Annotated in this window: 50 protein-coding genes (2 of these 50 running past the window's edge); 13 read left to right on the top strand and 37 right to left on the bottom strand. The window is 69.1% G+C overall.

Annotated features, from left to right (window positions below; translation table 11 throughout):
• The 10 genes from BLR21_RS27410 to BLR21_RS27370 form a co-directional block, all read right to left on the bottom strand.
• Window positions 1-597, bottom strand: partial view of a carbohydrate ABC transporter permease gene (locus BLR21_RS27410; protein ID WP_030476982.1) — the 5' portion only. The gene continues 228 nt to the left of window position 1, outside the view; 597 of the gene's 825 nt are visible here — the first part of the coding sequence; its start codon is at window positions 595-597; its stop codon lies beyond the left edge, outside the window.
• Between the two features lie 4 nt (window positions 598-601).
• Complete coding sequence (locus tag BLR21_RS27405; protein WP_256334969.1) at window positions 602-1,501, bottom strand: carbohydrate ABC transporter permease; 900 nt, start codon at window positions 1,499-1,501, stop codon at window positions 602-604.
• Window positions 1,502-1,575: 74 nt separating this feature from the next.
• On the bottom strand, window positions 1,576-2,838 hold the full coding sequence (locus tag BLR21_RS27400) for an ABC transporter substrate-binding protein (protein WP_090009938.1): 1,263 nt from the start codon (window positions 2,836-2,838) through the stop codon (window positions 1,576-1,578).
• A 442-nt stretch (window positions 2,839-3,280) separates the two neighbouring features.
• Complete coding sequence (locus BLR21_RS27395) at window positions 3,281-5,800, bottom strand: ABC transporter permease (RefSeq protein WP_090009936.1); 2,520 nt, start codon at window positions 5,798-5,800, stop codon at window positions 3,281-3,283.
• A gap of 5 nt (window positions 5,801-5,805) precedes the next feature.
• Window positions 5,806-6,558, bottom strand: a complete 753-nt coding sequence (locus BLR21_RS27390; protein ID WP_030476986.1) for an ABC transporter ATP-binding protein — start codon at window positions 6,556-6,558, stop codon at window positions 5,806-5,808.
• A 119-nt stretch (window positions 6,559-6,677) separates the two neighbouring features.
• Complete coding sequence (locus BLR21_RS27385; RefSeq protein WP_090009934.1) at window positions 6,678-9,650, bottom strand: helix-turn-helix transcriptional regulator; 2,973 nt, start codon at window positions 9,648-9,650, stop codon at window positions 6,678-6,680.
• Between the two features lie 11 nt (window positions 9,651-9,661).
• On the bottom strand, window positions 9,662-9,817 hold the full coding sequence (locus BLR21_RS42750) for a hypothetical protein (protein WP_176929810.1): 156 nt from the start codon (window positions 9,815-9,817) through the stop codon (window positions 9,662-9,664).
• Window positions 9,818-9,887: 70 nt separating this feature from the next.
• Window positions 9,888-12,722 (bottom strand): AfsR/SARP family transcriptional regulator, encoded by a 2,835-nt coding sequence (locus BLR21_RS27380; protein WP_090009932.1) that lies wholly within the window; start codon window positions 12,720-12,722, stop codon window positions 9,888-9,890.
• 320 nt (window positions 12,723-13,042) lie between these two features.
• Window positions 13,043-13,234: a DUF397 domain-containing protein gene (locus BLR21_RS27375; protein WP_090009929.1), complete on the bottom strand. Its 192-nt coding sequence runs from the start codon at window positions 13,232-13,234 to the stop codon at window positions 13,043-13,045.
• A 21-nt stretch (window positions 13,235-13,255) separates the two neighbouring features.
• Window positions 13,256-14,104 (bottom strand): helix-turn-helix domain-containing protein, encoded by an 849-nt coding sequence (locus BLR21_RS27370; RefSeq protein ID WP_090009923.1) that lies wholly within the window; start codon window positions 14,102-14,104, stop codon window positions 13,256-13,258.
• 148 nt (window positions 14,105-14,252) lie between these two features.
• On the opposite strand from BLR21_RS27370, the gene BLR21_RS27365 reads away from it, so the two are divergent.
• Entirely contained in the window at window positions 14,253-14,570 is a 318-nt protein-coding gene (locus BLR21_RS27365; RefSeq protein ID WP_089917134.1) for a hypothetical protein, read from the top strand.
• Between the two features lie 401 nt (window positions 14,571-14,971).
• Window positions 14,972-17,185 (top strand): SulP family inorganic anion transporter, encoded by a 2,214-nt coding sequence (locus tag BLR21_RS27360; RefSeq protein WP_256334965.1) that lies wholly within the window; start codon window positions 14,972-14,974, stop codon window positions 17,183-17,185.
• Between the two features lie 54 nt (window positions 17,186-17,239).
• On the opposite strand, the gene dacB is transcribed toward BLR21_RS27360, so the two are convergent.
• Together dacB and gndA are read right to left on the bottom strand one after the other, a co-directional pair.
• Window positions 17,240-18,745 carry a D-alanyl-D-alanine carboxypeptidase/D-alanyl-D-alanine endopeptidase gene (gene dacB / locus BLR21_RS27355; RefSeq protein ID WP_176929809.1) on the bottom strand — a complete coding sequence of 502 codons (1,506 nt, stop codon included), beginning with the start codon at window positions 18,743-18,745 and terminating at the stop codon, window positions 17,240-17,242.
• Window positions 18,742-20,172, bottom strand: coding sequence for an NADP-dependent phosphogluconate dehydrogenase (gene gndA, locus BLR21_RS27350; RefSeq protein ID WP_090009914.1), 1,431 nt, complete (start codon window positions 20,170-20,172; stop codon window positions 18,742-18,744). The genes dacB and gndA overlap by 4 nt, the downstream gene beginning before the upstream one ends.
• Window positions 20,173-20,293: 121 nt before the next feature.
• Here gndA and BLR21_RS27345 point away from each other — a divergent pair, with 121 nt between their 5' ends.
• Complete coding sequence (locus BLR21_RS27345) at window positions 20,294-20,596, top strand: DUF2218 domain-containing protein (protein WP_090009912.1); 303 nt, start codon at window positions 20,294-20,296, stop codon at window positions 20,594-20,596.
• Here the strand turns inward: BLR21_RS27345 and BLR21_RS27340 are convergent.
• Window positions 20,579-21,172: a LysE family translocator gene (locus tag BLR21_RS27340; RefSeq protein ID WP_090009909.1), complete on the bottom strand. Its 594-nt coding sequence runs from the start codon at window positions 21,170-21,172 to the stop codon at window positions 20,579-20,581. The two genes, BLR21_RS27345 and BLR21_RS27340, sit on opposite strands and share 18 nt — an antisense overlap.
• Window positions 21,173-21,232: 60 nt before the next feature.
• Between BLR21_RS27340 and BLR21_RS27335 the strand changes: the two genes are divergently transcribed.
• Entirely contained in the window at window positions 21,233-21,742 is a 510-nt protein-coding gene (locus BLR21_RS27335) for an Lrp/AsnC family transcriptional regulator (protein WP_090009907.1), read from the top strand.
• A gap of 8 nt (window positions 21,743-21,750) precedes the next feature.
• Here BLR21_RS27335 and tesB read toward each other — a convergent pair whose 3' ends face one another.
• Both tesB and pyk read right to left on the bottom strand, forming a co-directional pair.
• On the bottom strand, window positions 21,751-22,662 hold the full coding sequence (tesB, locus tag BLR21_RS27330) for an acyl-CoA thioesterase II (RefSeq protein WP_090009903.1): 912 nt from the start codon (window positions 22,660-22,662) through the stop codon (window positions 21,751-21,753).
• Between the two features lie 91 nt (window positions 22,663-22,753).
• Complete coding sequence (gene pyk, locus BLR21_RS27325; RefSeq protein WP_090009900.1) at window positions 22,754-24,178, bottom strand: pyruvate kinase; 1,425 nt, start codon at window positions 24,176-24,178, stop codon at window positions 22,754-22,756.
• A 64-nt stretch (window positions 24,179-24,242) separates the two neighbouring features.
• Here pyk and BLR21_RS27320 point away from each other — a divergent pair, with 64 nt between their 5' ends.
• Window positions 24,243-24,587 carry a VanZ family protein gene (locus BLR21_RS27320; protein ID WP_090009897.1) on the top strand — a complete coding sequence of 115 codons (345 nt, stop codon included), beginning with the start codon at window positions 24,243-24,245 and terminating at the stop codon, window positions 24,585-24,587.
• Here BLR21_RS27320 and BLR21_RS27315 read toward each other — a convergent pair.
• Window positions 24,535-25,182: a DUF2461 domain-containing protein gene (locus BLR21_RS27315; RefSeq protein ID WP_090009894.1), complete on the bottom strand. Its 648-nt coding sequence runs from the start codon at window positions 25,180-25,182 to the stop codon at window positions 24,535-24,537. The two genes, BLR21_RS27320 and BLR21_RS27315, sit on opposite strands and share 53 nt — an antisense overlap.
• A gap of 75 nt (window positions 25,183-25,257) precedes the next feature.
• Between BLR21_RS27315 and BLR21_RS27310 the strand changes: the two genes are divergently transcribed.
• A complete protein-coding gene (locus BLR21_RS27310) occupies window positions 25,258-27,177 on the top strand; it encodes a helicase-associated domain-containing protein (protein WP_090009890.1) in 1,920 nt (639 codons plus the stop codon).
• 52 nt (window positions 27,178-27,229) lie between these two features.
• Complete coding sequence (locus tag BLR21_RS27305) at window positions 27,230-30,094, top strand: NACHT domain-containing protein (protein ID WP_090009887.1); 2,865 nt, start codon at window positions 27,230-27,232, stop codon at window positions 30,092-30,094.
• Here BLR21_RS27305 and BLR21_RS27300 read toward each other — a convergent pair.
• The 4 genes from BLR21_RS27300 to BLR21_RS27285 form a co-directional block, all read right to left on the bottom strand.
• Entirely contained in the window at window positions 30,084-30,896 is an 813-nt protein-coding gene (locus BLR21_RS27300; RefSeq protein WP_090009884.1) for a DNA/RNA non-specific endonuclease, read from the bottom strand. The two genes, BLR21_RS27305 and BLR21_RS27300, sit on opposite strands and share 11 nt — an antisense overlap.
• 156 nt (window positions 30,897-31,052) lie before the next feature.
• Window positions 31,053-32,381 carry a SulP family inorganic anion transporter gene (locus BLR21_RS27295; protein WP_090009881.1) on the bottom strand — a complete coding sequence of 443 codons (1,329 nt, stop codon included), beginning with the start codon at window positions 32,379-32,381 and terminating at the stop codon, window positions 31,053-31,055.
• Between the two features lie 13 nt (window positions 32,382-32,394).
• A complete protein-coding gene (locus tag BLR21_RS27290; protein WP_090009878.1) occupies window positions 32,395-32,967 on the bottom strand; it encodes a carbonic anhydrase in 573 nt (190 codons plus the stop codon).
• Window positions 32,968-33,021: 54 nt separating this feature from the next.
• The gene (locus BLR21_RS27285; RefSeq protein WP_030477009.1) at window positions 33,022-33,339 is read right to left on the bottom strand and encodes a hypothetical protein; all 318 of its coding nucleotides are present in this window, start codon (window positions 33,337-33,339) and stop codon (window positions 33,022-33,024) included.
• 249 nt (window positions 33,340-33,588) lie between these two features.
• Between BLR21_RS27285 and BLR21_RS44015 the strand changes: the two genes are divergently transcribed.
• Window positions 33,589-33,711, top strand: a complete 123-nt coding sequence (locus tag BLR21_RS44015; RefSeq protein WP_256334964.1) for a hypothetical protein — start codon at window positions 33,589-33,591, stop codon at window positions 33,709-33,711.
• Window positions 33,712-33,773: 62 nt separating this feature from the next.
• Here the strand turns inward: BLR21_RS44015 and BLR21_RS27280 are convergent, their stop codons facing one another.
• From BLR21_RS27280 to dctA, 4 genes are all read right to left on the bottom strand, one after another.
• Window positions 33,774-34,196: a hypothetical protein gene (locus BLR21_RS27280; RefSeq protein WP_090009872.1), complete on the bottom strand. Its 423-nt coding sequence runs from the start codon at window positions 34,194-34,196 to the stop codon at window positions 33,774-33,776.
• An 89-nt stretch (window positions 34,197-34,285) separates the two neighbouring features.
• A complete protein-coding gene (locus BLR21_RS27275; RefSeq protein WP_090009868.1) occupies window positions 34,286-35,791 on the bottom strand; it encodes a glutamate synthase subunit beta in 1,506 nt (501 codons plus the stop codon).
• Complete coding sequence (gene gltB / locus BLR21_RS27270) at window positions 35,784-40,307, bottom strand: glutamate synthase large subunit (protein ID WP_090009865.1); 4,524 nt, start codon at window positions 40,305-40,307, stop codon at window positions 35,784-35,786. The genes BLR21_RS27275 and gltB overlap by 8 nt, the downstream gene beginning before the upstream one ends.
• Before the next feature lie 542 nt (window positions 40,308-40,849).
• Window positions 40,850-42,202: a C4-dicarboxylate transporter DctA gene (gene dctA, locus BLR21_RS27265; protein WP_090009863.1), complete on the bottom strand. Its 1,353-nt coding sequence runs from the start codon at window positions 42,200-42,202 to the stop codon at window positions 40,850-40,852.
• 111 nt (window positions 42,203-42,313) lie between these two features.
• Here dctA and BLR21_RS27260 point away from each other — a divergent pair, with 111 nt between their 5' ends.
• Complete coding sequence (locus tag BLR21_RS27260) at window positions 42,314-43,213, top strand: TAXI family TRAP transporter solute-binding subunit (RefSeq protein WP_090009860.1); 900 nt, start codon at window positions 42,314-42,316, stop codon at window positions 43,211-43,213.
• On the opposite strand, the gene BLR21_RS27255 is transcribed toward BLR21_RS27260, so the two are convergent.
• Genes BLR21_RS27255 through lgt form a run of 3 tightly spaced genes read right to left on the bottom strand, consistent with a single transcriptional unit; the run spans window position 43,182 to window position 46,271 of the window.
• Window positions 43,182-44,555 (bottom strand): sensor histidine kinase, encoded by a 1,374-nt coding sequence (locus tag BLR21_RS27255; protein WP_090009857.1) that lies wholly within the window; start codon window positions 44,553-44,555, stop codon window positions 43,182-43,184. The genes BLR21_RS27260 and BLR21_RS27255 overlap by 32 nt on opposite strands.
• Window positions 44,556-44,603: 48 nt before the next feature.
• Window positions 44,604-45,266 carry a response regulator transcription factor gene (locus BLR21_RS27250; RefSeq protein ID WP_090009853.1) on the bottom strand — a complete coding sequence of 221 codons (663 nt, stop codon included), beginning with the start codon at window positions 45,264-45,266 and terminating at the stop codon, window positions 44,604-44,606.
• A gap of 3 nt (window positions 45,267-45,269) precedes the next feature.
• Window positions 45,270-46,271 (bottom strand): prolipoprotein diacylglyceryl transferase, encoded by a 1,002-nt coding sequence (gene lgt, locus BLR21_RS27245; RefSeq protein WP_090010036.1) that lies wholly within the window; start codon window positions 46,269-46,271, stop codon window positions 45,270-45,272.
• 482 nt (window positions 46,272-46,753) lie between these two features.
• Between lgt and BLR21_RS27240 the strand changes: the two genes are divergently transcribed.
• Window positions 46,754-47,902 (top strand): FAD-dependent monooxygenase, encoded by a 1,149-nt coding sequence (locus BLR21_RS27240; RefSeq protein ID WP_090009850.1) that lies wholly within the window; start codon window positions 46,754-46,756, stop codon window positions 47,900-47,902.
• Here the strand turns inward: BLR21_RS27240 and BLR21_RS27235 are convergent.
• From BLR21_RS27235 to BLR21_RS27210, 6 genes are all read right to left on the bottom strand, one after another.
• Complete coding sequence (locus tag BLR21_RS27235; RefSeq protein WP_090009847.1) at window positions 47,899-48,465, bottom strand: Uma2 family endonuclease; 567 nt, start codon at window positions 48,463-48,465, stop codon at window positions 47,899-47,901. The two genes, BLR21_RS27240 and BLR21_RS27235, sit on opposite strands and share 4 nt — an antisense overlap.
• A gap of 395 nt (window positions 48,466-48,860) precedes the next feature.
• The gene (gene trpA / locus BLR21_RS27230) at window positions 48,861-49,649 is read right to left on the bottom strand and encodes a tryptophan synthase subunit alpha (protein WP_090009844.1); all 789 of its coding nucleotides are present in this window, start codon (window positions 49,647-49,649) and stop codon (window positions 48,861-48,863) included.
• Window positions 49,649-50,869: a tryptophan synthase subunit beta gene (trpB, locus tag BLR21_RS27225; protein WP_090009841.1), complete on the bottom strand. Its 1,221-nt coding sequence runs from the start codon at window positions 50,867-50,869 to the stop codon at window positions 49,649-49,651. Before trpB ends, trpA begins: the two co-directional genes overlap by 1 nt.
• A gap of 35 nt (window positions 50,870-50,904) precedes the next feature.
• Window positions 50,905-51,714 carry an indole-3-glycerol phosphate synthase TrpC gene (trpC, locus tag BLR21_RS27220; RefSeq protein ID WP_090009839.1) on the bottom strand — a complete coding sequence of 270 codons (810 nt, stop codon included), beginning with the start codon at window positions 51,712-51,714 and terminating at the stop codon, window positions 50,905-50,907.
• A gap of 132 nt (window positions 51,715-51,846) precedes the next feature.
• Complete coding sequence (locus BLR21_RS27215) at window positions 51,847-52,248, bottom strand: Trp biosynthesis-associated membrane protein (protein WP_090009836.1); 402 nt, start codon at window positions 52,246-52,248, stop codon at window positions 51,847-51,849.
• Window positions 52,238-53,776, bottom strand: a complete 1,539-nt coding sequence (locus BLR21_RS27210) for an anthranilate synthase component I (protein WP_090009833.1) — start codon at window positions 53,774-53,776, stop codon at window positions 52,238-52,240. The genes BLR21_RS27215 and BLR21_RS27210 overlap by 11 nt, the downstream gene beginning before the upstream one ends.
• A gap of 47 nt (window positions 53,777-53,823) precedes the next feature.
• Between BLR21_RS27210 and BLR21_RS27205 the strand changes: the two genes are divergently transcribed.
• Window positions 53,824-54,426, top strand: coding sequence for a TetR/AcrR family transcriptional regulator (locus BLR21_RS27205; protein WP_420843913.1), 603 nt, complete (start codon window positions 53,824-53,826; stop codon window positions 54,424-54,426).
• Window positions 54,427-54,430: 4 nt separating this feature from the next.
• Here the strand turns inward: BLR21_RS27205 and hisI are convergent, their stop codons facing one another.
• From hisI to hisF, 3 genes are read right to left on the bottom strand one after another with little or no spacing between them, the layout of a single operon-like run.
• Complete coding sequence (gene hisI, locus BLR21_RS27200) at window positions 54,431-54,781, bottom strand: phosphoribosyl-AMP cyclohydrolase (protein ID WP_030477025.1); 351 nt, start codon at window positions 54,779-54,781, stop codon at window positions 54,431-54,433.
• Window positions 54,778-55,137 (bottom strand): hypothetical protein, encoded by a 360-nt coding sequence (locus BLR21_RS27195; protein ID WP_090009828.1) that lies wholly within the window; start codon window positions 55,135-55,137, stop codon window positions 54,778-54,780. The genes hisI and BLR21_RS27195 overlap by 4 nt, the downstream gene beginning before the upstream one ends.
• The gene (hisF, locus tag BLR21_RS27190) at window positions 55,134-55,892 is read right to left on the bottom strand and encodes an imidazole glycerol phosphate synthase subunit HisF (protein ID WP_090009824.1); all 759 of its coding nucleotides are present in this window, start codon (window positions 55,890-55,892) and stop codon (window positions 55,134-55,136) included. Before hisF ends, BLR21_RS27195 begins: the two co-directional genes overlap by 4 nt.
• A gap of 45 nt (window positions 55,893-55,937) precedes the next feature.
• Here hisF and BLR21_RS27185 point away from each other — a divergent pair, with 45 nt between their 5' ends.
• Both BLR21_RS27185 and BLR21_RS27180 read left to right on the top strand, forming a co-directional pair.
• The gene (locus BLR21_RS27185) at window positions 55,938-56,318 is read left to right on the top strand and encodes a PPOX class F420-dependent oxidoreductase (RefSeq protein ID WP_090009820.1); all 381 of its coding nucleotides are present in this window, start codon (window positions 55,938-55,940) and stop codon (window positions 56,316-56,318) included.
• Window positions 56,319-56,737: 419 nt separating this feature from the next.
• Window positions 56,738-57,439 carry a Clp protease N-terminal domain-containing protein gene (locus tag BLR21_RS27180; protein ID WP_090009817.1) on the top strand — a complete coding sequence of 234 codons (702 nt, stop codon included), beginning with the start codon at window positions 56,738-56,740 and terminating at the stop codon, window positions 57,437-57,439.
• Here BLR21_RS27180 and priA read toward each other — a convergent pair.
• Window positions 57,405-57,671: the end of a bifunctional 1-(5-phosphoribosyl)-5-((5-phosphoribosylamino)methylideneamino)imidazole-4-carboxamide isomerase/phosphoribosylanthranilate isomerase PriA gene (gene priA, locus BLR21_RS27175; protein WP_090009813.1), read on the bottom strand. Its footprint extends 465 nt past the window's final position; 267 of the gene's 732 nt are visible here — the last part of the coding sequence; its start codon lies off the right edge, out of view; its stop codon occupies window positions 57,405-57,407. The two genes, BLR21_RS27180 and priA, sit on opposite strands and share 35 nt — an antisense overlap.

The following is a 57,671-nucleotide window of genomic DNA, read 5'->3' as shown; positions in this document are numbered from 1 at the left end:
GAACATGCCCAGCACGGCGGCCTGGGGCCGCACCGCGGGGAACCCTACGTGCCAGAACGTCCGCAGCACCGAGCAGCCGTCCATGCGCGCGGCCTCGATCAGCTCGTACGGCACTGTCTCCTCGCACGCCTGGCGCATCCAGAACACCGCGAACGAGCCGATCAGCACCGGCACGATGACCGCCTGCAGGGTGCCGTACCAGTCGAGGTCGGACATCAGCATGTACAGCGGGATCACGCCGAGCTGCGTCGGCACCATCGCGGTGCCGAGCACGACGAGGAACAGCGAGTCGCGGCCCCGGAACCGCAGCCGCGAGAACGCGAACCCGGCCAGCGTGCCCAGCACGACGTTCGAGATCGCCACGCTCGACGCCACGATGAACGAGTTCTGCATGGCGAGCCAGAAGTCGACGGTGTCGAAGACGCGGGTGATGTTCTCGACCAGGTTGCCGCCGGGGATCAGCGGCGGGACCTTCTCGCCGAGGACCGAGTTGTCCTTCGACGCGACGATGAACGAGTAGTACAGCGGGAAGATCGACGCGGCGAGCACGGCGACCAGGAACCCGTAGAGCAGCGGGCCCGCCTTGGCGTTCTTCATGCGATCACCCCTTGCCCGCGATGCGCCGGGTCAGCGTGAAGTTGACCACCGCGACCACCAGGACGACCACGAACAACATCCACGCGACGGTGGCCGCGTAGCCGGCGTCGAACAACCGGAAGCCCTTCTCGTACATGTAGAGCACCAGCGTCTGGAACTGCCGGTCGGAGCCGCCGGTGGAGTTGTTGGCGGCGAACCCGGGGTCGAACAGCGCCGGTTCCGCGAACAGCTGCAGACCGCCGATCGTCGAGGTGACGACGGTGAACAGGATCGTGGGACGGATCGACGGCACGGTGATCGACCAGAACATGCGCCAGCGACCGGCACCGTCCAGCGTGGCCGACTCGTACATGTCCTTGGGCACGGACTGCATCGCCGCCAGGTACAGCAGCGCGTTGTAGCCGGTCCAGCGCCACATGACCATGGTGGACACCGCGAGGTGCGAGGCCCACGTCTCGGCGCGCCAGTCGATCGGGTCGATGCCGACGAAGCCGAGCAGGAAGTTGACGATGCCGAAGTCACGTCCGAAGAACTGCGCGAACACCAGCGCCACCGCGGCGACCGAGATGACGTTGGGCAGCAGCACACCGGCCCGCCAGAACGCGCTCCCGCGCAGACCCCGGTCCAGCAGCGCGGCGAGGCCCAGCGCGGCCAGCAGCTGCGGCACCGTCGAGAGCACGAACAGGCTCAGCGTGTTGAACAGCGCGTTCCAGAACTTGCTGTCGCCGAAGAGCTCGACGTAGTTGGCGAGACCGACGAATCCCTGGTTGCCGTCGATCAGCTGCCAGTCGTGCAGCGACACCCATGCCGTGTACACCAGCGGGTACAGCCCGAAGATCCCGAACACCAGGAAGAACGGCGCGATGATCAGGTACGGCGTGTACCTGGCGTCCCAGCTGCTCAGCCGGAAGCGCTTCGGCTCCTTGGAAGGCGAAACCGAGACGGCCGGGGCCGCCTCGGTCTCCTGACGCGTCACCGTCACTTGGCGGCGTCCGTCGCTTCCTTCAGGGCCTGCGTCCACGCCTCAGCCGCGGACTGCTTGCCCTGCTCCACGCGGGTCAGCGCGGTGCCGAACACCGGGCCGACCTTCGAGTCCTTCGTGCCGCGGTAGGTCGGCTTCAGCGACTCCGCGGAGGACGCGAAGATCTGACCCACCGGAGCGGAGTTGAAGTACTCGTTGACGGTCGCGAGCACCTCGGCGTCCTGGTAGACCTTCGGCTGGCTCGGCAGGTTGCCGGTCTCCTTGAAGATCCGCTTCTGCTGCTCGGGGGCCGTGAGCCACTTGGCCAGCTCGTAGGCCTCCTTGGGGTGCTTGCCCTGCTTCGGGATGGCGAGGAACGAGCCACCCCAGTTGCCGCCTTCGCCGGGCGCCTTCGTCACGTCCCACTTCCCGGCGGCCGCGTCACCGGCACCCGCCTTGATCAGCGCGAGCGACCAGGCCGGGCACGTGGTGGTGGCGAACGAACCCTGCTTCAGCGCGACGTTCCAGTCCTGGCTGAACGGCTCCAGGGCACCGGTCTGCTGCTTGGTGCCGAGCGCCGCCGCCGTGTCGAACGCGGCCTTGACCTTGTCGTTGGACTCCGCGATGTACGAGTCGTCCTTCGCGAAGTAGCCCTCCTCGGTCTGGTCGAGGATCGCCTTGTAGACGTTGCGGCCGGTGTCGACGAACTTCACGTTCGGCGTCTTGGCCGTGAACTGGTCGGCGACCTTCACGTAGTCGGCCCAGGTCGGCCACAGCTTGGCGACCTCGGTCCGGTCGGTGGGCAGGCCCGCCGCCGCGAACAGGTCCGCGCGGTAGCAGAGCCCGAGGCTGCCCATGTCCGTGCCCAGCCCCAGCACGAACTCACCGCCGTCGGTGGTGCCCTGGTTCCACTTCCACCCGGCCCACTGATCCTTGAGGTCCTTGGCCCCGTACTCCGCCAGGTTCACGAACTTGTCCTTGGAGGCGCGGAACTGCGAGACCACGCCCTCCTCGAGGGCAACGATGTCCGCGGCACCACGGCCACCGGCGAGCTGCGTCGCGAGCTGCGTGTTGTGCTGCTCCATCTTGACCTTGCGCTGCTCGATCTTGATGTTCGGGTGCGAGGCCATGTACTCCTCGATGAGCTTGTCGTAACCGAAGTCGGAGAACAGACCCAGCGACAGCTCGATCTTGCCGTCGGCCCCGGAACTCCCGCCGCATCCAGCGACCAGAACCATCGCGAGGGTCGCAGCCACGCTGCCGACCAGTCTTGTGCTCATCCGTCCTCCTCGACGACGCCGTGAGCGGCGCTTAACTGTGATGAGAGCGCTCTCACACTCAACCGGAGACGCGCGGGTGTCAAGCGGTCGACATCGTTCCGTAACTTTGTGGAGGCAGGCAACAAAAACCTGGACCGAAACGCCGAACGTCCCGGATGAGGCGACCAGAGGCCCTCGGAACGACGAAGAGGGACGACCGGGCCCTCGCTCCGGTCGTCCCTCACCCCAGGTAGAGGGGCTTGCGGGCCAAAAGTGACGCGCGCTCCCGAAGATTTTTTCCGGAGCTGCCGGTTCGGCAGGTGCCGAACCTCCGAACGCGGCGGAGGCCCGGTGCCCCGACAGCACCGGACCTCCACCGATCCCCCGGTCGTGCGGCCCCTGTTTCCGCACTCCCGAACCCGCCCGGCCGCGGCCCCCGACAGCCAGGGCCAGGCGGGGTGTCCTACCCCTCCGCCATGCCCGCGACCACGGAGTTCCTGGCCGCGCGGCGAGCGGGCAGGGCGGCGGCGATGACCGCCGCGATCACGGCCAGGGCGAGCATGATGCCGATCTGACCGAACGGGATGGAGAAGCTGATCCGGAACTCCGAGTTCGAGATCGCCTCGACCAGCAGCCACCCGAACCCGGCGCCGAGCAGCACACCCACGACCGCGCCGATCAGCGCCATCAGGATCGACTCGACCACCAGCATCTGCCGCAGCTGACCCCTGGTCAGGCCGAGCGCCCGGAGCAGGGCGGACTCGCGGGTCCGTTCCAGCACCGAGAGCGTCAGCGTGTTCGCGATGCCGAACAGGGCGATGATCAGCGCCAGGCCGACGAGGGCCCAGATGAACATCAGGATCTGGTCGATCTGCCCGTTCAGCTCCGCCTTGGTCTCGGCCGCGGAGTCGAGCACCGCCACCGGGGAGGTCGCGATGAACCGCTCCAGATCGGCGCGGGCTTGCGTGATGTCCGTGCCCGGCAGGAGCTTGACCAGCACGTTCTGGTAGCCCTTCGCGGGCTCCCTGAGCAGGGACTCGGCGGACTTGAGCGTCATGATGCCGGTGCCGTAGCTGTTGTCCTTGATCAGGGCGACGATCTTGAAGTCCTTGCCGCTGATCGGGACGGTGGAGCCGACGGTGAGGCCCGCCTCCTTGGCCTCCTTCTCCCGCATGGCGAGCTCGCCGTCCTTGAGCCCGGCCAGCGTGCCCGCGGCGACGTCCGGGCGCACGAGGGAACCGATCGCGTCGGCCGGGTAGCCGGTGACGTCGGCGTACTCGAGCTTGGGCGACTCGCCGTAGGCCCTGAGCTCAGGCGCGACCTGCGCGACGTTGCGCACCTTCGCGAGGTCGTCGGTGAACTTCTGCGTGAGCGGCTGGCTGTAGACGTTCGACTTGACCGCGTAGTCGGCCGGGAACCGCTTGTCGACCTGCTCGTTCATGGTCGCGCGGCCACTGCCGGCCACGACCGTCACCATGGCGACGATGGTCACGCCGATCATCAGCGCGGCCGTGGTCGCGGCCGTGCGCTTGGGGTTGCGGCCCGCGTTGGCCGAGGCCAGCTTCGCCGGGACACCGCGCAGCGCCTTGCCGAACAGGCGGTTCACCAGCGGCAGGTACAGCGGGCCGAGCAGCAGCACCGCGAGCAACAGGACCATCGTGGCGCCACCGGTGATGAACATCGCCGGCTCTTCCTTCTCCTGCTGCAGTCCGAAGTAGACGGCGACGCCACCGACCAGCGCGATCAGCGTCGCGACGACGATCCGGACCTTGCCGGTGCGGGCGACGTCGTCGGAGCTGTCCGGCTGCGAACGCAGGGCGGCCACCGGGGCGACCTTCGTGGCGCGGCGGGCCGGCAGCACGGCCGACAGCACGGTCACGACCACGCCGACACCGAAACCGGCGGCGATGGTCACCCACGAGATCGGCAGGCGGATCGGGGCGTCCTCGCCACCGCTGGGTCCGCCCACGGTGCTGATGAACGCCTGCAGGCCCGCAGAGACGCCGAGTCCGCCGAGGAGGCCGAGCACGGACGCCGTGAGACCCATGAAGAGCGCTTCGGCGAGCACGCTGCGGAACACCTGCGAGCGGTTCGCTCCGACGCAGCGCAGCAGCGCGAGCTCCTTCGTGCGCTGGGCGACGAGGATCGTGAAGGTGTTGTAGATGACCATGCCCGCGACGATGAGCGAGATCGCGGCGAACGCGAGCAGAAACGTCTTGATCTCGCTCGCGGCGTCACCGACCTGCGCCAGCGTGGCCTGGGTCAGCTGCTCACCGGTCTGCACGTCGTAACCGGGGCCGATGGCCTTGGTGATGTCGGCGACCAGTTGTTGCTGCGAGACACCGGACTTGGCGACCGCGACGATCTCGTAGATCCGCTGCTCCGGGATCACCGTGCGCAGGCCCTCCGGCGAGACCAGGACGTGGTCGCTGCCGGACATCGAGATGCTGCTGGCGCCCTGCTGGTAGGTGCCGACGATGGTGAACGTGTGCTCGGCGTTCTCCTCGTCGAGCAGCTTGAGCTTGTCGCCGACCTTGAGCTTCGCGACCTGCGCGGTCTTGGTGTCGATCGCGGCCTCGTCGGCCTTGACCGGGAACTTGCCGTCCTTGAGGTTGAAGTCGCGCAGCTTCTCCGTCGTGGGCAGCGGCTGCACCAGCGCGCTGCGGGCCTTGCCTTCCCCGCTGAGCAACGCGGCGCTGCCGAACTCACGCGAGTCCGCGCCCTCGACACCGGGCGTGCTGCGGATCTTCTGCAGGAAGTCGGCCGGGATGCCCTTCTCCCGGTCGGCGCTGTTCTCCGCCATGTGCACGGCCGCGTCGACGTTGCGGGCGCTGCGGGCGAAGTTGTCCCTCGTCTGTTCCCCGACCGCGTCGCCGAGCACGAGCGTGCCCGTCACGAACGCGACGCCGAGCGCGATGGCGATGCTGGACAGCACCAGCCTCGCCGTGCGGGCTCGAAGGCCCGCAAGGATGGTCTTCAGCATCTACCTCACGCCCCCAGGTGCGTGAGGGCGTTGACGACGGACTCGGTGGTGGGCTGGTGGATCTCGCCCGCGAGCCGGCCGTCGGCGAGCAGCACCACGCGGTCCGCGTAGCTCGCGGCCACCGGGTCGTGCGTCACCATGATCACGGTCTGGCCCATCTTGCGGACCGACATGCGCAGGAAGTCGAGGACCTCGGCGCCGCTGCGGGAGTCCAGGTTGCCGGTCGGCTCGTCGGCGAAGATGACCTCGGGACGGGCGACGAGCGCACGGGCACAGGCCACGCGCTGCTGCTGGCCACCGGACAGCTCGGTCGGGCGGTGCGTGAGCCTGTCACGCAGGCCGAGCACGTTGACGATCGTGTCGAACCACTCCCGGTCGGGCTTGCGGCCGGCGAGCTCCAGGCCCAGCAGGATGTTCTGCTCGGCGGTCAGCGTCGGCAGCAGGTTGAAGGCCTGGAACACGAAGCCGACGCGGTCGCGGCGCAGCTTGGTCAGGTCCTTGTCGTTCAGCTTGGTGATCTCGGTCTGTCCGATGTGGATCTCACCGCTGTCCACCGTGTCCAGTCCCGCGAGGCAGTGCATCAGCGTGGACTTGCCGGACCCCGACGGGCCCATGATCGCGGTGAAACGACCGGCCTGGAAGGCGACGTTGATGCCGTCGAGCGCCCGCACCGCGGTGTCACCCTTGCCGTAGACCTTCACCAGGTTGTGGGCCGCCGCGGCGGTCCGGGTGCCGACCTCGGACACCAGTGCAGACATGTGACTTGCCTTTCCTCACAGGGGCGTTCCTTGATGAGGAAGAAGCTATGAGGAAGCTGAGTACGCGGACATCAACTCCGCGACGCGTTGCGCATCAGCCTGAGGTATGACAACCGGCGCTATTCCAGCAGACCCCGGTCGTACGCGATGGCCACGGCCTCCGCGCGCCGCGAGGCTCCCAGCTTGGCCATGATCCGGGAAAGGTGCACGGAAACGGTCTTCTCGCTGATGTAGAGCTCCTCGCCGACCTCGCGGTTCGTCCGTCCCGCGGCCACCAGGCCGAGCACGTCGCGTTCGCGCGGGGTGAAGAGGTCGACCTGCTCGCGCACCGGTTCGTCGGCCCTGAGGCTGATACGGGCCCGCTTGGCGCACGACGCGACGGCCGTGGCGAGCGGCACGGCCTTGAGCCGCGTCGCCACCTCGTCGGCCAGCCGCAGCTGCTCGGCGGCCTCGTCGCGGCGTTCCGCTCCGAGCAACGCCTCCGCGAGCCGCCACCGGCACAGCGCCTGCTCGAACGCGACCCCATAGCCGAACTCCTCGACGGCCTCGCGCCACAGCTCCGGATCACCCGCGCCGCGCAGCCGTGACTCCTCGGCGTTGGAACGGGCCAGCCAGGCGCGTCCCTCCGGACCGAGGGTGCCCGCCCGCGGCTTGCCGTTCCGCGCGGTCAGCCGCACGTACTCGGCAAGCTCATGGCCTGCTTTGACGGCGTCGGCCTCCGCTTCGGCGTCGCGCTTGCGGCGCGCCTTCGCGGCGATCTCCGCGTGCGCCGCGATGCCGATCGCGCCGATCCTGATGCCCGCGAGCATCCACGGACCGCCGAGCTTGCGCGCCCACTCCAGTGCGTCCGTGACGCGTTCGACGGCCAGCTCCGGACGGCCGCGCCACAACGCGAGCTCCGCGCCGGTACCACCGTTGATCAGGGCGATCTGGATGTCGCGGTGCCAGTCGCTGCGCAGCTTCGTGATCATCCGCTCGGACTCGGCCAGGTCGCCGCGCGAGACCGTGAGGTGCGTGCTCGCCGACGCCAGCCGCGCCAGTACCGTCGACGACACCGACATGCCGGGCGGTTCGCTGGCCCACGCCGCGTAGTCCCAGTCGCCGATGTAGTAGTGCACGAGCACTTGGAGGATGCGGATCTCCAGCCCGAACATGCTCCAGGTCAGGCCGGTCTCCTTGGCCCTGTCTCCCGCGAGGTTGTAGACGCGCGCCGCCTCGGCCAGTTCGCCGCGGTCGTAGTGCATCATTCCGTAGTAGTACCAAGCCCTCAGTTCGTTGTTGAACGCTCCGACCTCGCGCGCGTGCTGGATCGCGCGCTCGAAGCTGGCCTTGGCCTCCTCCGGCCGGTTCGCGTGATCGTCGAGGATCGCCAGGGTGCCGAGGCCGTCCGCGATCGCCCCCGGCGCGTTCGCCGTCCGGCCGTCCGCGATCGCCAGCTCGGCCGCTTCGCGCGCTTCGGCGTCCTTGCGTTGCTGGCGCAGGGAAGACGCCTTGCCCGCGAACACCCGCGCGCGCGTGGGACTGGGCTCGCGGTCCCGCACGAGCTGGAGCGCTTTCGCCAGGACCAGGAAGTGCTCTTCCTCGTTGCCGTCGAGGATCGACAGCGCCTGCGAGAGCCGCAACCAGATCTCGGCGGCCTCCTCCGGCGTCTGCTCGGCGCTGATCGCCTTGGTGGCACTGCGGGCGAACGCGACCGCGCGTTCCGGCTGCCCGGCCGTGCCCGCGACCCAGGACGCGCGCCGCAGCAGCACGGACTCGTCCACACCGGACGGACGATCCGCCTCGGCGACGGCGTTCCACAGGTTGAGGGCCTTTTCCAGGTATCGCAACGACTCCGCGGGTGCCCCGGCGCGTTCGGCCTCCTTGGCCGCCTGGATCGAGGCCTTCAGCGCCTGCGGCAGATCGTGGCTCTCGAACGCGTGATGGGCCAGCGCCGCCGACGAACCGCGTTCGTCCAGCCTCTGGGCCAGGTGCCGGGCATAGGCGGCGTGCAGCCGACCTCGTTCGCCGGGCAGCAGGTCGCCGTAGACGGCCTCCCGGACCAGCGCGTGCCGGAAGGCGTAGACCTCGTCCTCGTTCACGACGAGGAGGTGGTGCTGGATCAGTTCGCGCAACGCCGTGTCGAACGCGATGTCCGCCATGCCCGCGACCTCGTGCAGCCGGTAGTGCCGGACCCGGCGGCCCCAGACCGACGCGACGCGGACGACGTGCTGCGCCTCGGGACCAAGGCTTTCGACCCGGCTGAGCAGCACGTCGACCAGCGCGGACGGCAACGACCTGGCGTCGTCACAGGTGGCCACCGCGATGAGTTCCTCGGCGAAGAAGGCGTTGCCCTCGGAGCGTTCCGCGACCTGCCGCAGGACGTCCTTCGGCAGGTCGTCGGACAGGGCCTCGACGAACCTGCGGGCATCGGCGGCGTTGAACGGCGTGAGGTCCAGGCGGTCGACGGCGGGCAGCCGGACCAGCTCGGACAGCAGGGCGCGCAACGGATGGCTGCGGTGCAGGTCGTCCGCGCGGTAGGTGCCGACGACCAGCAGACGCTGGGAACGCAGGCGGGACAACAGGAACGACAGCAGGTACCGGGTGGACGCGTCCGCCCAGTGCAGGTCCTCGACCACGAACAGCACGCGCTGCCGCTCGGAGAGATCACTGAGCAGCCCGAGCACGGCGTCGAACAGCTGGAGCTGTCCCACGTCCTGCTCGGGCCTGCGGCCGGGGACCAGGCTCGGCGCGATCATGCCCTCGGTGCCGGGCTCGCGTTCGGCCGGCAACGCCAGCTGCGGCAGCAACATCGCGAGCGCGGGCCGGTGCGCTACGTCACTCTTCAGCTTGCTCAGCGCCTCGGCGAACGGCAGGTACGGCAGACCGGTCTCGCCGACGTCCAGACACCGTCCCATGAGGACGATGGTGTCGTCGGCGCCGGCGGCCAGCTCCTCGATCAGCCGCGTCTTGCCGACACCGGCGTCACCGGCGAGCAGCACCGCGCCCGCGGTGCCCTCCCCGGCCTGCGCCAAAGCGGCACGCAACCGGTCCAACTCACGATCACGCGCGACCAACGGGATTCCGGAACCAAGGCGCGCCACAAGTGGCATGTTTGCACAAGTCATGAGCGGGTGCTGCTGTGTTTTCCAGAGGTGCGGTGCATCACGCGGCTCAGCCACGACGGCCCGCGACCGTTCGACCGCTGCCAGTTGCACACCGCGTTGCCACGCCGGTAGTCGATTTCCGCCTTGATCGCCTCAGGGGTCCATTCGTTCATGGTCCTGAGGTTCGTCCTGAGGCCTTACCTCAGGCATCGGGCGATCACGCGGTCCTGCCCGCCGAACCCCTTACCCGACCGTCACCGCACGTGCGCGAGCCAGCCGGGCCCTTACCCCGTCGGCCTCCGGCGCGCCCAGCTCCGTGAACAACGCCAGCGCCCGCTGCCAGTGCGCCGCCGCTCCCGCCGCGCCGAGCTGCTCGAACACCGCCGCGAGCCGGTCGTGCGCCAACGCCTGGTGGTACGGCGAGACGGCATCGCACGCCACGGCCAGCGCCGTACGGGCAGCTGAGAGCGCACCGTCCGTGTCGCCGGTCTCCAGCAGAGCCGTGGAGATGTCGGTGTGGCAGGCCGCTTCCCCGCACTGCTCGCCGACCTCGTGGTACATCCGCAACGCCACCCGCAGCCACGGCATCGCCTCGTCGAAGCGCTGGGTGCTCAAGTACAACAAACCGAGGTGGTGGTGCGCGTTGGCCTCGGCCCACTTCGAGCCCGCGATCCGCGAGATCTCCATGGCCTCGCGGTAGTGCTCCTCGGCCTCGGCGGCCCGGCCCAGGTCCTGCAACGTGCCGGCGACCGTCGTCAGGGCCCGTGCCTGCTGGTGCACGTCCTCCTTGCGGCGCGCCACCTCCAGTGCGCCCTGCTGGGCCTGCAACGCCTCTTCGAACCGTTCGAACTGCAGCAACGCGACGCCCAGGTTGAACTGCATGACGAACCGGGCGTCGGCGTCGTCCAGGGCGATGGCGGCCTGCAGCGCGGCTTCGGTGAGGCGCAACGAGGTCTCGCGCTCGGTCCGCAGCCACAGGTACCGCGACAACGTGTACGGCAACTGCCACGCGTGCACGTGCCAGCCGGAGCCCGACGCCAGTTCGGCGGCGGCGATCAGGTTCGCGCGCTCGGCGTCGAACCAGGCCGTCGCGTCCGCGGCACCGGAGATCGCGGGCACGTGCACGGGCCGGTGCTCCGGCGCGACCAGGACGCTGCCGCGGTTGATCGGCAGCAGGCCGTCCGCGAGGTCCGCGCAGTGCAGGTAGTAGTCGAGCATCCGGCCGGTCGCGGCACGGCGTTCCGGCTCGGACAGCTCGCCGGCCAGTGTCTTGGTGTAGACGCGGACGATGTCGTGCGCGAAGTGCCGGCCGGGTTCGCTGACGGACAGCAGGTTCGCGGCCGTCAACGCGTCCAGCGCGCGTTGGGCCTCCAGCAACGGGACGTCGCCCATCGCCGCGACGACGTGCGGGGTGAGGTCCGCGCCGGGGTGCAGGCCGACGATCGCGAGCAGTCGCGACGGTTCCGCGGGCAACGCACGGCGCGAGGCGTCCAGAGCTGCTCGCACGGTGCCCTCGCCGTCCTCCAGCCCGAGCGCGGCCAGGCGGCCCTGCTCGTCCTGCAGTTCCTCGACCAGTTCGGCGACGCGCAGGCGAGGGGACACGGCGAGACGGGCCGCGGCGATCCGCAGCGCGAGCGGCAGGCCGTCGCACAGCTCGGCCAGTTCGCGCAGGGCGCCGGCCTCGATGTCGGACCGGCCGGCGATGCGGCCCAGCACGTCGACGGCGGCGTCCGGGTCGAGCATGTCCAGCTCGACCAGCTTCGCCTCGACCTGCGCGACGAGCCCGACCAACCGGCGCCGCGACGTCACGACGACGCACGACGGCGCGCCCGGCAGCAGTGGTAAGAGGTCGGCCGAGCTGCGGACGTTGTCGAGCATCACGAGCATCCGGCGGTCGGCCAGCAACGTGCGCAGCAACGCGGAGCGTTCGTCGATCGAGACGGGGGTGTCGCCGGCCGGCACGCCCAGGGCACGCAGGAACCGGTTGAGCACCTCGCCGATCTCCAGCGGCTCCCGGTTCGGGTCGTACCCGTGCACGTCGACGTAGAGCTGGCCGTCCGGGAACTCCTCGCGCACGCGGTGCGCCCAGTGCAGCGCCAGCGCGGTCTTGCCGACCCCCGCCGGTCCGGTCACCAGCATCACCGGGCCGTCGTGGCCGCGCAGCAACGCGTCCAGGTAGCCGAGCTCGGCGTCCCGGCCGATCAGCGCGACGGGCGCGCGGGGTAACTGCGCGGGGACCGTCACCGGCACGGGTTCGGGCGCGGGCACCGGCTGCGGCACGCGGAGCGGCGCGCGGGCCAGCTCGGGGCTGTCCCCCGCCAGCACTGCCTGGTGCACGCGGCGCAGTTCGGGGCCCGGCTCGACGCCGAGCTCCTCGATGAGCACGGCGCGTGCCTCCCGGTACGCGGCCAGCGCCTCGGCCTGCCGGCCGGCCTGGACCAGCGCCCTCATCAGCAGCCCGTGGCCGCGTTCGCGCAACGGGTGCTCGACGACCGTCAGGCTCAGCTGCGAGACCAGTTCCGGGCCCTGCCCGATCGCGAGACCGAGCTCGGCGCGTTCCTCCAGCACCGCGAGCCGGCGTTCGACGAGACGGCCGCGTTCGACGTCGGCGAGAAGACCGGACACGCCGCCCAGCGGCTCGGCGCGGAACAACGCCAGCGCGTCGTCGAGCTCGACCGCGGCTCCGGCCAGGTCACCGGCGGCACGCATGCGGTTCGCGAGCAGCACTTGACGTTCGAACACGTCGAGGTCCAGGGCGCCGGGCTCGACGCGCATCAGATAACCGTCGCCGACCGACGTCAGCAGCTCGGCGGGAGCCCTCCTGGCACGGGTCGGTTCGAGGGCCCTGCGCAGTCCGGCGACATAGGTCTGGACCAGGTTGACCGCACTCGAGGGCACGTTGTCGCCCCACACGGCCTCGATGATGTGCCCGCGACTGACCGGCGTGTTGCGCGCCAGCAGCAGGACCGCGAGGACGGCGCGCTGCTTCGCCGCACCGAGATCAACCTCTTGACCTGCGCGAACGACCCGGAGAAGGCCGAGAACCTCGAACCGAAGGGGTTCCTCGCCGTGCGTCACCGATCTGTCCTTCGCCTGTGGGCCACCTGGAGCTTGAAGATCACTTCAGTCGGGCTCCAGTCGTGCTGTAGAAGGCATTCTTACGCTTAGCGTGTCCAACCAACCACAGACGGCGAGATCAACGGAAACCGGAGATCCGCGAGTCGGCACAGGTTGGACCGGACAGCGGAACCTCCGCTGCTCCCCATGATCGACGTGGGTCGGCCGGCGTGCAAGGGGCATCCAGCCCGCGGCGGCGGAACGCCGGCCGGCCCACGTCCCCTTACGCGCGAAGGCCCTGGCTGGATCATCCAGCCAGGGCCTTCTGCCGTACCTGCCGATCAGCTGACGAAAGAGCCGATCTTCGCGGCGGCGAGGAAGGTGTCCCATCCCCCGTCGCCGAACTCCAGCCGCGCTCCGTCCGCGTTCTTGCTGTCACGGACCGCGGCGCCGGCTGGGACGAGCGCGATCTCCACGCAATCGGGCCCACCGGCCGACGACCTGCTGCTCTTGCGCCAACGCAAGCTTTCCACTCTGTTCACTCCCGGTCGCTGTCACGCGAGAGTGCGAGCGATCTCACGAATCAGGGTTGCCGATTCCCGCGGGGTCTGGGCGGAACTCACGAGACGCTCGAACATCTCGGCGTAGGAATGGACGTCCGACTGTTGTTCCAGGTAGACGCCGCTTCTGGTGCTTTCGATGTACACCACGTCGGGGTCGAGCCGCTCGGGAAAGCTCAGGATGACGAACGGGCCGTCCATCGCGGCATGACCACCGGCGCTGAACGGCACGACCTGCATCGTGACGTTCGGCAAAGCACCGACTTCGAGAAGACGCGCCATCTGCGCGCGCATCACCTCGACGCCGCCGACGAGCCGGCGCAGGGCGGCTTCGTCGATCACGACGTGCAGGCGCAACGGGTCGTCCTCACTCAGCAAGGCCTGCCTGGCCTTGCGCAACCGGACGCGCCGGTCGATCTCGGCGGTGCGCGCGTCCGGCAGCACCTGTGAGATCAACGCCCTCGTGTACGCCTCGCACTGCAGCAGGCCCGGGATCATCAGCCCCTGGTAGGTCCTGATCGAGTCCGCGTCGGCCTCGTACCCCACGTATCGACCGGGCACGATGTCGCCGAACTCGTCCCACCACGCCTTGCGACGGGCTTCCCTTGCCAGCTGGACCAGTTCTTCGAGGGTGGCGACGTCCGCGTCGTAGGCGCTGAGCATGTCCCGCACGTCACGCGGGCTCACCCCCACCCGCCCCGTCTCGATGCGGCTGATCTTGGAAGCCGAGCACTCGAGGCGCTCGCCCACCTCCTCGATCGTCAGCCCGGCCACCTCGCGCAGCCTCCGAAGCTCGCTCACGAGCCGGCGCTTGCGCAGAGTCGGGCTGCTGCCCCGTGACATCCCACACCTCCTGGTCGTTCCCAGTTTGAGAGCAAACCAGCGCGTCGCAAAGAGACGTCATCCATTCGTGTACTGCAACTTGCAGATCGCAGGTTCGGCGCGACAGTCTGCATGGGCTGCTTACGTAGGGACTGGAGCTCTGAGCCTGATGGCCGTCACGGTGTTCAGCCAACTGGACAAGTCGCTGCACTCGCACCTGGCCACACTCACCGACCTCGCCGAACGCGGCGACGACCAGACCGCTCTCGTACTCGCCAGGGTTGAGTTGCCGAGGGTGGTCGCGGTGGTGAAGGCGTTGCTCGACGAGCACCAGCCCGACGAGCACGGCCGGTGCGCGACCTGCAAGCGCGGCTGGTTCTCACGGCGGATGCCCGCACCGTGCCGTGCTTACCTCTCGGCGCAGCTGATCCTGACCGTCGTCGGCCAGGAGACTTCACACGGCAAGCATCTGCGCTCGGTAGGCTGAATTTCCGGAACTCGATAGTTCTTCAGTTCCGTCCCGACCTGGGCCGGCTCCGCACCCCCCGACCGGAGCCGGCCCTGCCAGTGCCGCGACCGGCACTAGGTCATCACCTCGCGTGACAGTGCCGGTCAAGATCAACACGGTTGGCTGAAAGATCTGCCACCGCAGCGATTCCGGCCTCATCATGGACGTCGACGCGGCCTGATCCCGACCCTCGATGCCTGTGCCGACACGGAGGTGTTCCCGTGCCGACCCCGCATGACCGCGCCGACGAGCTCGATGCCGTCCGGCCGCGCCCCATGCTGCCCTTAGCGCACCTCTAGAGCGCAACCCTTCGCAGTTCCCCTCCCCGCCCTGTGCCTCCGTCGCACAGGGCTATGCCGCTATCCAGCAAAGGGAAACCCGTGAACCATCTGCCCAGGTCCAACGCCGGCGAGCACACCCCGCACGGTCCTCCGCTGATCCTGAAGCACGACCTGCCCGCGAGCTTCGTGCTGTTCCTCATCTCCATCCCGCTGTCGCTCGGCATCGCGCACGCCACGGGCGCGCCGTTGATGGCGGGAATCATCTCCGCGGTCATCGGCGGCGTGGTCGTCGGCGCGATCAGCGGGGCACCGTTGCAGATCAGCGGTCCGGGCACCGGGCTCGTGGTCATCGTCGCCGGGCTGGTGGCGCAGTTCGGGTGGGCGGCCACCGCGGCGATCACGCTGGCCGCGGGCGTGCTGCAACTGGCGCTGGGGCTCACCGGGATCAGCCGCGTGGTGATGTCGCTGTCCCCCGCCGTCGTGCACGGCATGCTCGCGGGCATCGGCGTCTCGATCGCCGCCGGGCAACTCGTGGTGGTGCTGGGCGGCACGGCGGCGTCGTCCGTGCCCGCGAACCTCGCCCTGCTGCCGGCAGAACTGGCCGGCGCCTCGCTGGGCTCGGTGATCGCCGGTGCGGTGGCGATCGCGGTTCTGCTGGTGTGGCCGCGAGTTCCGCGCGCCTCGCTGGTCCCCGCGCCACTGGTGGCCGTGGTTCTGGCGACCGCGCTGGCGTTCGTGCTGCGCCTCGACGTCGCCCACGTCGACCTGCCGGACAGCCACGCGCTGACGTTCCCGGAGATGCCACAGGGCAACGCCGGCACGGTGGTCATGGCCATCGTCACGGTCGCGCTGGTGGCGAGCATGGAGTCGTTGCTGTCCGCCGTCGCCACGGACCGGCTGCACGACGGGCCGCGCGCCCGGCTGGACAAGGAACTCATCGCGCAGGGCACCGGCAACGTGCTCGCGGGCGCGCTGGGCGGGTTCCCGATCAGCGGCGGCCTGGCGCGCAGCTCCACGAACGTCGCGGCGGGCGCCAAGACCCGGTACGCCGCGATCTTCCAGGGTGTGTGGATCGCGGTGGCCGTGCTGGCGTTCACCCCCGCCCTGGAGCTGATCCCGTTGTCCGCGCTGGCGGGCGTGCTGTTCGTCGTCGGGCTCAAGCTCGTGTCACTCCAGCGGATGCGGAACCTGCTGCGGCACAGGGAGTTCATGGTCTACGCCGCGACCGTCCTCGGTGTCGTCCTCTTCGGACTGCTGGAAGGCGTGGTCGCCGGGCTCGTCGTCGCGCTGCTGCGTGCGCTGTACCGGTTGACGCACTGCTCGGTGCGCGTCGAGGGCAACCGGGTGTGCGTGCGGGGATCGTTGGTGTTCCTGGGAGTCGGACGGCTCGTGCGCGAGCTGCGCGGGATGCCGCAGGGCGAGACCGTCGTGCTGGAGCTGCACGTCGACTACCTGGACCACGCGTCCTACGAGGCGATCAACGACTGGCGCGAGGGCTACGAACGGCTCGGTGGCCGGGTGCGGGTCGACGAGGTGCACGACACCTGGTTCGACCGGGCGAACCAGGGCAAACCGGGGCGGCGCAAGACGTTGCCCGGCCCGCTGCCGCGCTGGTTCGCGCCGTGGTCGCACTGGCAGGGCACGCCCGACGCCGTGACGTTGCCGGCCCAGCGCGCCTCGGCGGAAAGCGACCCGATGCTGCTCGGGATGCGCGAGTTCGAACGCCGCTCCGCGCCGTTGGTGCGGCCGTTCCTGCACGAACTGGCGATGCGCGGACAGCGTCCCCAGCAGTTGTTCATCACGTGTGCGGACTCCCGCGTGGTGCCGAACCTGATCACCACGTCCGGGCCGGGTGACCTCTTCTGCGTGCGCAACATCGGCAACCTGGTGCCGATGTGGTCCGCGGACGACAGGTCGGTCGGGGCTGCCGTCGAGTACGCCGTGGAGATCCTGAACGTCAGCACGATCGTCGTGTGTGGACACTCCGACTGCGGCGCGATGAAGGCGTTGGTCAGCGGGTCCGCGCCGCGCGGATCGCACCTGCGCTCGTGGCTGCGCCACGCCGAACCGTCGCTTATCAGGTTCCACGCGCCGACGGCGCCCGGCTGCGCGGACCTGCCGGTGGCGGACCGGCTCGCGGTCGCGAACGTCGCGCAGCAGCTGGACAACCTGCTCGGCTACCCGAGCGTGCGGGAGGCGATCGTGGCGGGCACGCTCACGTTGAAGGGCATGTACTTCGACATCTCGAACGCCCGCATGTACCTGGTGGACGCGGACCGCAACGGGCTCGAACCCGTGCCGTCGCCGGCATAGAAAACGAGGAGCCGCCCCGAAAAGACTCGGGGCGGCTCCACTGGGGACGTTCTGCTAGCAGGTGCCGATCCAGGAGCACTCCACGTCGAAGCGTTCCTGGGCGGGAACCTTGCGCTGCTGCGGCACCGACTGGACCTGGGGCGAGACCGTGCCGCCCTCCGCGGCCAGCCGCACGGCGATCCTGTCCTCGATGTTCTTCGGGTTGTTGAAGAGCAGGACGTTGTTCTGCACCACCGAGAACACGAGGTCACGACCCGCAGCGGTGCGCACGTAGCCCGCCAGGCCCGAGACACCCGAGAGGGACCCGGTCTTGGCCTTCACGTTGCCCGCCGCCGGGGTGTTCCTCATGCGGTTGACCAGCGTGCCGTCGACACCGGCGACGGGCAGCGAGGCCTGCCACGCGGAGAACCACGGCCTGGCCCTCGCCTTGATCAGCACCGACGTGAGGTCGTCCGGGGAGAACTGGTCGAGCCGGGACATGCCGGAGCCGTCGAAGACCTCGACCGCGTTCGGGTCGACGCCCAGACCGGACCACTTGGTGCTGAGCTGGTTGATGCCGTTGGTGAACGAGCCACCCGCGGTCTTGACCAGCACCTCGGCCAGCATGTTGTTGCTGTCCTTGAGCAACGGCACGTTCAGCTCGCGCAGCGTCATCGACGTGTCGGTCGCGAGGACGGTGGCATCGGCCGGCGCCTTCTGCCGCTTCACACCGCCGGTGACGGTGATCCCGCTGGCCTGCAACGCCTTCTGGAACACCGACGTCACGAGCCCCGTCGGATCCTTGACCGACGAGAGCCTGGTGGTCTCGACGGACGTCGACCCGCTGACGATGATCCGGTTCGTGCCGTGCTCGCGTTCCACGAAGAGGCCGGCGTTGCCGGTCGTCGCCGTGGACACGACCTGCACGTGGTCGTTCGCCGGTTCGGTCGTGACGACGGCCGGGGCGCCCGCCGCGGCACCCGGCTTGACGCGCACGACCACCGTGCCCGCGCTGAACTTCGCGTCCGGCGAGAGCGTGAGCGCCGACGTCTCCGCGCTGTAGGAGAACGGCTCGTCATCCCACGCCCAGCCGGTGCCGTACGGCTGCGCGTCGAACTTCGTGTCGTCGATGACCAACGCGCCGTTGACGGTGGTGACACCGCTGGCCTTCAACGTGTCCGCGAGCTGCTGGTAGCGGAGCCGGGACATCGTCGGGTCGCCGCCACCGCGCAGCGCCAGGTCGCCCTTGAGCACCGCCCCGGACTTCGTGCCGCTCGACACGAGCTCGGTCTTCCAGCGGAAGTCCGGGCCCAGCAGGTCCAGCGCCGTCGTCGTGGTGAGCAGCTTCATGTTCGACGCCACCTGGGAACGCCTGCCGCTCTGCCTGGTGTAGATCACTTCGCCGGAACCGGCGTCCCGCACGACCAGGCCGACGTCCGCGCCCTTGAGCGCGTTGTCGGCCAGGATCTTGTCGAGATCAGCCGTGAGGGTCTCGTTGCCGACCGCCACGGCACCGCCGCTGGACGTCAGGGAAAACCCTGCCGCCACAGCGACGACCGCCCCCAGAACTCGAAACTTCACGCTTCCACCTCTGATCGATCACCCGACCACAACGTGTGGAAGCTACCGGGCCTGTCGGTGCGCCGGTACGTGTGCGCCCCGAAGAAGTCCCGCTGTCCCTGCACGAGCGCGGCGGGCAGTCGTTCGGAGCGAAGTCCGTCGTAGTAGGCCAAAGCGGACACGAAGCCCGGCGTCGGCACGCCGGACTCGACCGCACGGACCACGACCCTGCGCCAAGCGGCCTCGGCATTCTGCACCGCGTCGCGGAAGTAGTCGTCCACCAGAAGAGACGCGATGTCCGCGTTCGCGTCGTACGCCTCACGGATGCGGTTGAGGAACTGCGCGCGGATGATGCAGCCACCACGCCAGATCGTCGCCATCGCACCGAGGTCGATGTCCCAGCCGAAGTTCTTCGACGCCTCGCGCATCATGTCGAAGCCCTGCGCGTACGCGACGACCTTCGACGCGTAGAGCGCCTGGCGCACGTCGTCGACCAGTTCGGCGTCCGGCTTCGCGACGACCTCGCTGGCACCGAACGCGTCCCGCACGGCCTTGCGCTGCTCGGTGTGGCCGCTCAGGCTGCGGGCGAAGACGGCCTCGGCGATGCCGGTGACCGGGACGCCCAGTTCCAGCGCCTCCTGCACGGTCCAGCGGCCGGTGCCCTTCTGCTCCGCCGCGTCCTCGATGACGTGGACGAGCGGCGTGCCGTCGGCGTCGACGTGCTTGAGGACCTCGGCGGTGATCTCGACCAGGTACGACTCCAGGTCGCCCGAGTTCCACTGCGTGAAGACCTCGGAGATCTCGGCCGGCGACTGCCCGCCGATGCGGCTCAGCAGGTCGTACGCCTCGGCGATCAGCTGCATGTCGGCGTACTCGATGCCGTTGTGCACCATCTTCACGAAGTGCCCGGCGCCGTCCGGCCCGACGTGCACGCAGCACGGCTGACCGTCCACCTTGGCCGCGATCTCCTCGAAGACCGGCCCGACGTGCTTGTACGACTCCGCGGGACCGCCCGGCATGATGCTGGGCCCGTTGAGCGCGCCCTCCTCGCCACCGGAGATGCCGGCGCCGACGAACAGCAGCCCCTTCTCCTTCAGCGCGGCCTCACGGCGGCGCGTGTCGTTGAAGTGGGCGTTGCCGCCGTCGATGACCATGTCGCCGGGCTCCAGGAGCCCGCTCAGCTCGTCGATGACGGCGTCGGTCGGGCCACCCGCCTTGACCATGATGATGATCTGGCGCGGCGTCTGCAGGCTGTCCACCAGTTCCTGCAACGTCTCGGCGCCGACGAAGTCGCCCTCGTGGCCGTGCTCGTCGAGCAGGGCCTTCATCTTCGCGGGCGTCCGGTTGTGCACTGCCACTGTGAAACCGTGCCGCGCGAGGTTGCGCGCGAGGTTGCTGCCCATGGTGGCAAGACCGGTGACCGCGATACGTGCTTTGCCTTCCGTCATAGGCGACAGCCTGCCGTGTTCCGCGCCTTTGCGCGAGACGTCACAGGGTGTTCTCAGACTCCGTTTCGGCAGGTGAACCGCGTCACGTGCCGGTACGTATTGCTAGGCGTAAGTTGGCTGCATGACGGAATTCACGAGCGTGGGACGCTCGGCGACCGACCGTGCCTCCAGGTACGGATCGCAGCTGGTGAAGCACTTCACGGCCAAGGACCTCGAAGGGTCCTGGGAGGACACCCGCGGCTTCGTCCGCTTCTCCGCCGGCCTGGCGGAGTTCGAGGCCGCCGACGACGGCTTGATCATGCGCGTGGTGTGCACGTCGGAGGAGGACGTGGCACGCCTGCGCGACGTCGTAGAACGGCACCTGGTCCGCTTCGGAACGCGCGACGAGCTGTCCGTCACGTGGGACTCAGGTAGCGAGAACTGACGCAGCCAACCCGATGAGAGCGGTCCCACAGACCCGCTCGAACGCCGCGCGGGTCCGGGGCCTGCTCAGCAGCCGGCCGAGCTGACGCGCGGACGGCACCACGATGACCCAGAACACCGCGAACACGCCGACCGTGACGGCGCTCAGCACCGCCGCCTGAGGCAGCGGCGCGGCGTTCGGGTCCATCGCCTGCGGGATGAGGCTCAGGAACGTGAGCATCACCTTGGGGTTCAACAGATCGCACAACATGCCACGCAGGAACACGTTCTTCTGCTCCGGCTGCTGCTCGATCGGTTTGGTGGCCGCTTTGAGCGTCATGAAACCGATGTAGGCCAGGTAAAGCGCGCCGATCGCCTTCACGACCAACAGCGCCGCCGGTGCCGCCGCCACGAGCGCGGACAACCCGACCGTCGCGAGCGTCCCGTGGATCAGCAGCCCGGTGAGCACGCCAAGGGCCGCCTCGACGCCCTTGCGGAGGCTGCGGACCGCGTTCCCCATGACCAGTACGAAGTCGGGACCGGGCACGACCGTGATCACCACGAGTGCCAGCAGGAACGACGTCCACGCGATGTGCATAGCGCTGATCCTCGGTGGTTTGTTCGTGTCAATTCCAGCAGGTCAGTACGATGTTCGGTTATGCGCGAACAAGCCGAACTCGATTCGGTCGACTGGCACATCCTGGAGGAGTTGCAGAACGACGCGACCCTGCCGAACCGCGCTTTGGCGGAGATCGTCGGGCTGGCGCCTTCTTCCTGTCTGCAGCGGGTGCGGCGACTGCGCGACCTCGGTGTGATCACGGGGTGCCACGCCGTGGTGGATCCGGCTACCACCGGCCTGCCGCTGGAGGCCGTGATCTCGGTGAACGTGCGGCCGCACACCCGGACCGTGGTGGCCGGGTTCCGGGCGTTCGTGATGGCGCAGCCGGAGACCCGGTCGATCTTCCACGTGTCCGGGCAGGCCGATTTCCTGCTGCACATCGCCGTTGCCGACTCCACGCACCTGCAGGCGTTCCTGATGGACAAGATCGCTTCGCGGACGGAGGTGCGGAACCTGACGAGTTCGGTGGTGCTGGAGCGGGTGGAGACGCGGGCGTTGACGCCGCCGGCGAACCTTCGGCCTACCCACCGGCGACGTCGTGCGGACTAGCTGCGAACTCAGTCCCCTTCGGGCGACGACTTGATCACCCGGATCAGCCCTTCCTGCACCACCGTCGCCACCAGCTGCCCATCCCGGGTGAAGAACCGCCCGGTAGCCAGCCCACGATTCCCGGACGCCGAAGGCGAAGTGGTGTCGTACAACAACCACTCATCGGCACGAAACGCCCGGTGGAACCACATAGCGTGGTCCAAAGAGGCTCCGAGAACCTTGTCCAGCCCCCAATAAACGCCGTGCCGCGCCAGAACCCCGTCCAGCAGCGTCATGTCCGACGCGTAGGTCATCACGCAGAGCTGCAGCATCGGGTCGTCCGGCAGCTTGCCGTCGGCCTTCATCCACACCCGTGACGCGGCCTGGCCCGGACCGTCCTCACGGGACTCCCACGGCGGCTCGGTCACGTAGCGGACGTCGATGGGGCGCGGGAACTTCAGGTTCACCAGCGGGTAGCTCTTGGCGGACTCGGTCCACGTCGGCAGCGACTCGGGGTCCGGCACGTCCGGCATGTCCGACGAGTGCTCGACGCCCTGCTCCTCCAGCTGGAAGGACGCGGAGAGCGAGAAGATCGCCTTGCCGTGCTGCACGGCCACGACGCGGCGGGTGGTGAACGAGCGGCCGTCGCGGATGCGGTCCACCTCGTACACGATCGGCACGCGCGGGTCGCCGGGCCTGATGAAGTACGAGTGCAGCGAGTGCACCCGGCGTTCCACCGGGACGGTGCGGCCCGCGGCCACCAGGGCCTGGCCCGCCACCTGCCCGCCGAACACACGCAGGGGCGACTCCGCGGGCGAGACACCGCGGAAGATGTTCTCCTCGATGCGCTCCAGGTCGAGCAACGCGACCAGGTCGTCCACTGCGGATTGTCCGCTCAGGCCCGACGGGCTCGTAGCAGCGGCACGGGCGGCCTCAGTCACAGCGAAACTCTCCCTAACATCTCAGCAAGGCGACGGCCCCGCTCCTCCAGTATGAAGGAGCAGGGCCGGTGCCTTGCTGAGAGCCGGAGCACTAGGCGTGGTCGTCCTCGCCCAGGCGGTGCACCCGGATGAGGTTGGTGGACCCGATGGTGCCGGGAGGCGATCCGGCGACGACCACCATGAGGTCGCCGGCGGAGTAACGGCCAATCTCGATCATGGCCACGTCGACCTGGCGGACCATCTCGTCGGTGGACTCCACCTTCGGCACCAGGAACGTCTCGGTGCCCCACGTCAGCGACAGCTGCGAGCGGACGGAGGGCTCCGGCGTGAACGCCAGCAGCGGCAGGTGCGTGTGCAGGCGGGCCAGGCGGCGGACCGTGTCGCCGGACTGCGTGAACGCGACCAGGGCCTTGGCGTTGAGGCGCTCGCCGATGTCGCGGGCCGCGTACGAGATCACGCCGCGCTTGGTGCGCGGGACGTGGGTCAGCGGCGGCACGACGACCGACTCGGTCTCGACGGCCTCGATGATGCGGCCCATGGTCTGCACGGACTCGATGGCGTAGCGGCCGACCGAGGTCTCACCGGACAGCATCAGGGCGTCCGCGCCGTCGAGCACCGCGTTCGCGACGTCGGACGTCTCCGCGCGGGTCGGGCGGGAGTTGGTGATCATCGAGTCGAGCATCTGGGTCGCGACGATGACCGGCTTGGCGTTCTCGCGGGCGATCTGGATCGCGCGCTTCTGCACCAGCGGGACGTGCTCCAGCGGCAGCTCGACGCCCAGGTCACCGCGGGCGACCATGACGCCGTCGAAGGCGAGGACGATGGCCTCGAGGTTGTCCACTGCCTCCGGCTTCTCGATCTTCGCGATCACCGGGAGCCGCTTGCTGCCCGAGCGGTCCATGATCTGGTGGACCAGGTCGATGTCGGCGGGCGAGCGGACGAAGGACAGCGCGATGAAGTCCACGCCCAGCGAGAGCGCGAACTCCAGGTCCTCGATGTCCTTCTCCGACAGCGCCGGCACGGAGACGTCCATGCCGGGCAGCGAGAGGCCCTTGTTGTTGCTGACGGGTCCGCCCTCGGTCACCTCGCAGACGACGTCGGAACCTTCGACGTCGACCACCACGAGCGCGACCTTGCCGTCGTCCACGAGCATGCGGTCGCCGACCTTGGCGTCCTTCGCAAGCTCCTTGTACGTCGTCGACACGCGGTCGTGCGTGCCCTCGACGTCCTCGACGGTGATGCGGACGACGTCGCCGTTGTTCCAGTCCACCGGACCCGCGGCGAAACGACCGAGGCGGATCTTGGGGCCCTGGAGGTCGGCGAGAATGCCCACGGCGCGGCCGGACTCGTCGGCTGCCGCGCGGACCATGTCGTAAACCTGCTTGTGGTCGGCATGGCTGCCGTGGCTGAAGTTCATCCTGGCCACGTCCATACCGGCTGCTACCAGGTCACGGACCTTTTCCGGCGTGCCAGTGGCGGGACCGAGGGTACAGACGATCTTTGCGCGTCGACTCACGTGTAGAGAGAGTAGACCCCGTTCCTGGACCGATCCCGAACTACCACTCGGTAATGTTCTGACGATGGGTCGAGTACTTCCGTTCGTGATCGCGGCGTCGCTCAGCGTCGTCGTGTTGTTCACCCCCGAGTCAGGTGTGCCGAGCTCTCCGCCCGGCACGGACAAGGTGGTCCACACGGTGCTGTTCGCCATGCTCGCGTTCACCGGCCTGTACGCGAAAGTTCCTCACATTCTGCTCGGGCTGGTGGCCTACGCAGGCATTTCGGAGGTGCTCCAGCAGGTGATCACGCCGCTGCACCGCAGTGGCGACGTGCTGGACGCGCTGGTGGACGTGCTCGGGATCGGTCTCGGCTGGGCTATCGCCTCGGTTGTTCGCTCACGCCGACGTGGTCCTCGCACCACGCGTTGAACTCCTTGAGCTGCTTCCACGACTTGCGCACCCGGTCGAGGCAGCCCGGCTCGTGCAGCACGTCGTCCGGCTCCCAGACTTTGCGCACGTAGATCGACCGGTGCCGGAGCAGGTCGAGGTGCGGGTGGTCGTCGGCGAACCCGCGCGGCTTCGACTTCATCACGTCGCCGGCCAGCTGCCAGCCCTGCCCGAGCAGCCTGTCGACGATCCTGCGCAGCAGGACGCCGTGCGCGTCGACCGAGGCCCGGTAGCGGGCGAGCTGGTCGGACTGCATGTGGAACGAGCCGCCGCCGGTCATCAGGCCCTCGGGGCTGAGCTGCACGTAGTAGGCGCCGCCGCCGCGGCCCTTCTCGATCACGGCGCCGCAGTGGTCCTTGTACGGCGTCTTGTCCTTGGCGAACCGCACGTCACGGTACGGGCGGAAGATCTTGCCCTCGCCGAACTCCTTCTCCAGCGCGAGCATCAGTGCCTCCATCGGGGCCCGCACGTCGCGCAGGTAGGTCTCCTTGTTGTCGTCCCAGTACGCCTTCGAGTTGTCGAGGACCAGGCCGTCGTAGAAGTCAATGGCGTACTCGCCGAAACCGTCGAACGTCACCGAGTCAGCCTAGGCGGATCGCCCATGAGCGTGAAAATTCGTTTGAGAACACACAATCAGGCCATAATCCGGTGAATGCCCCGCCGCATCAACGCGCTCGCGACCTGGCTCCTCCGACTCGAGCCGGACGAGGTGGCCGCGATACTCGTGCACCGCCGTGACGTCGCCGACCGCTACATCCGGACGTTGAAGGACCTGGCGACGCAGCTGACCGACTCCGACTCGGTGCACGCGGCCGAGGACACGCTGGACCAGGGCGCGCTCGACGTGCTCGGCGCGATCGTGGCGCAGCACAACACCGGCACCGTCGACACGGTGTGCGCCGAGCTGCGGTGCTCGGCCGGCGACTTCGAGCGGGCGTTCGGTGAGCTGAAGCAACGGGCGCTGGCCTGGCCGGAAGGGCCGCGGCTGATCGCGGTGAACTCGGTCCGGGCGAACGGCGCGGCGGAGGGGCAGCTGACGTTGCGACCGAAGCCCCCCGGCAGGCGCAGGGCGTCCGAGATCTCGCCGATCGTCGCCGCCATGTCCACTGTGGACGGAGTGGCCCGGCTGCTGGCGCACTGCGAGCAGGACACGTTCGACGCCCGCTACACCGGTGGCGTCGCGACCGTCGAGATCCGGCGGGTCGCCAGGGCCCTGCGGGTCACGGACGGCGTGCTGCGGCTGTGGCTGGAGCTCGCGGCCGAGGCCCAGCTGCTGGGGGTGGAACGGTCGCGGCTGCTGCCGACCAAGCAGGGTGACGCGTGGCTCGGCTCGCAGCCGGGGCCGCGGCTCTCGGCGCTGGTCGCGGCGTGGCGGCGGATGGACTGGCGGCCGGAGCCGGACCTCGCGCGGGCGGCGTTGCGCGACTACACCGGTGCCGCCGGGCTGGCGCTGCGGAGCAGTGCGCTGGAGCGGTTCTCGGCGACCGAGGCCTTCACGAACACCGGTGAACTGGTCGAGGACCTGGCCTGGGAACGCCCCGCCGTGCACGACCTGCGGGCGACGGCGGCGGTGATCGGTGAGATGGAGTCGCTGGGCCTGGTGGCCGGTGGAGCGCTCACGCCGTTGGGGGTGGCGGTGCTGCACGACGGTGACGTCGACAGCGCGGCCGACGCGTTGATGCCGCCGGCGACGGAGAAGGCCGCGTTCCAGACGGACATGACCGCGGTCGTGAACGGGCTGCCGTCGCCGGAGCTGAGCGCGACGCTGAACCTGGTGGCGGATCTGGAGGACAACGACGCGGCACGCGTGTGGCGGCTGTCCGCCGGCTCGGTGCGGCGCGCGCTGGACTCGGGCCTGTCGGCAGACGAGGTGCTCGCGCGGCTGAACGCCGTGTCGGAGGCGCCGCTGCCGCAGGTGATCGAGTACCAGGTGCACGACGTGGCGCGGCGGCACGGGCAGCTCACGGTGACGGACGTGGCGAGCTGTGTGCGGGCCTCGGATCCCCTGCTGCTGCAGGAGATCGTGAAGTCGAAGCGGCTCGGCTCGCTGAAGCTGCGGTTCCTCGCGCCGACGGTGCTGGCGTCGGACCGGCCGATGGCCGAGACGCTCGCGGCGTTACGCCGGTGCGGGTACGCGCCGACCGGGCTGGACGCGGGCGAGAAGTCGGTGGTGGAGACCGTCGAACGGCTGCGGGCGCCGGCTCGGGGCGAGCGCCGCCAGGAGCGGTGGTGGCGCACCGAGATGAACGACCTGGAGCTGACCCAGCTCGCGGTCCGGCTGGTCGAGCAGGAACGGCCGAGCGCGGGGCGGGGCACCCCGCGGGCCAACGCGGCGCGGATGCTGCGCGACCAGAACGTCTTCCTGCGCGACGAAGAGGTGGTGCTGCTGTCGTCGGCGCTGGTCGACGGGAGCCGTGTGGAGATCAAGTACGCGAGCGGGCCGCGCCGGACCGAGACGCACGTGATCGTGCCGAGCAAGCACCTCGAAGGTGTGCTGAGCGCGGACTGCGAGGACGGCACGAGCCGGGAGTTCGACATCGGGCACGTCCGCAAGGTCGCGCTGCCGGAGTGAACAGCTGGTGAAGTCTCCTCGGGTCCGGTGATCACGTGCTGATACTGGAACGGTGGCCGACCCGTTTTCCGCCGGACTGCTGATGGTGCTCGAGACCGTGCTGGAGCGCGTGCTGATCGGTCTCTTCGACATCGTGCACAAGGGCGCCAAGGACAAGAAGCGCCGGCGCGAGCTGACCAGGCCGGGACCGCTGGTCGAACGGGTCAGTGCCGAGCTCGCGCGCGGTGAGCTGAGCACCGTCGAGGAACACGAGTGGCGGGCCGCGGTCGACGCGGTGCGGGAGTCCATCGAGGCGGCGCTGCCGTTGCGTCCCGAAGAGGCGCTGCGGGTCATGCTCACGCCCGAGTCGTTGCGCGCCCACGTGATGGCGAAGTCCGCGACGATCCGGCGGGCGGCGGGCCTGTCCGACCAGGCGACGGCGGTCTACGACGCGTTGCTGCTGCGGGTGTGCCTCGCGGTCGTGGAGCTGGTGTGGTCGCAGCCGGAGTACGCGCGGCGGCTCGCGGTCGAGATGTTCCGGATGGGCAGGGCGACCGCGGATGCCGTGGCACGGCTCGCGGACCAGCAGCAACTGGCGCTCACGGCGTCGCACCGGGACTTCGAGGACCGTTATGCCGAGCAGGTCGCGCACGCGCTGAGCGGGCTGGAGATGTTCGGGGTGTCGCGCGGCCGGGCGCCGCGGCGGCAGTCGTTCGAGACCTCGTACGTGTCGCTGGCGGTGGCGCGCGTCGGTGACACCGACGAGCTGACCGGGGCCGGACTGCCGGTGGCGGCGGCGCTCGCGGACACGCCCCGGGTGCTGATCCGGGGCGGTGCGGGCGCGGGCAAGACGACGTTCCTGCGCTGGCTCGCGATGAACGCCTTGGGCGAGACGCGGACCTCGGGCAACGAGTGGCTCGGACTGGTGCCGTTCTTCGTGCCGCTGCGGCAGTACACGACGCTGCCGAAGCCGGAGGAGTTCATCTCGCCGACGGCCTCGATGATCGAGGAGGAGAAGCCGTCCGGATGGGTCACCGCGCGACTCAGGGAGGGACGCGCGCTCGTCCTCGTCGACGGCGTGGACGAGCTGGTGTGGGAACGGCGGGCCGAGGCCCGGCGGTGGCTGGAGCAGCTCGTCAACGCCTATCCGCAGGCCCGGTACGCGATCACGACCCGGCCGGCCGCGGTGCCGGAGGACTGGCTGGAGGACCTGGACTTCGCCGCGTTCGACCTGTTGCCGTTGAGCGACAAGGGCGTGCGCGACTTCGTGGAGGCCTGGCACACCGCCGCCAGCGACGAGCCGGGGCTGACGCGGGACGCGCGGGTGTGGCTGACCGAGTGCGAGGCGCGGCTGGTGGCGACGCTGGCGAAACGGCCCGACCTGCGGCGGCTGGCGTCCAGTCCGTTGCTGGCGGGGCTGTTGTGCGCGTTGCACCAGGACCGGAACATGCACCTGCCACGCGACCGGCGGTCGCTGTACGAGGCCGCGCTCGACCTGCTGCTGGTGCGGTGGGACGAGGACCGCGGGCTCGCGCTGCCGTCGTTCTCCAAGGAGGAGCAACTCGTTCTGCTGCAACGGTTCGCGTACTCGCTGGTGCGCAACCGGGAGTTGATGGTGCCGCGCGAGGAGGCCGTGCACCGCCTCGGGAACGCGATGCGCGGGCTGCGGTCGCACGACATCGACCCGGACGAGGCGATGCAGCGGCTGCTCGAACGGGCCGGGCTGCTGCGGGAGGTGGCCTCGGAGCGCGTCCAGTTCGTGCACCGGACGTTCCGGGACTACCTGGCGGCCAAGGAGGTCGTGGACGCCGGTGACCTGAACCTGTTGGTGGACAGGGCACATCTGGACGAGTGGCACGACGTCGTGGTGATGGCGGTCGCGCACGCCCGTCCACGCGAACGGGCCCGCGTGCTGATGGACCTGCTGGCGGGCAACGACGACACGCGCAAGGACGAGCGCGGCCGGGACAAGCTGCGGCTGCTCGCGCTGGCGTGCCTCGACCAGGCCGACGTGATCGAACCGGAGACCGCACGAGCCCAGGTGACGGCCGCGGCCGCCTCGCTGATCCCGCCGAAGAGCTTCGCGCACGCCGACGCGTTGTCCGAGGCCGGGTCGTTCGTGGTCGATCTCCTGCCAGGACCCGAGGCATCCGAGGAAGCCGCGTACATCGTGCGGACGCTGGCCAACATCGGTGGCGAGGGCGCGTGGGAGCGGATCGCGGAGTTCGTCGCCGTGGACCACGCGATGGTCATCGACGAGCTGCTGCGGGCGTGGCGGAACACGCCGGACGCGGAGAGGTACGCCAGGTCCGTGCTGTCCAAAGTGGATTTCGGTGACCGGCGGGTGGACGTTCGCGGCTGGCACCGGATCCAGTTCATCATGCACCTGGAGAAGCTGCGGTACGTGCGGTGCATCGGCAACATCAACCCGCTCGACCCGTTGGGCGCCATGCCGTCGCTGCACCGGCTGGAACTGTGGCAGAACGAGGTCATGCGCGACCTGTCGCCGCTGGGCCTGTCGCGCTCCCTGAAGGAGCTGCACCTGAGCCGGTGCCGTCCGCTCGGCCGGATCGACCTGGCGCCGGTGAAGGACCTGGACGAGCTGCACCTGCACTTCAGCCGGGTCGATCTGGCGTCGCTGGAGGGCGGAACGCTCCGGCGGCTGCAGATCCGCGACTCGGCCACCGACGAGGGGCTGGACGCGCTGCCGGCGTTGCCCGCGTTGCGTGAGCTGGCGATCGACCACCGCCCGCCCTACCCGCTGGCGGGGCTGCAGCGGTGGCCGACCATCACGACGCTGGAGGTGTTCGGGCTGCCGGCGGCGGACGACCTGCGCGCGCTGCCGGCGTTGGAGCGCCTGGTGCTGCACCAGCCGGAGTCGTTGCCGCGCCTGGAAGAACTGCGTCAGGCCCTGCCCGGTCTGATCATCACCACCTGATGTCGGCGAGGCTGTCCAGCGGCTTGCGCTCGGTCTCGTCCAGCAGCTGCACCGACGCGGTGTCGGCGGCGTGCAGCTCGGCCGGGAAGGTGAGGCTCACGCGCTTCTCCAGCTCGGTCAGCGATACCTGGAACACCCGGAACTCGTCCAGGTCGAGGGCCTCGGCCAGGATGATGTTCTGGGTGAGCAGGAACGCGCTGCAGCGCAGCTCGCCGTCCACCACGAACGCGATCGCCTTGTAGAACTCGCGCGGGATCGCGACCCCGCGGAACACCCTGTCGTCGGCGTTGAAGACCGGGCCGCCGTAGACGCTGACCTTCAGGTCGTCGACGTCGACGTCCGCGAGCACCGCGTTCTCGAGCCGGCCCCAGAGGCCTTCCTTGGTGCTCTGGTTGAAGTCGTCCATCTGCGGCGTGATGTTCGTGAAGAAGAACGAGTCCCTGTTCGCCTTCTGCGCCTCGGTCTTCGGCCCCCAGCACAGGTCGGCGCGGCGGGCGAGGTGGCCGCGGTCGAGCCTGTTGCCGCGGTACAGCTCGTCGCCGGTCTGGAACTCGGCCGGGATGCGCTTGTCCTTGACGAACGGGATGTTGCTGCGGCTCAGCGCCTTCATCTCACCGCCGTCGATGTTCCACGCGACCCAGCTCGCGAACTTGCGGGACTTGCTCATCGCGAGCGAGAAGTGCGTGTAGTCGATCGTGGTCGAGCCGTCGAGCTCGACCGCGTCGGCCGCTCCCGGCTCGGTGAGGACGGGAATCCCGGCGGCGGTGCCGAGGAACTTCGCGTCGAAGCCTGCGCTGGTCATGTGTCGCCCCCTACTGGTTCATCTGCAGGGTCGACATCTCCCACAGAGCCGTTAGCCCGGTACACCCGAACGGCCCAGTGTTCATCAGCTCTTCCCGACGAGTTTCCCGTCCCCAGCGCAGAGGTGCCGCGACCCTGCGGCCGCGGCACCTTGTCCCTACCTGCCGACCAGGTCCACGGTCCTGCCCGCCCGCCGGGACTGGTCCACCCACTGGTCGATCGCCTGCCCGCAGGCCTGGTCGAGGTGCCGGACCCCGCTCAGGTCCATCCGGACGTGCTCCCGGTCCACGCGGTCGAGCTCGTCCAGCAGCACGGGCAACCGCAGGAACGTCGCGTTGCCGCGCAACGCCACGCCGTCCGGCGTCACGACGACCGACAGCCTGGACACGTCCCACGCCGTCTTGACGACCGCTGCCAGCAGGCCGGCCACGGTGCCGGTGAGCAGATCAGTACCCACGATGAGCCCTGCGGTGAGGACGAAGATGAAGCCCTCGGCCTTGTCCGTGCGCCACAACGCGACGACCTCGCCCAGCCCGAGCAGCTTCCACCCCGCGTGCACCAGAACCGCCGCCAGCACGGCGATCGGGATGAGCGTCAGCAACCCCGGCAGCAGCACCACGAACAGCAGCAGCCACACGCCGTGCAGCACCCTGGACGCCTTCGTCCGGGCTCCGGCCGACACGTTGGCCGAGCTGCGCACGATCACGGCCGTCATGGGCAACGCGCCGAGCAGGCCGCAGAGCGTGTTGCCCACGCCCTGCGCGACCAGTTCCTTGTTGTAGCGCGTGCGCGGCCCGTCGTGCATGCGGTCGACGGCGGCGGCGCTGAACATCGACTCGGCGGACGCGACGAGCGCGAACACGACCGCCGTGCCGATGATCCCGGTGTTCAGCAACGAGAAGTCGGGCAGGTGCACGTCCGACGACAACGTGCCGACGTTGATCCGGTCGACCGGCGAGGCGAACATCGCCGCCAGCCCGGTGCAGACGACCACGCCGACCAGGATGCCCGGTACGACGCGCATCGGGCTTCGCTGCCACAGCAGCATGATCAGCACGGTGAGCAGGCCGAGCGCCAGTGCGACCGGCGACACGACCAGGTGCCTGAGCTGACCGAGGATCAGCACCAGCCCGATGCCCGCGAGCATGCCCTGCACCACGGACGGGGAGATCGCGCGGAACCAGCGTCCGCACCTGGCTAAGCCCAGCGCCACCTGCAGCAGGCCGGCGCCGAGCACGATCACGCCCAGCGCCGCGATCCCGTGCCGGGAGACGGCGTCCGCCACCAACACCGTCAGACCGGCGGCCGGTCCGCTCACCTGCATCGTGCTGCCCGGCAGCAGGCCGACGACGATGCCACCGACCACGCCGGTCACGATGCCGAGTTCGGCCGGCACCCCGGACGCCACCGCCACGCCCACGCACAGCGGCAGCGCCACGAGGAACACGACGACCGATGCGCCGAGATCGGTCCAGTACTTCTTCATCACGTCGAAACCCCTACAGCGGAAGGAAAGCGTGCTCGGCACACGCGGAGACCTGGCCGGTCTCGATGTCGTAGAACCAGCCGTGGACGCGCAACTCCCCCGAGGCGACCTGGTCGGCCACGAACGGGTACGCCAGCAGGACGTCCAGCTGGGTGCGCACGTGGTCCTGTCCTTCCGCGCGCATCGCCGGGTCGGAGGACTTGCGCGCCCGCCCGGGACGCAGCCAGCCGCGCATGGCGGGCAGGTGATCGATGCCGCCGCCGTGCAACGCGCCGACCGCACCGCAGTGCGAGTGGCCACAGACGACGATCTCGCTGACGCCGAGTTGCAGCACGGCGAACTCGATCGTGGCCATCTCACTGGAGGGCGCGGCCAGCGAATAGGGCGGGATCACGTTGCCCGCGGTCCGGAGTTCGAACAACGAACCGGGCTCGGCACCCGTGATCGCGGCCGTCACGATGCGTGAATCGGCACACGTGATGAACATCGTGGTGGGTTGCTGGCCTGCGGCGAGCTTGCGGCCGAGCGCGCGGGAACGTGATGCGGCGTGTGCGCGGGCATGCTGAACAAAGCGATGGAAGTCCATGGGAGTCCCTCACTGCTAAGGAAGTGTTCGGTTGAATCGGGAAGTGGGGACCGATCAGTTACGGAACACCTGCAGTGCAGGGGGTGTTCGCCAGACCACTATTGGTTCGGCGTTGGACACGAGCGTGAGAACACCGGGAACGGCGCGCGGCGTGAATACCGTGAAGAAGGACGGAGCGGCCACGTTGGACGACCGGTCGACGGAGGTGACCAGCAGACGCAGGCGGCTCGTCTCGCGCTCCTCGCGCGGAGCTTCTTCCTTGGGGACAGAGGTCTTCGACTTCGGCGGCGGGGCGCCGACCGACACAGTGGACACGGCCGGGGTCAGCACGGCGCAGAGGGCGACGATGACAGCGAGAAGAACGCTGCGCATGCTCACACCCCCCGACCAAGTTGCTCTACAGCTACCAGTTTCGCCCAAACTGGACAACCTTCGCGATATACGAGACTGACTTTGCCCGCATCACACCCAAATTTCACCCGAAAGGGCTTCTGGTTCACGGAAACGTACGCATGCGCAGAGTGATCATCGCGCGTTGTAAATGTGCCGTTTAGTGGAAAACCGGCGACCGATCCCTGCCGGATCTGCACAATCGGTGACCGAATGCCAAAGGAGACCGTCGTGGCGAGGGTTTTCATCAGCCATGCGACCCAGAATGTGGTGATCGCGACACTGATCCGTGACTTGCTCGACCGTGACCACGAAAGTTTCCTGAAGTTCATCCCGACGACGGGATTCAGGTAGGTGAAGCGTCGCGTGAGCGTTTGCACCTCGAGTTGCGCGACCGCAGGCGCGCGGTCAGCCGGCTAGCGCGTGACGCCGAACTTCTCCTCCACCATCCGCCAGAACGCGGGCACGGCCTCGGCGACCGGGTGCTGCTCGATCACCCGGCGTCCCTGTCTGCGCTTCTTGCGGCCGTAGAAGGTCAGCACGAAGCAGCCGTCATCGACGGGTGCCATCGGTGACGGCGCGAGCACCTTGATCGTCTCGTAGTGCCCGTTCGGCGTGTCCAGCGACACCACGACGAGGTCGTGCATCGACGTTGTCACTCCCAGGCGGTCGGCCACGCCGCTGTCGAGCACGCTGGCGACGACGTCCCTCACGTACTGGTGCGAGGCGAAGCCGTCGTTCTCCCGGCGCAGCTCGTCGAACCACGCTGCCACCGCGTCCCAGGTCGTGCCGCCGAACTCGCCCTGGATCGACGCGAACGCGAGCGGAAACTCCTCCACGAACGCAGACCCTAGAGAAGGCGAACGCCCCGCGCGACGTCATTGTCGCGCGGGGCGTCATGCTGCTCTCCGCAGGTCGGACGCCGTTGTCAGACCACAGCGAGCGGAAGCTGGTTCGGGATGACCGGCGAAGGCAGGTTCGAGGAACCCGTGAGGAAACTGTCCACGGCGTTCGCCACGGACCGCCCCTCCGCGATCGCCCACACCACGAGGGAAGCGCCACGGTGGGCGTCCCCGCAGACGAACACGCCGGGCGCGGTCGTCTGCCAGTCGGAGCCGCACGAGATCGTGCCGCGCTGCGTCAGGGAGATGCCCAGGTCGTCGAGCAACCGCATGTGCTCGACGCCCTCGAAGCCGATCGCCAGCAGCACCATGTCCGCGGGCAGGACCTCGACCTCGTCGGTCAGCGGCACCACGCTGCGGCGGCCGGACGAGTCCTTCTCGACGCGTACCTGCTGCAGCTCGATGAAGCGCACGTGGCCGTCGTCGTCGCCCACGAAACGCTTGACCGCCACGGTGAAGCGGCGTTCGCCGGCCTCCTCGTGCGCGGGGTACGTGCGCAGGATGTGCGGCCACACCGGCCACGGCGAACGGTCGTCGTCGCGGACCGACGGGGGCATCGGGTACTGGTCGAGCTGCGTCACGGACAGCGCGCCCTCGCGGGTCGCGGTGCCGTAGCAGTCGGCGCCCGTGTCGCCGCCACCGATGACGATGACGTGCTTGCCCTCGGCCGAGTACGCGGACGGGCCGTCGCCTTCGACGGCGCGGTTCGCGGGGACCAGGTGGTCCATCGCGAGGTGCACGCCCTTGAGCTCACGTCCCGGAGTCGTCTTGTCGTCACGGCCGCGCAGCGCACCCACGGCGAGTACGACCGAGTCGAACTGGGCTCGCAGCTCCTCGACGGTGATGTCGACGCCGACCTCGCAGCCGGTGACGAACCTGGTGCCCTCGCGGCGAAGCTGCGACAGGCGGCGGTCGAGGATCTTCTTCTCCATCTTGAACTCGGGGATGCCGTACCGCAGCAGGCCACCGAGCCGGTCGTCCCGTTCGTACACCACGACCTCGTGGCCCGCGCGGGTCAGCTGCTGCGCGGCGGCGAGTCCGGCGGGGCCGGAACCGACGATCGCGACGCGCTTGCCGGAGGACACCGTCGCCTGGGCCGGCTGCACGTAGCCGTTCTCCCAGGACACGTCCGCGATGGTCTCCTCGACCCGCTTGATCGCGACGGCACCACCGGCGTCGTGCGAGATCGCCAGCACGCAGGCGGCCTCACACGGTGCCGGGCACAGACGACCCGTGAACTCCGGGAAGTTGTTGGTGGCGTGCAAGCGGTCCGAGGCGAGCTCCCAGTCGCCGCGGCGCACCAGGTCGTTCCACTCGGGGATCAGGTTCCCGAGTGGACAGCCCGCGGTTCCGCTGTGGCAGAAGGGAATGCCGCAGTCCATGCACCGCGTCGCCTGCGTGCGCACGGCGGCGTTGCGCTCGGGAGGTTCCTCGCGGAGGTAGACCTCGTTCCAGTCCTGCAGTCGATCCGGCTTCGGACGCTTCGGCGCGTCGGACCGGGTGTACTTCATGAATCCCTGTGGATCAGCCACGAGACGCCTCCATGACAGCCGCGTCAACGTCCCGGCCCTCGGCGCGGGCGAGGCGCATGGCCTCGAGAACGCGCTGGTAGTCACCGGGCATGACCTTCGTGAACGCACCGGCCCGACGGGTCCAGTCACCGAGCAGCGACGCGGCGACGGCAGAGCCCGTCGCCTTGTGGTGCTTGGTGACGGCGTCCTTGAGCCAACGCAGGTCCTCGGCGCTGAGGCGCTGCAGATTCACCATCTCCTGGTTCACCGACAGGGGATCCAGGTCGAGCACGTACGCGATGCCGCCGGACATGCCGGCCGCGACGTTCCGTCCGGTCGGCCCGAGCACCACGGCCCGGCCACCGGTCATGTATTCGAACGCGTGGTCGCCCACACCCTCCGCCACCAGCAATGCGCCGGAGTTGCGGACGCAGAAGCGTTCGCCGACCCGGCCGCGCAGGAAGATCTCACCGGACGTGGCGCCGTAGCCGATCACGTTGCCCGCGATCACCTGCTGCTCGGCGCGGAACGGCGCGTCGTCGTGCGGCCGGACGATGATCCGCCCGCCGGACAGGCCCTTGCCGACGTAGTCGTTCGCGTCGCCGACCATCTCCAGCGTGATGCCGCGCGGCAGGAACGCGCCGAGCGACTGGCCGGCCGACCCGGTCAGCTTGACCCGGATCGTGTCGTCCTCCAGGCCCTCGCCGCCGAAGCGGCGGGTGACCTCGGCGCCGAGCAGCGTGCCGACCGTGCGGTTGACGTTGCGGACGGGCAGTTCCAGGGTGACCTGGTGCGCGTCCTCCAGCGCCGCCTCGGCGAGCTGGATCAGCGTGCGGTCCAGTGCCTTGTCGAGGCCGTGGTCCTGGTCGCGGACCTTGCGCTTCGCCGTCGGGTACGGGGTCTGCGGCACCTCGAAGACCGGGGCCAGGTTCAGGCCTTCGGTCTTCCAGTGCTCGATCGCCTCGTCCTTGTCGAGCAGCTCCGCGTGACCGACGGCCTCGTCGATCGTGCGGAAGCCCAGCTCGGCGAGGATCTCCCGGGCCTCCTGCGCGATGAACTCGAAGAAGTTCACGACGTGGTCGGCCTGGCCGGTGTAGCGGGCGCGCAGGTCGGGGTTCTGCGTGGCGACGCCGACCGGGCACGTGTCCAGGTGGCAGACGCGCATCATCACGCAGCCCGCGACGATCAGCGGCGCCGTGGCGAAACCGAACTCCTCGGCACCGAGCAAAGCCGCGACCACGACGTCCCGGCCGGTGCGCATCGCGCCATCGACCTGGACGGTGATGCGGTCGCGCAAACCGTTGAGCAGCAACGTCTGCTGGGTCTCGGCAAGACCGATCTCCCAGGGCGTGCCGGCGTGCTTGAGCGAGTTCATCGGCGAAGCGCCGGTGCCGCCGTCGTAGCCGGAGATCAGCACGACGTCCGCGTGCGCCTTGGCGACACCCGCCGCGACCGTGCCCACGCCGATCGACGAGACGAGCTTCACGTGAACCCGTGCCTGCTCGTTCGCGTTCTTCAGATCGTGGATGAGTTGCGCCAGATCCTCGATCGAGTAGATGTCGTGGTGCGGCGGCGGCGAGATCAGGCCGACACCCGGCGTGGAGTGCCGGGTGCGCGCGATCCACGGGTAGACCTTGAAGCCGGGCAGCTGGCCACCCTCGCCGGGCTTCGCGCCCTGAGCCATCTTGATCTGGATGTCCGTGGCGTTCACGAGGTACTCGCTCGTGACGCCGAACCGTCCACTCGCGACCTGCTTGACCGCGGAACGACGCTCCGGGTCGTACAGGCGCTCCCTGTCTTCACCGCCCTCGCCACTGTTGGACCGGCCACCGAGCCGGTTCATCGCGATGGCAAGGGTTTCGTGCGCCTCGGCCGAGATCGAGCCGTACGACATGGCGCCGGTGTTGAAGCGCTTGACGATCGAGCTCACGGGCTCGACCTCGTCGATCGGGATCGGCGTGCGGCCCTCGTTACGGAACTTGAACAGCCCGCGCAACGTGCCGCCCTGCCGGGAGATGCGCTCGACCTCCGCCGTGTACTGGCGGAAGACATCTTCCTTGCGCGTCTTCGTGGCGTGCTGCAACAGGAACACCGTCTCCGGCGTGAACAGGTGCAGCTCGCCCTCACGGCGGTACGAGTACTCGCCTCCGACATCGAGCCTGCGGTGCGCGCGGTCGGTCGGGTTGTCCGGGTACGCGCGGCGGTGGCGCAGCGCCACCTCCTCGGCGAGCACCTCCAGGCCGGCGCCGCCGAGCTTCGACTGCGTGCCGGTGAAGTACTCGTCCAGCAGGTCGTTCGACAGGCCGACCGCCTCGAAGATCTGCGCCGCGGTGTAGGCGCCGACGGTCGAGATGCCCATCTTCGACATGATCTTCAGGACGCCCTTGACGAGCGCCTTGACGTAGTTGCGCACGGCCTTGTGCGCGCGCACGCCGGTGATGGCGCCCTGATTGATCAGGTCCTCAATCGTCTCGAACGCGAGGTACGGGTTCACCGCGGCGGCGCCGTAGCTCAGCAGCGCGGCGACGTGGTGGACCTCGCGGCAGTCACCGGACTCGACGACGAGCGCGACGCGCAGGCGTTCCTTGGTGCGCACCAGGTGGTGGTGCACCGAGGAGACGAGCAGCAGCGACGGGATCGGCGCCATGCGGTGGTCCGAGTCGCGGTCGGACAGCACCAGCGTCCGGGCGCCGTTCGCGATGGCCTCCGACGCCTCGCGACGCACGCGCTCGATCGCGGCGGCGAGCGCCTCGCCGCCACCGTCCACCTCGTACAGTCCGGAGAGGACGGTGCAGGCGAAGCCCGGCAGGTCGCCGTCGTCGTTGATGTGGATGAGCTTGGCGAGCTCGTCGTTGTCGATGACCGGGTAGTCGAGCGTCACGTGGCGGCACGAGACGGGGCCGGGGTCGAGCAGGTTCTGCTCGGGGCCCATCACGCGCTTGACGGACGTGACGATCTCTTCGCGGATCGCGTCCAGCGGCGGGTTCGTGACCTGCGCGAAGTTCTGCACGAAGTAGTCGTAGAGCAGCCGGGAGCGCTGGCTGAGCGCCGCGACCGGGGTGTCCGTGCCCATCGAGGCCAGCGGCTCCATACCCATGATCGACATGGGCGTGAGCAGGATCCGCAGCTCCTCCTCGGTGTAGCCGAAGGTGAGCTGGCGGCGCACGACGGACTCGTGGCTCTGCACCACGTGCTCGCGGTCCGACAGGTCGGCGAGGTCGAGCAGGCCGGCGTGCAGCCACTCGTCGTAGGGCGAGTCCGAGGCCAGCGACGACTTGAACTCGTCGTCGTCGATGATGCGGCCCTGCGTGGTGTCCACCAGGAACATGCGGCCGGGCTGCAGGCGACCCTTCGCGACGACCTGGTCGGACGGCACGTCGAGCACACCGGTCTCGGAGGCCAGCACGACCCGGCCGTCGGCGGTCTGCCACCAGCGGGCGGGGCGCAGTCCGTTGCGGTCGAGCACCGCGCCGACGAGCTCGCCGTCGGTGAACGTGACACAGGCCGGACCGTCCCACGGCTCCATCAGCGACGCGTGGAACTGGTAGAACGCGCGGCGCTTCGGGTCCATCGTGGCGTGGTTCTCCCACGCCTCCGGGATCATCATCAGCACCGCGTGCGGAAGGCTGCGGCCGCCGAGGTGCAGCAGCTCCAGCACCTCGTCGAACGACGCCGAGTCTGAGCCGTCCGGGTTGCAGATCGGGAACAGCCGGGCGAGGTCGCCCGGGATGAGTTCGCTGTCCAGCAACGCCTCGCGGGCACGCATGCGGTTGCGGTTGCCGCGGACGGTGTTGATCTCACCGTTGTGCGCGACGAACCGGAACGGGTGCGCGAGCGGCCACGAGGGGAAGGTGTTCGTGGAGAAACGACTGTGCACCAACGCGATCGCCGAGTAGAGGCGCTCGTCGTGCAGGTCGGGGAAGAACGCCGGCAGCTGCTCGGTCGTCAGCATTCCCTTGTAGACGATCGTGCGCGCCGACAGGGAAGGGAAGTAGACGCTGCCCTCGTGCTCGACCCGCTTGCGCAGGCAGAAGGCCAGGCGGTCCAGGCCGATCCCGGCCTCGTCGCGCGTGCCCTTCACGAAGAGCTGCGCGAAGTGCGGCGCCACCGACATCGCGGTCGGGCCGACGTTCGCCTTCTCCGGGTCGACCGGGACGTCGCGCCAGCCGAGAACGACGAGGTTCTCCTCTTCCGCGATGCGCTCGATCTCCTGCATCGCGGTAGCGCGTTCTTCGGAGTCAAACGGCAGGAAAGCGATTCCCGCCGCGTACCGGTCGCGTTCCGGGAGCTCGAACTCGACCACAGCACGCAGGAACTCGTCCGGCAGCTGCAAAAGAATGCCAGCACCGTCGCCCGACGTGGGCTCGGCGCCGGCGGCGCCTCGGTGCTCCAGGTTCGCCAGCGCCGTCAGGGCATCACTCACGATGCCGTGCGAACGCCTGCCCTGGATGTCGGCCACCATGGCGACGCCGCACGCGTCGCGCTCATCAGCCGGGTCGTAGAGACCCTGGGGGCCGGGGATGGCGGAGAAGATCACTGCGCAGACCTCCTTCGTCGTCCTCGCTAAAGAACAAAGTCCTCGTGCTCAGACCTCGAACCAACAGGTGGGAGCACGGGACGACGATGGCCCGCGTGTTGACGCGACTTTAACAGCCGCGAAACCCAGGGACACCCGCCAATGGGTGATCTAGGTCATGGAACTGTAACGATTCCCGGCTGGAGAACGACATTGCGTCCAACGTCGGCGTTCGTTACAGCCGGGTAAGCGTAACCGAACGTTCAACTCCGGCCAGCGCGATGAGAGTTGCGTGACATTCCCGGTTTGCCAGTGGATGAGCTGGGTACGGAGACGTTCTGGCTGGTCAGCCGCCTGCCGTCTCAGTTAGCGGACGCTCACGTCACCGGAACCCGATTGCCCGCGCACCGTCCATTCAGGCAAATCGCGATTGTTCCCCACCAAACGAGACCGAGGCCCCGTTCACCCCGCGCCGCATGCGGGGAGAGCGGGACCTCGGCATACATGGAGGTCTGAGGTCACATGGCTGGAGGCGGGAAGAGTCGCCTCCAGCCACGGACGCCTCAGTGAGCCGCGACCGGCTCCCTGCCGGACTCCGCGTGCTCCTTCTCCAGCAGGTCGTCCACGTCGACCAGGTCCGGGTTGTCGAGCACCTCGTTCAGGCGGTCCTTGTCGAGGGCCTTCTGCCAGGCGGCGACGACCAGGGAACCCACACCGTTGCCGATCAGGTTGGTGATGGCGCGGGCCTCGGACATGAAGCGGTCGATGCCGACGATCAACGCGATGCCGACCGCGGGAATGGCCGAGTGCGCCTCGAACGCCTGCAGCGAGGCGGCCAGGGTGACGAGGCCGGCGCCGGTGACGCCCGCGGCGCCCTTCGACGCGATCAGCATGAACAGCAGCAGGCCGATCTGGACACCGATCGACACGTCGTGGCCGGTGGCCTGGGCGATGAAGATCGCCCCCATGGTCAGGTAGATGCAGGTGCCGTCGAGGTTGAACGAGTACCCGGTCGGAATGGTGAGGCCGACGACCGACTTCTGCGCGCCCGCCGCCTCCAGCTTGATCATCATGCGCGGCAGCACCGACTCGCTGGACGAGGTGCCGAGCACGATCAGGATCTCGTCCTTGATGTAGCGCAGGAACTTCAACAGGCTGAAACCCGCGATCCGTGCCACGACGCCGAGCACCACGACGACGAACAGGATGCAGGTGGCGTAGAAGGACCCCATCAGCCACAGCAGCTTGCCGAGGATGCCGCCACCGAACTTGCCGACCGTGTAGGCGATGCCGCCGAACGCGCCGATCGGGGCCGCGTACATGACGATCTTGATGATGCCGAACATCACCTTGGAGAGGGTCTCCATCGCGGAGACGACCTTGGCACCGCGTTCGCCCATGCCCGCCACGGCGACGGCAACGAGGATCGCGATGACGAGGACCTGGATCAGCTGTCCGTCCGTGAACGCGCTGACGAACGACTTGGGCACCAGGCTCAGGATGAAGCCGGTGACACCGGTTTCCGCGGTGGTCGCGGACTTCAGCGTGTCCTGGGCCGCGGCCTCGTTCAGCGCGATCTCACCTCCGTGGTGACCCGGCTGCACGATGTTGACGACGACGAGGCCGATCGCCAGTGCGAGCGCGGTCATCGCGGTGAAGTAGAGGATCGTGCGGAGTGCGAGGCCGCCTGCCTTGGCGAGGTTGCCGAGGCCCGCGATGCCCACGATGATCGTCGCGAAGATGGTCGGCGCGATGACGACCTTCACGAGGTTCACGAACAGGTCGGCGAGCCACTTCATCTCGGACGCCTGTTTGGGGAACAGGAAGCCGACGGCAGCGCCCAGCACGATGGAGACCAGCACCCAGAAGTAGAGGTGCTTGTAGATCGGTTTGCGCCCTGTGGTCGTGGTGGCCACTGTTCCTCCTTGAACTACGTGTTGGGAGAGAGAGTGAGCCGCGCCACCAGGCCCGACAAGCCGACCAGAGGAAACTTCAGACAGCCCTGACGTAACAGCTAGGCTTCGTCGGTGTCGCTCAGCCGTCGCACGCTTCTGCTAGGGGCCGGACTGGCTCTCGCCGGGTGCACCCCGCGCAGGGTCGAGGCACCCGCTGAACTGGTGCTCGCGACCGGTCCTGACGGCGCGGTGTTCCGCGAGGTCGGAGGGGCTCTGGCGGCCGCGCTGGCGGAGCAGTTGCCCGGTACGAGGGTCACCGCGATCCCGACCGCCGCGTCGGTGGAGAACCTCCAGTTGTTGCGATCGGGTGAAGCCCAGCTCGCGCTGTCCTCTTTGGACCCGATCGACGTCCCGCAGAGCGTCCGCGCGGTCGGCCGGCTCTACGACAGCTTCATGCAGATCGCGGTCCCGGCGGCGTCGCCGATCCACACCTTCGGCGATCTGGCCGGCAAGCGGATCTCGTTGGGCCCCATCGGTTCCGGCACGGAGTTCACCGCCGAGCGGATGCTGGAGTTCTTCGGCCTGTCCGCAATGGACGAACGCATGGCGCACGCCGAGGCGTCCCGGCGCGTCGCGAACGGGTCACTGGACGCGATGCTGGCGCTGACCGGCATCCCGACGCCCGCGATCACCGATCTGCAGGGCAACGTGCGGCTGGTCGACATCCCGCTGGAGGCGGTCAGGCTCGCCGAGAAGTACAAGGGCCCCTACATCCCGGCGACGATCCCCAGCACCACCTACGAGGACGTGCCGGCGAACCAGACGTTCGCGGTGCCGAACCTGTTGCTGGCGCGCGAGTCGCTGAGCGCGGACGTCGTGGAGGTCGTGACGCGCACGGTGTTCACCGAGACCGCGCGGATCGTGGAGGGCCACCCGGAGGCGTCGCGGATCAACGTCCGCACCGGCATCGCGACCGGCCTCGTGCCGCTGCACGACGGCGCTATGCGCTGGTTCCGTTCCGTGAAGCGCTGAGGGCGACCTTCACGTCCAGTCCCGGGTCCGCGTCGTGCAGGGTGAGCGTGCCGCCTGCCGATTCGATCAGCTCGGCGCAGATCGCGAGCCCCATCCCGGTGCCCGCGATGTTCTGGTGCTTGGTCGCGCGCCAGAACCGTTGCAGCGCGAGCTCGCGTTCCTCGGCGCTCAGGCCGTCGCCGTTGTCGACGACGTGCAGCTCACCGTGCTTGCCGGTGATCGTGATCTCGGTGGCGTTGGCGAGCCGGATGGCGTTGCTGACGAGCTCGTCGAGCACGCTGCCGAGGCCGCCGGGCGGTTCCTGCATGGTGAGGCCCGCCGGCACGTCGATCTTCAGCGTGACACCGGACCGGCTCGCGAGCGCCTGCCAGGCCGCCCGGTGCGTCGTGAGCAGCTGGTCGATCTCGACGGGCTCGGTCTGCCGCGCGCTGTCGAGCCGGGTCGCGGCGAGCAGCGTGTCGAGCACGCGCCCCATCTCCTCGGCCTCCTCGACCGCGATCTGGTGCGCTTCCCGCGCGAGGTCGCCGTCCACGTGCGGTTCGAGGTTGTCCACGGCGAGCCGGAGACTCGCCAGCGGGTTCCGCAGCTGGTGCGACGCGTCGGCCACGAACGCCTTCTGCCTGTTCAGAGCCTTGCCGACGACGTCGACCATGGTGTTGAAGCTGCGCGCGAGCCTGCGGAGCTCCTGCGGCCCGCCGACCTCGTCCGCCCGCACGTCCAGGTTGCCCGCGGCCACGGCGGCGGTGGCCTCGTCGAGCCTGCCGACCGGCCTGAGCACCCACCGCGACATGGGCCAGGCGGCGGCGACCACGGCCAGCATCGGCGCGAGCCCGGCCAGCGCCATCAACCCCCACTGCCGCAACACCTCGGTCCGCAGGCCCCGCGTCTGCGAGATGGTGACGACCGCGGCCACCACCTCGCTGTCCCGCCCGACCGGCTCGACGACGACCATCGGCCCGGTGCGCCACGGCCAGCCCGTGTACTCCGGCTCGGGCCGCACACCGCCGTTCAGTGCCGTGTTCAGCGACTTCGTGACCTCGCGGTCGCTGCTGGGGTCGAACCCCTGCCGTGACGCCAGCAGGATCCGCTTGTCGGCGCTGACCAGCGCGACCGGGATGTCGTAGAGGTTGTCGTAGCGCTGGATCTCCTGGCTCAGCGCCTCCAGCCGGTCCGACTGCAACGCGCTCTCGCCGAGCGCCGCGAACCTGCTCGCGTCGCTGAGGCGGTCGAGGTAGGTCGTCTGGGTCTCACGCTGCACGACCGCGGACGCCAAGGGGATGCCGAGCGCCGCGACCAGGGCGACGAGCAGCGGAACGGTGATGACGAGCAGTCGGCGGAGCATCGGTGGTGATTGTTCCGCAACAGCCTGTGGATGTCTCTCGGACACTCGTCACGCGGCGAGCCGGTAGCCCACTCCCCTGACCGTCTCGATCTTGACGTGGCCGCCGAGCTTGCCGCGCAACGCCGCGATGTGCGTGTCCAGCGTCCGCGACGGCGCCTCCCAGTGCGCCTGCCACACCTGGTCCACGATGAAGTCGCGGCTCACCACCTCGCCCTTGCGGGTCGCGAGGAGCGCGAGGAGGTCGAATTCCTTGCGCGTCAGCGAGAGCGGCTCACCGTCCACTGTGGCGATCCGCGTCGAGGCGATGATCCGCAGTGGACCGATCTGGATCGGCCCCTCGGCCTCCGGCTCCGCGCGGTGCGTACGCGTCCTCCTGAGGACGGCCTCGATCCGGGCGAGGAGCTCGGACGTGCCGAACGGCTTCACCACGTAGTCGTCGGCCCCGGCCCGCAGGCCGAGCACGCGTTCACGTTCCTCGCCGCGCGCGGTCACCGTGATGACGGCGGTGCCCGGCCGGTGCCGCAACTCGCGCAGCACGTCCAGGCCGTCGCCGTCGGGCAGGCCGAGGTCGAGCAGCACCACGTCGGCGGGCGCGGCACGCAGCGCGTCGGCGGCCGTGGCCACCCGATGCACCTCGTAGCCCGCGTGCCGCAGCGCGGTCAGCAGGCCTCGGGCCACCCGGTCGTCATCCTCGACGACGAGCACGCGCACAGATCACTCCGGTTTGACGGATTCCGGGGAGTTCTTCTTGTCCTTCTCGGCGGCGTCGTCCTCGCTGTCCCCGGCGACGCCCGTGTCCTCAACGGCTTCCGCTTCGGCCGCTTCCGCCGTCTCTGCCACGGGATCTCCGCCGGTGCCGCGCAGCGCAGCGACGTCCTCACGCTCACCGCGGGACTTGGCGATGATGAAGTACGCGACCGCGCCGATGAACACGATCGCCGACACGAACACGTTCACGCGCGTGCCGAAGATCAGCGTCGCCTCGTCGGTGCGCATGAGCTCGATCCAGAACCGGCCGGCCGTGTAGCCCGCGACGTAGAGCGCGAAGACCCGGCCGTGGCCCAGCCGGAACTTCCGGTCGGCCCACACGATCAGCAGCGCGACACCGAGGCTCCACAACATTTCGTAGAGGAACGTCGGGTGCACGACCTGGATCGGCGTGTGGTCGATGGCGACGCCCGCCAGCGCGTCCTCGCGCCCATCGGGCGTGACGCGGCGATAGATCTCAAGCCCCCACGGCAACGTCGTGTCGCCGCCGTAGAGCTCCTGGTTGAAGTAGTTGCCGAGCCGCCCGATGGCCTGCGCGACGAGGATGCCGGGCGCGAGCGCGTCCGCCATCGCCGGCAGCGGAATGCCCCTGCGGCGGCACGCGATCCAGGCACCGACGGCACCGAGCGCGATGGCACCCCAGATACCGAGGCCACCGTTCCAGATCTCCAGCGCCTCGAGCGGGTTCTTGCCCGGCCCGAAGTACTTCTGGTAGTCGGTGATGACGTGGTACAGCCGCCCGCCGACGAGGCCGAACGGCACCGCCCACACGGCGATGTCCGTGACCTCGCCCTTGATGCCGCCGCGGGCGACCCAGCGGCGCTCACCCCACCAGATGGCGGTGACGATGCCGGCGATGATGCACAGCGCATAGGCCCTGATGGGGAGCGGACCGAGGTACCAAACACCGCGGTCGGGACTCGGGATCGTGGCCAGAAGGGCGTCCAACACGGCGCCCACCGTACCGGTCGGCCTGTGAGCGTCCCGTGGGGGCGCACGATCGTTATCGAGCCCGAACCCTGTCGGTGCCGATCACTAGAATAGAAATTGGGGGTACCCGGCCTGGCGCGTGTGTGTGGTAGCTGCGCATAGGCGCGTTGGGCTCGCCTTCCGGGACGCCGGGCTGTGCACCTGAGATCCGCTCGTCGGACGGCGGAACGGTGCCCGTTCATCCACCTTCGACCGCCTGTCCAGCGGGGCCGAACTCGCGATCCCGGGTAGTGATCGCGGAGACCAGGCTGGGGACGCTTCCCCGATCCGGGGCTTTCTGCTTCGCCCACCGCGGAGTTCGAGCGCCGCGTCTACTCCGCAGGCCACTGTGATCACTGCCGCTCGCGGCCTGCCCGCCGCTGGCCCCGATCCTCGGGTGCTCGTGATCGCTGAACCGCGATACTCGGACGCGGTCTGGGCGGACTCCCGAAAGGTCGGACATGACGGTCCTGGTGGTCGGCGGCGGTATCGGCGGGCTGGCGACGGCGCTCGGGCTCGCGCGGGCCGGGGTGCGGGTGACGGTGCTCGAGGCCGCGGCGGCGTTCGAGGAGATCGGCGCCGGCATCCAGGTCGGGCCCAACGGGTTCCGCATGCTCGACGCGCTGGGCGTGGGCGCCGCGGTGCGGGCTCGGGCCGTGCACGTGGACGAGTTGCGATTGCGGTGCGGGGTGTCCGGGCGACAGATCGCCGGGTTGCCGATCGACGCGGGCTTTCGGGAGCGGTTCGGCACCTATGCGGTGGTGCACCGCAACGACGTGCTCGGCCCGTTGCTCGACGCCTGCCGGCACGACAAGCGGATCAACCTCCGGGTGAGCAGTGGCGTCGAGGCCTACGCGCAGGACGCTGACGGGGTCACTGCGGTGCTGCGGTCGGGCGACCTCGTGCACGGGGAGGCACTGATCGGCGCGGACGGGCTGCGGTCGGCGGTGCGGCGGCAACTCGTGGGCGACGGGGATCCGCAGGTGTCCGGGCACACGACGTTCCGCGCGGTCATTCCCTCGCGGAACGTGCCGCAGTCGTTGAAGGAGAACGTCGTCACGCTGTGGGCGGGACCGCGCTACCACGTCGTTTGGTACGTGATCGCCGGCGGACGGTACGTGAACCTCGTGGCCACCGCGGACAACGCGGCAACGGAGCCCATGAACGGCAAGCCCGTCGAGCACGCCGAGGTGATGCAGCACTTCACGCCGGTGTGCGACGACGCGACTCGGATCATGGGACTCGCCGACGAGTGGCGCACGTGGGTGCTGTGCGACCGCAGGCCGATCACGAACTGGCAGGACTCACGCGTCGTGCTGCTCGGAGATGCCGCCCATCCCGTGCTGCAGTACGCCGCGCAGGGCGCCTGTCAGGCGTTGGAGGACGCCGTCTGCCTCTCCTCCGTGTTCGATCCTCAGGACGTGGCCGGCTCTTTTGCTCGGTACGTGACGCTCCGCTCGGAGCGGACCGCGCGCGTCCACCACGCCTCGAGGTCGATGGGGCGGGAGGTCTATCACCCAGCCGGCGGTGCGGCTGCGGCCCGTGACGCGATGTTCGCCTCGTGGACCGTCGCCGACCTGCACGAACGGCTGGAGTGGCTCTACGGCTAGGAGGGCAGCTCGATCGTGACCGGGAACGGCCGGTCGAACGTCAGCACCCCGGCCTTACTGCGCGCGATCTCGACGTACTCACCTTCTTCGTTGAGTTCGAGCAGCGTCGCCTCGACAACCTTCTTCGACGGGTCGATGATCAAGTAGTAGGGAACTGCGGCTTCCGCATACACATGACGCTTGAGCACCAGGTCGTTCATTCGCGTGCTCTTGGAGAGCACCTCGCCTGCCAGCACAAGGTTCGACACCGGGAACGTGATGTCTGCATCACATGGCTTCACCACTGTGAAGTCCGGGATCAGCAAGCGGCCGGTCGACAGCGAGACGTTGAGCTCGACAGTCGCCTCGAACTGCGCCGGACATGCACGATCCAGCGCAACGAACACTTTGCCCACTAGCCGCTGGTGCCGGTAACTCCCCAACGGGCTCACGAGAAGCATCCCGTCGACGAGTTCGATGCGTTGACTGTGATCTTCCGGCAATGCGAGGACGTCTTTGAGCGTCCAAGGCCCTTCATGGTTGGGCAGCAGGAAATCGGGCTGAACTTCGGCTGGCGCCGCCACTGGGCATCACCTCCGTTGACCGCCTGCGTACCACCAGTGTGGCACGTCGAGCGGATGGCTGGCTTGTGCATGAACCCAACGATCGCAGCTCAGACCGACAGCCAACGGGGTTTTGACCCCAATCGACCCAGGATTCACTCGATCAGGTGTTCGAATCCATGTCATGCTCTTGGAGGAACGTCAAAGGCTCCGAAAGGAGGCAAGGCTCCCGACAACTTCATACCCGCCATCCCGACAACCACTCGATGGCGAGCACAGCGTTCAACCAATTCAAGCAGTTCCGCGCCACCCGACAACCAAAAGGTGAAGCCGCCGCTGCAGAGGCGGCTTCTCAAGCAGCGCAAAGCAAAACCGCCCGGCCGGCAGGCCGAGCGGCTTCACGGAGCAAAGGAGGTTCAGACGGGAGCGACAGCCGATCGCACACCCTGGGCGAGGTCAGCGGCCAGCGCGCGCACCGCGGCGTCGCTCTCACCTGCGGCCGTCACGAACGCCGACCCGACGATGACGCCGTCCGCGAACCCGGCGATCTCGGCGGCCTGTGCACCGGACCGCACACCCAGCCCGACACCGACGGGCAGCGTGGTGTGCTCGCGGACCCGCGCGACGAGAGCGGGAGCGGCGGACGACACGACGTCACGGGCGCCCGTGACGCCCATGACCGCGGTGGCGTAGAGGAAACCGGACGAGGCACGCGCGGTCATCGCGATGCGCTCCTCGGTCGACGACGGCGCCACCAGGAAGGTGCGGTCGAGGCCGTGCGCGGCCGAAGCCGCCATCCAGTCCTCGGCCTCGTCCGGCACGAGGTCGGGCGTGATGATGCCGAGCCCACCGGCGGCGGCGAGGTCACGCGCGAACGCGTCGACGCCATAACGCAGCACCGGGTTCCAGTACGTCATCACGACCGCACGCCCACCGGCGTCGGCAACGGCAGCTACCACGTCGAACAGGTCCCGCACGCGGAAGCCCGCGGACAGCGCCTGCTCGGCGGCGGCCTGGATCGTCGGGCCGTCCATCACCGGGTCGGAGAACGGCAGGCCGACCTCGACCAGATCGCACCCTGACTCGATCATCGAACGGAGGTGGTCCTTGGAACCCTCGACCGTGGGGAAACCCGCGGGCAGGTAGCCGATCAGCGCGGCACGCGACTCGGCCCGCGCGGTGGCGAACACGTCAGACAACGACATCAGGCCTGTCCCCCGTCAGCGAGGCCGAAGTACTTCACGGCCGTGTCCATGTCCTTGTCACCGCGGCCGGAGAGGTTCACGACCAGGAGTCCGTCCGGTCCCAGCGACGGTCCGAGCTTCAGCGCGCCCGCGAGCGCGTGTGAGGACTCGATCGCCGGGATGATGCCCTCGGTGCGCGAGAGCAGGGCGAACGCCTCCATGGCCTCGGCGTCGGTGACCGGGAAGTACTCGGCGCGGCCGATGTCCTTCAGGTGCGAGTGCTCGGGACCCACGCCGGGGTAGTCGAGGCCGGCGGAGATCGAGTGCGCCTCGGTGATCTGGCCGTCCTCGTCCTGCATGACGTACGACATCGCGCCGTGCAGGGAACCGGGCGTGCCCGCCGTCAGCGTCGCGCCGTGGCTGCCGCTGTCCAGGCCGGAGCCGCCGGGCTCGACGCCGACCAGGCGGACGTCCGTGTCGTCGATGAAGCCGTGGAAGATGCCGATCGCGTTCGAGCCGCCGCCGACACAGGCGACGACGGCGTCGGGCAGGCGCCCGGCCTTCTCGAGGATCTGCTCGCGCGCCTCGATGCCGATGATCCGGTGGAAGTCGCGGACCAGCAGCGGGAACGGGTGCGGGCCCGCGGCGGTGCCGAGCAGGTAGTGCGTGTCGTCGACGTTGGCGACCCAGTCGCGCAACGCCTCGTTGATCGCGTCCTTCAGGGTGCGCGACCCGGACTTCACCGGGATGACCTCGGCGCCCAGCAGACGCATGCGGGCGACGTTGAGCGACTGGCGCTCGGTGTCGACCTCGCCCATGTAGACGACGCAGTCGAGACCGAGGAGCGCGCACGCGGTCGCCGTCGCCACGCCGTGCTGGCCGGCGCCGGTCTCCGCGATCACGCGCTGCTTGCCCATGCGCTTGGTCAGCAACGCCTGGCCGAGCACGTTGTTGATCTTGTGGGAACCCGTGTGGTTGAGGTCCTCACGCTTGAGCCACACCCGCGTACCGGCGTGCTCCGCGAACTTCGGGGCCTCGGTCAGCAGCGACGGACGGCCCGCGAAGTCCCTCAGGAGGCGCTTGAACTCGTTCACGAACTCCGGGTCGAGCCGCGCCTTGTCGTACTCGGCGGCCAACTCGTCCACCGCGGCGATCAGGGCCTCCGGGACGAACCGGCCGCCCCACGGGCCGAAGTGGCCACGCGCGTCGGGATCATGCGGTGTGGGCGTGAACTGGCCCATCGGGTAACTCCTCTGGCGCTTGGATCAACCGTGCCCTACCGGCTGGGCCGGGGGCACGCGGGGTGTGAGCCCGCGGTCACGAGCTTGTTCACGGCGGCCTTGGGGTCTCCGCTGGTCACCAGGCTTTCGCCGACGAGCACCGCGTCGGCACCCGCGCCGGCGTACGACATCAGGTCGCCGGGCCCGGTCACACCAGACTCGGCGATCTTGATCGTCTCGAAGGGTAGACCCGGAGCGATCCTGCCGAAAACGTCTTTGTCGACCTCCAACGTGTGGAGGTTGCGCGCGTTCACGCCGATGACCGACGAACCCGCCTCCAGCGCGCGGTCGGCCTCCTCGGCCGTGTGCACCTCGACGAGCGCCGTCATGCCGAGCGACTCGACGCGGTCGAGCAGCGACACGAGCGCGTTCTGCTCCAGCGCGGCCACGATCAGCAGCACCACGTCCGCACCGTGCATGCGCGCCTCGTGCACCTGGTACGGCGACACGATGAAGTCCTTGCGCAGCAGCGGGATCTTCACCGCCCGGCGCACCGCGTCGAAGTCCGCCAGCGACCCGCCGAAGCGGCGCTGCTCGGTCAGCACGCTGATCACCGACGCGCCGCCCGCCTCGTAGGCGGACGCAAGCTCGGCCGGCTCCGGGATCTCCGCCAGTGCGCCCTTGGAGGGGCTGCGGCGCTTGACCTCGGCGATGACACCCACGTTCGGCCCGCGCAGCACCGACAGCACGTCGAGCGGCGGAGTGGCCTTGGCGGCCTGCTCCTTCACGTCGGCGAAGGGCAACTTGGCCTCGCGAGCGGCGAGATCCTCACGCACACCTTCGAGGATCGACTCGAGAACCGTCACAGTGTTGTTCCCCTTCCCGCTATGGGGATGCTAACCCCGCCGGAGTAACGCCCCAGCCACCGGGGTTCAAGTGTCCCCGCAGCTAACCAAGGCCGTACACGTGTCACATGCACGAACGTGCGTGAATGATCTTCACTCGTTCGAGGCCGTCCTGCCAGGGGTCGTATCGTCGGTCGGATCATCCCCGCGCTCCAGCGCGCGCCACATGTCCGTCTCGGGGTCGTGCGCGCGGGTCTTCTGCCCGCCCACCCCGATCTTCGGCATCCGGGCCCCCAGCGCCACCAGAAGCGCGCCGGAGGCCACCACGAGCACGCCTCCGGCGATCGCCATCCAGTGGCCGGAGAACGCCCCGGCGATGCCGACGACGACCAGCAACGCGCCGAGCACCCGGCGCGTCACCCCGCTCAGCGCGACGACCGCCGCGACGGCCGCTAGGCAGAGCAACGCGACCGGCACCGAGCCGGCACCCCAGAAGGCACCCGCCGCGCCCACGAGCAGGAGCGCGGCGATCCACAGCGGCGAGCTAGCTTTCAACTGCCGGCGCCATCGTCTGCGCGGTGGCGATCGCGGCCAGCACCGCGCCCGCCTTGTTCAGGCACTCGTTGTCCTCGGCCAGCGGGTCCGAGTCGGCCACGATGCCGCCACCGGCCTGCACGTACGCCACCCCGTCGCGCACCAGGGCGGTGCGGATGGCGATGGCGGTGTCCGCGTCCCCGGCGAAGTCGAAGTAGCCGACGACGCCGCCGTAGAGGCCGCGGCGCGTGGGCTCCAGTTCCTCGATGAGCTCCATCGCGCGCGGCTTGGGCGCCCCGGACAGCGTGCCGGCCGGGAAGCAGGCCGCGACCGCGTCGTAGGCCGTCTTGCCCTCGGCCAGCTCACCGGTCACGGTCGACACGATGTGCATGACGTGGCTGTACCGCTCGACCTTGAAGAAGTCGACGACGTGCACCGAACCCGGCTTGCAGACGCGCCCCAGGTCGTTGCGGCCGAGGTCGACGAGCATCAGGTGCTCGGCGCGTTCCTTGTGGTCCGCGAGGAGGTCCTTCTCCAGCAGGGCGTCTTCCTCGGGGTCCTCGCTGCGCCAGCGGGTGCCCGCGATCGGGTGCGTGGTCGCCTTGCCGTCGCGCACCGTGACCAGCGACTCGGGGCTGGACCCGACGATGTCGAACCCGTCGAGGCGCAGCAGGTACATGTACGGGCTGGGGTTCGTCGCGCGCAGCACCCGGTAGATGTCGAGCGCGTCGGCGTCCGTGTCGATCTCGAACCGCTGCGACACGACGATCTGGAACGCCTCGCCCGCCCGGATGGCCTCCTTGGCCTTCTCGACGGCCGCGAAGTGCTCGGCCTGCGAGCGCCGGCGGCGGAACTCCGGCTTGGGCCGAGAGAACACGGCGGCCGTCGGCGGCGCGGGGGTGTGCAGCGCCGTCGTCATCTCGTCGAGGCGGCGCACCGCGTCGTCGTACGCGGCGTCGACCCGCTCGGCCGAGTCGTCCCAGTTGATCGCGTTCGCGATGAGCGTGACGGTGCCCTCGTGGTGGTCGAGCGCGGCGAGGTCGGTCGCCAGCAGCATGACCAGCTCGGGGATCTTCAGGTCGTCCTCGGCGATGACGGGCAGCCTCTCCAGCCGCCGCACCGCGTCGTAGCCGATGTAGCCGACCATGCCGCCGGTCAGCGGGGGCATGCCGGGCAACGGGTCCGTGCGCAGCACCTCGATGGTCTCGCGCAACGCCTCCAGCGGGTCGCCGCCGTCAGGCAGGCCGACGGGCCGCGTACCCGTCCAGAACGCCTCACCGCCCGTCGCCGTGAGCGCGGCCGTCGACCGCACGCCGATGAACGACCAGCGCGACCAGGACCGCCCGTTCTCCGCCGACTCGAAGAGGAACGTGCCGGCCTGACTGGCCCCGAGCTTGCGGTACAGGCCGACCGGGGTCTCCGCGTCCGCGAGCAGCTTGCGGACCACCGGGATGACCCGGCGGTTGACCGCGAGCTCGCGGAACTCCTCACGCGTAGGACTCACAGTCCCCAGACCAGCGGCGGCCACAGCCCCGATGACGCTCACCATGCCGACAATTGTTGCATAAATTCAACATATGTTGAACTATGGCCCACGTGGAGCAAGTCAACCAGAAACGCCGAGGCCGCCGTGCCGCGGGCGAGGACACCAAGGCCGCGCTCGTCGCAGCGGCCCGCGAGGTGTTCGTGGAGAAGGGCTACGACGGCGCCACGGTACGCGCGATCGCCGCCAAGGCAGGCGTGGACGCCGCGATGGTCAACCACTGGTTCGGCGGCAAGGAAGGCCTGTTCGCGCAGTCGGTGCTGCAGCTCCCGTTCGACCCGGCCGAGATCCTCAAGCGCATCCTCGACGGCCCGGCCGAAGAGGCGGGCGAACGCATCGTGCGCACCTTCGTGACGGTGTGGGACGCGACCGGCGGGGGCACGTTCGCGGCCCTGATCCGCAGCGTCACCAGCCAGCCGGAGGTGGCGGGCGCGCTGAAGTCGTTCCTCATCAACGCGATCTTCAAGAACGTGCTGACGGCGCTCGACGCCGAGCAGCACGAACTCCGGGCCACCTTGTGCGCGACCCAGATGGTCGGCCTCGGCATCGTCCGGTACGTCGTGCAGTTCGAGCCGCTGGCGTCGACCGATCTGGAGACGGTGGTCCGCACTGTCGCCCCGAACCTCCAGCGCTACCTCACCGGCGACCTGGACTAGAGCATCACGCGTCGGCGAGCAGCACCGTGGCGTCGAAGCACGTGCGGTCGCCCGTGTGGCAGGCGGCGCCGGCCTGGTCGACGGTCAGCAGCAATGTGTCGCCGTCGCAGTCGAGCCTGACCTCGTGCACGTACTGGGTGTGCCCGGAGGTCTCGCCCTTCACCCACAGCTGCCGGCGGCTGCGCGAGTAGTACGTCGCGCGGCGGGTGGTGAGGGTGCGGTGCAGTGCCTCGTCGTCCATCCACGCCACCATGAGCACCTCACCGGTGCCGCGCTGCTGGGCGACCGCGCACACCAGGCCGTCCGGGGTGCGCTTGAGCCTGTCGGCGATGGCGGGATCGAGCGGGTTGCTCAACGGGGACCTCCCAGGTGTTCACGAGCCGGTCCGGTGTTGAGCAGGACCACTCCGTAGATGTGCACAGCGGACAGCACTCCGGACGCGACGCGGGCCCACGCCGGCCCCTCTGCCAGCACGATGACGAGGTGCAGCAGAGCGACGAGGACGAACACGATCATCGCCGGGTAGTGCATGAACCGGAGCCTGATGAGCAGCGCCGCCGCGACGGGCAGCTCGAGGATCGCGATGAACGACGGCAGCTTCAGCACGTCCGCGTCACCGGTCGAGCGCCACAGGACCAGGCCGATCACGAAGAACGCCAGGGCGCCACCGAAGGCGACCGCCGAGGCGACCCGCACCTCGACCGGTTTCATCGCACCACGACGCCGGCCTGACGCAGGCCGTCCTTGACCTCGCTGATGCGGAGCTGGCCGAAGTGGAAGACGCTCGCGGCGAGCACGGCGTCGGCGCCCGCGGCGACGGCCGGCGGGAAGTGGTCGATCGCGCCCGCGCCACCGCTCGCGATCAGCGGGACGTCGACCTCGCGGCGCACCAGTTCGAGGAGTTCGAGGTCGAAGCCGGCCTTGGTGCCGTCGGCGTCCATCGAGTTCAGCAGGATCTCGCCGACGCCCAGCTCCTGGCCCTTCGCGGCCCAGGCGATCGCGTCGATGCCGGTGCCGTTGCGACCGCCGTGCGTCGTGACCTCGAAGCCGGTGCCGCCGGGCACCCGCCGTGCGTCGACCGACAGCACGATGCACTGCGCGCCGTACCGCTGCGAGCACTCCTTGAGCAGCTCGGGGCGTGCGATGGCGGCGGTGTTGAGGCTGACCTTGTCCGCGCCCGCGCGCAGCAGCTTGTTGACGTCCTCGGGGCTGCGCACGCCGCCGCCGACCGTGAGGGGGATGAACACCTGCTCGGCCGTGCGGCGGACGACGTCGAACGTCGTCTCCCGGTCGCCGCTGCTGGCCGTCACGTCGAGGAACGTCAGCTCGTCCGCGCCCTCGGCGTCGTACGCCCTGGCAAGCTCGACGGGATCGCCCGCGTCGACGAGGTTGGTGAAGTTGACGCCCTTCACCACCCGGCCGCGGTCGACGTCGAGACAGGGGATGACACGGACCGCGACTGACATGCGGGAAAGCCTACAAGGCAGGCCCGGCGACTACGCTGCGGCGCCATGATCACCGAGTTGGGCGAGGGCAAGTACCTACTGCTGACGACGTTCCGCAAGGACGGCACCCCGGTACCCACTCCGGTCTGGGTCGTGCCGGGCGAGAACGACGACGTCATCTACGCCTGGAGCGCGCGGGACACCGGCAAGGTCAAGCGGATCCGCCGCAACGGCGACGTGGAGATCGGGCCGTGCGACGTCCGCGGCAACCCGAAGGGTGAGTCGGTCAAGGCGCACGCGGCCCTGGTGGACGACGACGAGAGCGACGTCGTGCGGTCGCGGATCTCGAAGAAGTACGGGCTGTTCGGGTGGTTCACGGTGTTCGGCAGCAAGCTTCGGCGCGGGCGGACCGGGTCGGTGGGCATCCGGATCACCGGGGCGAGCTGACCGGTAGACGCCCGCCACACCGGCCAATCAACACCCGTCAGTCAATGTCGAGTCAACGTTGATCCGGCTCATCAACCTTGACGACGTCGGTCCACCGTCGACAACGCCGATCCACGTCGACGGACACCCAATCCACGCCTACGCCATCAGTCCACGCTGACGATGCCGATCCACGTTGACTCAACGTTTGATTGGTGCTGGATCAACATCGACAGAGCCTGAATCAATGTGAAGTTGACGCTGCCAGCAACTCATCAGCCAATGACAACGTTGTCTTCCGTGCATGTTGACGAGCCAGGTCAACGTTGATTTGGCGCGTCCATGTCGACTCAACGTGGACCGGACGCGTCGATATCGAGTCCGGGTTGACCGTCAACTCCAGGTTGACCCGCAACTCAGCGTCAACCTAGAGTTGACGGATGATCCAGTTGACCGACCTCATCGTCACGGTCGCTCAAGAAGCAGACGACGCTCTCCTGCGCCTGGCCAAGGCCGTCGAGATGAGTGGCCAGCTCAGCGAACTCGGCGACCACCTGATCGGCCACTTCGTGGACGAGGCGCGGCGGGGCGGCGCGAGCTGGGCCGAGATCGGCGAGAGCCTCGGCGTCACGAAGCAGGCCGCGCAGAAGCGGTTCGTGCCCAGGGAGTCGCCGGAGCTCAGCAAGCCGAGCACGGAGCGCTACACCCAGCGGTCGCGACGGGTCATCGCGCTGGCGAGGCACCACGCGCGGTTCAGCGAGCGGATCGGCACCGAGCATCTGCTGCTCGGGCTGCTCGACGAGTCGGCCGGACTCGCGGCCAAGACCATCGCGAAGCTGGAGTCGGGCGACGGCAGCACGCGCATCGCGACCCTCAACCGGCTCGACTCAGAGGCCAAACAGCGGCCGGAGAAGCAGCCGTACACCACGCACTGCAAGAAGGCCCTGGAACTGGCCGTGCGCGAGGCGCTCCGGATGGGCCACATGTTCATCGGCACCGAGCACATCCTGCTCGGCTTGTTGCTGGAGGCCGAGGGAACCGCGGCCGACGTGCTGCACAACACAGGTGTGACGCACGCGGCCGCGGCCGCTCACGTGGAAGCCGTGGTCAACGGACCGCAGCGAGTGCTTCCGGGAGCGTGAAGGCGCCGGCGTACAGGGCCTTGCCGATGATCGAGCCCTCCACGCCGTCGCGCGCCAGCTTCGAGAGCGCGACCAGGTCGTCCACAGTGGACACGCCGCCGGACGCGATCACCGGGGCGTCGGTGCGGGCGCAGACCTCACTCAGCAGCTCCAGATTCGGGCCCGTCAGCGTGCCGTCCTTCGACACGTCCGTGACCACGTAACGGGTGCAGCCGTCGCGGTCGAGCCGGTC

The organism is Lentzea albidocapillata subsp. violacea, from assembly GCF_900100275.1.
Lineage (GTDB): Bacteria > Actinomycetota > Actinomycetes > Mycobacteriales > Pseudonocardiaceae > Lentzea > Lentzea violacea.
This window is presented reverse-complemented; position numbering and strand designations above follow the sequence as displayed.

Bases quoted from the DNA above. Each gene is read 5' to 3' on its own strand.
- BLR21_RS27400 (WP_090009938.1), bottom strand. From the start codon at position 2,838: ATGAGCACAAGACTGGTCGGCAGCGTGGCTGCGACCCTCGCGATGGTT.
- BLR21_RS27395 (WP_090009936.1), bottom strand. From the start codon at position 5,800: ATGCTGAAGACCATCCTTGCGGGCCTTCGAGCCCGCACGGCGAGGCTG.
- BLR21_RS27390 (WP_030476986.1), bottom strand. From the start codon at position 6,558: ATGTCTGCACTGGTGTCCGAGGTCGGCACCCGGACCGCCGCGGCGGCC.
- BLR21_RS27385 (WP_090009934.1), bottom strand. From the start codon at position 9,650: ATGCCACTTGTGGCGCGCCTTGGTTCCGGAATCCCGTTGGTCGCGCGT.
- BLR21_RS42750 (WP_176929810.1), bottom strand. From the start codon at position 9,817: ATGAACGAATGGACCCCTGAGGCGATCAAGGCGGAAATCGACTACCGG.
- BLR21_RS27370 (WP_090009923.1), bottom strand. From the start codon at position 14,104: ATGTCACGGGGCAGCAGCCCGACTCTGCGCAAGCGCCGGCTCGTGAGC.
- BLR21_RS27365 (WP_089917134.1), top strand. From the start codon at position 14,253: ATGGCCGTCACGGTGTTCAGCCAACTGGACAAGTCGCTGCACTCGCAC.
- gndA (WP_090009914.1), bottom strand. From the start codon at position 20,172: ATGACGGAAGGCAAAGCACGTATCGCGGTCACCGGTCTTGCCACCATG.
- BLR21_RS27345 (WP_090009912.1), top strand. From the start codon at position 20,294: ATGACGGAATTCACGAGCGTGGGACGCTCGGCGACCGACCGTGCCTCC.
- BLR21_RS27340 (WP_090009909.1), bottom strand. From the start codon at position 21,172: ATGCACATCGCGTGGACGTCGTTCCTGCTGGCACTCGTGGTGATCACG.
- BLR21_RS27335 (WP_090009907.1), top strand. From the start codon at position 21,233: ATGCGCGAACAAGCCGAACTCGATTCGGTCGACTGGCACATCCTGGAG.
- BLR21_RS27320 (WP_090009897.1), top strand. From the start codon at position 24,243: ATGGGTCGAGTACTTCCGTTCGTGATCGCGGCGTCGCTCAGCGTCGTC.
- BLR21_RS27310 (WP_090009890.1), top strand. From the start codon at position 25,258: ATGCCCCGCCGCATCAACGCGCTCGCGACCTGGCTCCTCCGACTCGAG.
- BLR21_RS27300 (WP_090009884.1), bottom strand. From the start codon at position 30,896: ATGACCAGCGCAGGCTTCGACGCGAAGTTCCTCGGCACCGCCGCCGGG.
- BLR21_RS27295 (WP_090009881.1), bottom strand. From the start codon at position 32,381: ATGAAGAAGTACTGGACCGATCTCGGCGCATCGGTCGTCGTGTTCCTC.
- BLR21_RS27290 (WP_090009878.1), bottom strand. From the start codon at position 32,967: ATGGACTTCCATCGCTTTGTTCAGCATGCCCGCGCACACGCCGCATCA.
- BLR21_RS27285 (WP_030477009.1), bottom strand. From the start codon at position 33,339: ATGCGCAGCGTTCTTCTCGCTGTCATCGTCGCCCTCTGCGCCGTGCTG.
- BLR21_RS27255 (WP_090009857.1), bottom strand. From the start codon at position 44,555: ATGCTCCGCCGACTGCTCGTCATCACCGTTCCGCTGCTCGTCGCCCTG.
- BLR21_RS27240 (WP_090009850.1), top strand. From the start codon at position 46,754: ATGACGGTCCTGGTGGTCGGCGGCGGTATCGGCGGGCTGGCGACGGCG.
- trpA (WP_090009844.1), bottom strand. From the start codon at position 49,649: ATGTCGTTGTCTGACGTGTTCGCCACCGCGCGGGCCGAGTCGCGTGCC.
- trpB (WP_090009841.1), bottom strand. From the start codon at position 50,869: ATGGGCCAGTTCACGCCCACACCGCATGATCCCGACGCGCGTGGCCAC.
- BLR21_RS27210 (WP_090009833.1), bottom strand. From the start codon at position 53,776: ATGGTGAGCGTCATCGGGGCTGTGGCCGCCGCTGGTCTGGGGACTGTG.
- BLR21_RS27195 (WP_090009828.1), bottom strand. From the start codon at position 55,137: ATGAAACCGGTCGAGGTGCGGGTCGCCTCGGCGGTCGCCTTCGGTGGC.
- hisF (WP_090009824.1), bottom strand. From the start codon at position 55,892: ATGTCAGTCGCGGTCCGTGTCATCCCCTGTCTCGACGTCGACCGCGGC.
- BLR21_RS27185 (WP_090009820.1), top strand. From the start codon at position 55,938: ATGATCACCGAGTTGGGCGAGGGCAAGTACCTACTGCTGACGACGTTC.
- BLR21_RS27180 (WP_090009817.1), top strand. From the start codon at position 56,738: ATGATCCAGTTGACCGACCTCATCGTCACGGTCGCTCAAGAAGCAGAC.